This is a genomic window from Streptomyces sp. NPDC002476 (genome assembly GCF_042889785.1).
GTDB lineage: Bacteria > Actinomycetota > Actinomycetes > Streptomycetales > Streptomycetaceae > Streptomyces.
In genome coordinates, this window is record NZ_JBIARH010000006.1 from 229,165 (window position 1) to 286,690 (window position 57,526).

Annotated in this window: 51 protein-coding genes, 1 pseudogene and 1 riboswitch (2 of these 53 running past the window's edge); of the genes and pseudogenes, 16 read left to right on the plus strand and 36 right to left on the minus strand. The window is 72.0% G+C overall.

The features are described 5' to 3' along the window. On the minus strand, positions 1-831 hold the 5' portion of the coding sequence (locus ACFYXM_RS10050; RefSeq protein ID WP_389288493.1) for a 2-hydroxyacid dehydrogenase. 192 nt of this gene lie to the left of the window's left edge; only the first 831 of its 1,023 coding nucleotides appear in the window; the start codon lies at positions 829-831; its stop codon lies beyond the left edge, outside the window. A gap of 227 nt (positions 832-1,058) precedes the next feature. Between ACFYXM_RS10050 and ACFYXM_RS10055 the strand changes: the two genes are divergently transcribed. The 3 genes from ACFYXM_RS10055 to ACFYXM_RS10065 all read left to right on the plus strand — a co-directional run bounded on the left by ACFYXM_RS10055 (position 1,059) and on the right by ACFYXM_RS10065 (position 3,873). Continuing rightward, positions 1,059-2,015, plus strand: coding sequence for an aldo/keto reductase (locus tag ACFYXM_RS10055; protein WP_389288558.1), 957 nt, complete (start codon positions 1,059-1,061; stop codon positions 2,013-2,015). 220 nt (positions 2,016-2,235) lie between these two features. Then, entirely contained in the window at positions 2,236-3,492 is a 1,257-nt protein-coding gene (locus ACFYXM_RS10060) for a PQQ-dependent sugar dehydrogenase (protein WP_389288494.1), read from the plus strand. A gap of 30 nt (positions 3,493-3,522) precedes the next feature. Continuing rightward, positions 3,523-3,873: a DUF6191 domain-containing protein gene (locus tag ACFYXM_RS10065; RefSeq protein WP_389288495.1), complete on the plus strand. Its 351-nt coding sequence runs from the start codon at positions 3,523-3,525 to the stop codon at positions 3,871-3,873. 108 nt (positions 3,874-3,981) lie between these two features. On the opposite strand, the gene ACFYXM_RS10070 is transcribed toward ACFYXM_RS10065, so the two are convergent. The 3 genes from ACFYXM_RS10070 to ACFYXM_RS10080 form a co-directional block, all read right to left on the minus strand. Further along, the gene (locus ACFYXM_RS10070) at positions 3,982-5,073 is read right to left on the minus strand and encodes an alpha/beta hydrolase (RefSeq protein WP_389288496.1); all 1,092 of its coding nucleotides are present in this window, start codon (positions 5,071-5,073) and stop codon (positions 3,982-3,984) included. Between the two features lie 75 nt (positions 5,074-5,148). Further along, positions 5,149-5,295 carry a hypothetical protein gene (locus ACFYXM_RS10075; protein WP_389288497.1) on the minus strand — a complete coding sequence of 49 codons (147 nt, stop codon included), beginning with the start codon at positions 5,293-5,295 and terminating at the stop codon, positions 5,149-5,151. A gap of 314 nt (positions 5,296-5,609) precedes the next feature. Further along, complete coding sequence (locus ACFYXM_RS10080) at positions 5,610-5,837, minus strand: hypothetical protein (RefSeq protein WP_389288498.1); 228 nt, start codon at positions 5,835-5,837, stop codon at positions 5,610-5,612. 163 nt (positions 5,838-6,000) lie between these two features. Here ACFYXM_RS10080 and ACFYXM_RS10085 point away from each other — a divergent pair. Beyond that, positions 6,001-6,195: pseudogene (locus tag ACFYXM_RS10085) on the plus strand (helix-turn-helix domain-containing protein); the annotation flags it as partial. 125 nt (positions 6,196-6,320) lie between these two features. Here ACFYXM_RS10085 and ACFYXM_RS10090 read toward each other — a convergent pair. The 12 genes from ACFYXM_RS10090 to ACFYXM_RS10145 all read right to left on the minus strand — a co-directional run bounded on the left by ACFYXM_RS10090 (position 6,321) and on the right by ACFYXM_RS10145 (position 21,217). Continuing rightward, a complete protein-coding gene (locus ACFYXM_RS10090) occupies positions 6,321-6,473 on the minus strand; it encodes a hypothetical protein (RefSeq protein ID WP_389288563.1) in 153 nt (50 codons plus the stop codon). 218 nt (positions 6,474-6,691) lie between these two features. Next, entirely contained in the window at positions 6,692-7,339 is a 648-nt protein-coding gene (locus ACFYXM_RS10095) for a GNAT family N-acetyltransferase (RefSeq protein WP_389288499.1), read from the minus strand. Then, a complete protein-coding gene (locus ACFYXM_RS10100; protein ID WP_389288500.1) occupies positions 7,336-9,582 on the minus strand; it encodes an MMPL family transporter in 2,247 nt (748 codons plus the stop codon). The genes ACFYXM_RS10095 and ACFYXM_RS10100 overlap by 4 nt, the downstream gene beginning before the upstream one ends. A 670-nt stretch (positions 9,583-10,252) precedes the next feature. Then, complete coding sequence (gene gatB / locus ACFYXM_RS10105; RefSeq protein WP_389288501.1) at positions 10,253-11,761, minus strand: Asp-tRNA(Asn)/Glu-tRNA(Gln) amidotransferase subunit GatB; 1,509 nt, start codon at positions 11,759-11,761, stop codon at positions 10,253-10,255. A 16-nt stretch (positions 11,762-11,777) separates the two neighbouring features. Beyond that, a complete protein-coding gene (locus ACFYXM_RS10110; RefSeq protein ID WP_389288502.1) occupies positions 11,778-12,017 on the minus strand; it encodes a hypothetical protein in 240 nt (79 codons plus the stop codon). Next, positions 12,014-13,516 carry an Asp-tRNA(Asn)/Glu-tRNA(Gln) amidotransferase subunit GatA gene (gatA, locus tag ACFYXM_RS10115; RefSeq protein ID WP_389288503.1) on the minus strand — a complete coding sequence of 501 codons (1,503 nt, stop codon included), beginning with the start codon at positions 13,514-13,516 and terminating at the stop codon, positions 12,014-12,016. Before gatA ends, ACFYXM_RS10110 begins: the two co-directional genes overlap by 4 nt. Before the next feature lie 4 nt (positions 13,517-13,520). Next, on the minus strand, positions 13,521-13,817 hold the full coding sequence (gatC, locus tag ACFYXM_RS10120; RefSeq protein WP_015036350.1) for an Asp-tRNA(Asn)/Glu-tRNA(Gln) amidotransferase subunit GatC: 297 nt from the start codon (positions 13,815-13,817) through the stop codon (positions 13,521-13,523). Between the two features lie 191 nt (positions 13,818-14,008). Further along, a complete protein-coding gene (locus ACFYXM_RS10125) occupies positions 14,009-16,165 on the minus strand; it encodes a putative bifunctional diguanylate cyclase/phosphodiesterase (protein ID WP_389288504.1) in 2,157 nt (718 codons plus the stop codon). Positions 16,166-16,463: 298 nt separating this feature from the next. Then, complete coding sequence (gene ligA / locus ACFYXM_RS10130) at positions 16,464-18,656, minus strand: NAD-dependent DNA ligase LigA (RefSeq protein ID WP_389288505.1); 2,193 nt, start codon at positions 18,654-18,656, stop codon at positions 16,464-16,466. Positions 18,657-18,686: 30 nt separating this feature from the next. Beyond that, positions 18,687-19,712, minus strand: a complete 1,026-nt coding sequence (locus ACFYXM_RS10135) for a methionine synthase (protein WP_389288506.1) — start codon at positions 19,710-19,712, stop codon at positions 18,687-18,689. A 182-nt stretch (positions 19,713-19,894) separates the two neighbouring features. Continuing rightward, the gene (locus ACFYXM_RS10140; protein WP_389288507.1) at positions 19,895-20,584 is read right to left on the minus strand and encodes an SDR family oxidoreductase; all 690 of its coding nucleotides are present in this window, start codon (positions 20,582-20,584) and stop codon (positions 19,895-19,897) included. Positions 20,585-20,677: 93 nt separating this feature from the next. Continuing rightward, complete coding sequence (locus ACFYXM_RS10145) at positions 20,678-21,217, minus strand: TIGR00730 family Rossman fold protein (RefSeq protein WP_389288508.1); 540 nt, start codon at positions 21,215-21,217, stop codon at positions 20,678-20,680. A gap of 145 nt (positions 21,218-21,362) precedes the next feature. Here ACFYXM_RS10145 and ACFYXM_RS10150 point away from each other — a divergent pair, with 145 nt between their 5' ends. From ACFYXM_RS10150 to ACFYXM_RS10160, 3 genes are all read left to right on the plus strand, one after another. Beyond that, entirely contained in the window at positions 21,363-21,734 is a 372-nt protein-coding gene (locus tag ACFYXM_RS10150) for a DUF427 domain-containing protein (protein WP_389288509.1), read from the plus strand. 141 nt (positions 21,735-21,875) lie between these two features. Continuing rightward, positions 21,876-22,679 (plus strand): alpha/beta fold hydrolase, encoded by an 804-nt coding sequence (locus tag ACFYXM_RS10155; protein ID WP_389288510.1) that lies wholly within the window; start codon positions 21,876-21,878, stop codon positions 22,677-22,679. A gap of 444 nt (positions 22,680-23,123) precedes the next feature. Continuing rightward, complete coding sequence (locus ACFYXM_RS10160) at positions 23,124-23,729, plus strand: hypothetical protein (protein WP_389288511.1); 606 nt, start codon at positions 23,124-23,126, stop codon at positions 23,727-23,729. Between the two features lie 67 nt (positions 23,730-23,796). Here the strand turns inward: ACFYXM_RS10160 and mnmA are convergent, their stop codons facing one another. Then, positions 23,797-24,927 (minus strand): tRNA 2-thiouridine(34) synthase MnmA, encoded by a 1,131-nt coding sequence (mnmA, locus tag ACFYXM_RS10165; protein ID WP_389288512.1) that lies wholly within the window; start codon positions 24,925-24,927, stop codon positions 23,797-23,799. A gap of 61 nt (positions 24,928-24,988) precedes the next feature. Here mnmA and ACFYXM_RS10170 point away from each other — a divergent pair, with 61 nt between their 5' ends. Beyond that, positions 24,989-25,708, plus strand: coding sequence for an N-acetylmuramoyl-L-alanine amidase (locus ACFYXM_RS10170; protein WP_389288513.1), 720 nt, complete (start codon positions 24,989-24,991; stop codon positions 25,706-25,708). A gap of 112 nt (positions 25,709-25,820) precedes the next feature. Here ACFYXM_RS10170 and ACFYXM_RS10175 read toward each other — a convergent pair whose 3' ends face one another. The 12 genes from ACFYXM_RS10175 to ACFYXM_RS10230 form a co-directional block, all read right to left on the minus strand. After that, positions 25,821-26,990: a cysteine desulfurase family protein gene (locus ACFYXM_RS10175; protein WP_389288514.1), complete on the minus strand. Its 1,170-nt coding sequence runs from the start codon at positions 26,988-26,990 to the stop codon at positions 25,821-25,823. Positions 26,991-27,140: 150 nt separating this feature from the next. Next, the gene (locus tag ACFYXM_RS10180; protein WP_389288515.1) at positions 27,141-27,614 is read right to left on the minus strand and encodes a carboxymuconolactone decarboxylase family protein; all 474 of its coding nucleotides are present in this window, start codon (positions 27,612-27,614) and stop codon (positions 27,141-27,143) included. Between the two features lie 295 nt (positions 27,615-27,909). Then, on the minus strand, positions 27,910-28,782 hold the full coding sequence (locus ACFYXM_RS10185; RefSeq protein ID WP_389288516.1) for a thioesterase family protein: 873 nt from the start codon (positions 28,780-28,782) through the stop codon (positions 27,910-27,912). Between the two features lie 70 nt (positions 28,783-28,852). Continuing rightward, entirely contained in the window at positions 28,853-29,524 is a 672-nt protein-coding gene (locus ACFYXM_RS10190; RefSeq protein ID WP_389288517.1) for a trimeric intracellular cation channel family protein, read from the minus strand. An 18-nt stretch (positions 29,525-29,542) separates the two neighbouring features. Continuing rightward, entirely contained in the window at positions 29,543-30,886 is a 1,344-nt protein-coding gene (locus ACFYXM_RS10195) for an ABC transporter ATP-binding protein (protein WP_389288559.1), read from the minus strand. Between the two features lie 35 nt (positions 30,887-30,921). Then, positions 30,922-32,019 (minus strand): ABC transporter ATP-binding protein, encoded by a 1,098-nt coding sequence (locus ACFYXM_RS10200; RefSeq protein WP_073784655.1) that lies wholly within the window; start codon positions 32,017-32,019, stop codon positions 30,922-30,924. After that, positions 32,016-33,017, minus strand: a complete 1,002-nt coding sequence (locus ACFYXM_RS10205) for an ABC transporter permease (RefSeq protein ID WP_389288518.1) — start codon at positions 33,015-33,017, stop codon at positions 32,016-32,018. Before ACFYXM_RS10205 ends, ACFYXM_RS10200 begins: the two co-directional genes overlap by 4 nt. Before the next feature lie 167 nt (positions 33,018-33,184). After that, a complete protein-coding gene (locus ACFYXM_RS10210; protein ID WP_389288519.1) occupies positions 33,185-34,957 on the minus strand; it encodes an ABC transporter substrate-binding protein in 1,773 nt (590 codons plus the stop codon). Between the two features lie 95 nt (positions 34,958-35,052). Then, complete coding sequence (locus ACFYXM_RS10215; protein ID WP_389288520.1) at positions 35,053-36,057, minus strand: ABC transporter permease; 1,005 nt, start codon at positions 36,055-36,057, stop codon at positions 35,053-35,055. 453 nt (positions 36,058-36,510) lie between these two features. Then, positions 36,511-37,284, minus strand: coding sequence for an enhanced serine sensitivity protein SseB C-terminal domain-containing protein (locus ACFYXM_RS10220; RefSeq protein ID WP_389288521.1), 774 nt, complete (start codon positions 37,282-37,284; stop codon positions 36,511-36,513). A 200-nt stretch (positions 37,285-37,484) separates the two neighbouring features. Continuing rightward, complete coding sequence (locus tag ACFYXM_RS10225) at positions 37,485-38,255, minus strand: enhanced serine sensitivity protein SseB (protein ID WP_389288522.1); 771 nt, start codon at positions 38,253-38,255, stop codon at positions 37,485-37,487. Positions 38,256-38,519: 264 nt separating this feature from the next. Next, positions 38,520-39,209 (minus strand): AAA family ATPase, encoded by a 690-nt coding sequence (locus tag ACFYXM_RS10230; protein WP_389288523.1) that lies wholly within the window; start codon positions 39,207-39,209, stop codon positions 38,520-38,522. Between the two features lie 154 nt (positions 39,210-39,363). Then, a riboswitch (glycine riboswitch) is annotated at positions 39,364-39,461 on the plus strand. A 144-nt stretch (positions 39,462-39,605) separates the two neighbouring features. Between ACFYXM_RS10230 and gcvT the strand changes: the two genes are divergently transcribed. The 5 genes from gcvT to ACFYXM_RS10255 all read left to right on the plus strand — a co-directional run bounded on the left by gcvT (position 39,606) and on the right by ACFYXM_RS10255 (position 45,267). Continuing rightward, complete coding sequence (gene gcvT / locus ACFYXM_RS10235) at positions 39,606-40,730, plus strand: glycine cleavage system aminomethyltransferase GcvT (RefSeq protein ID WP_389288524.1); 1,125 nt, start codon at positions 39,606-39,608, stop codon at positions 40,728-40,730. Positions 40,731-40,864: 134 nt separating this feature from the next. After that, on the plus strand, positions 40,865-41,242 hold the full coding sequence (gene gcvH, locus ACFYXM_RS10240; RefSeq protein ID WP_389288525.1) for a glycine cleavage system protein GcvH: 378 nt from the start codon (positions 40,865-40,867) through the stop codon (positions 41,240-41,242). A gap of 19 nt (positions 41,243-41,261) precedes the next feature. Then, positions 41,262-42,521 carry a serine hydroxymethyltransferase gene (gene glyA / locus ACFYXM_RS10245; protein WP_389288526.1) on the plus strand — a complete coding sequence of 420 codons (1,260 nt, stop codon included), beginning with the start codon at positions 41,262-41,264 and terminating at the stop codon, positions 42,519-42,521. A 181-nt stretch (positions 42,522-42,702) separates the two neighbouring features. Next, entirely contained in the window at positions 42,703-44,085 is a 1,383-nt protein-coding gene (locus ACFYXM_RS10250) for an L-serine ammonia-lyase (protein WP_073784635.1), read from the plus strand. Positions 44,086-44,256: 171 nt separating this feature from the next. Then, positions 44,257-45,267, plus strand: coding sequence for an MFS transporter (locus tag ACFYXM_RS10255; RefSeq protein ID WP_389288527.1), 1,011 nt, complete (start codon positions 44,257-44,259; stop codon positions 45,265-45,267). Between the two features lie 98 nt (positions 45,268-45,365). On the opposite strand, the gene ACFYXM_RS10260 is transcribed toward ACFYXM_RS10255, so the two are convergent. The 7 genes from ACFYXM_RS10260 to ACFYXM_RS10290 form a co-directional block, all read right to left on the minus strand. Then, positions 45,366-45,878: a hypothetical protein gene (locus ACFYXM_RS10260; protein WP_389288528.1), complete on the minus strand. Its 513-nt coding sequence runs from the start codon at positions 45,876-45,878 to the stop codon at positions 45,366-45,368. 658 nt (positions 45,879-46,536) lie between these two features. Further along, positions 46,537-47,943, minus strand: coding sequence for a DUF6895 family protein (locus ACFYXM_RS10265; protein WP_389288529.1), 1,407 nt, complete (start codon positions 47,941-47,943; stop codon positions 46,537-46,539). Next, positions 47,940-48,761 carry an ABC transporter permease gene (locus tag ACFYXM_RS10270; protein WP_389288530.1) on the minus strand — a complete coding sequence of 274 codons (822 nt, stop codon included), beginning with the start codon at positions 48,759-48,761 and terminating at the stop codon, positions 47,940-47,942. The genes ACFYXM_RS10265 and ACFYXM_RS10270 overlap by 4 nt, the downstream gene beginning before the upstream one ends. Continuing rightward, positions 48,758-49,942 carry an ABC transporter ATP-binding protein gene (locus ACFYXM_RS10275; RefSeq protein WP_389288531.1) on the minus strand — a complete coding sequence of 395 codons (1,185 nt, stop codon included), beginning with the start codon at positions 49,940-49,942 and terminating at the stop codon, positions 48,758-48,760. The genes ACFYXM_RS10270 and ACFYXM_RS10275 overlap by 4 nt, the downstream gene beginning before the upstream one ends. Then, complete coding sequence (locus ACFYXM_RS10280) at positions 49,939-51,363, minus strand: lanthionine synthetase C family protein (protein WP_389288532.1); 1,425 nt, start codon at positions 51,361-51,363, stop codon at positions 49,939-49,941. Before ACFYXM_RS10280 ends, ACFYXM_RS10275 begins: the two co-directional genes overlap by 4 nt. Continuing rightward, entirely contained in the window at positions 51,360-54,764 is a 3,405-nt protein-coding gene (locus ACFYXM_RS10285; protein WP_389288533.1) for a lantibiotic dehydratase, read from the minus strand. Before ACFYXM_RS10285 ends, ACFYXM_RS10280 begins: the two co-directional genes overlap by 4 nt. 200 nt (positions 54,765-54,964) lie before the next feature. Next, a complete protein-coding gene (locus ACFYXM_RS10290) occupies positions 54,965-55,135 on the minus strand; it encodes a gallidermin/nisin family lantibiotic (RefSeq protein ID WP_362019354.1) in 171 nt (56 codons plus the stop codon). A gap of 345 nt (positions 55,136-55,480) precedes the next feature. Between ACFYXM_RS10290 and ACFYXM_RS10295 the strand changes: the two genes are divergently transcribed. From ACFYXM_RS10295 to ACFYXM_RS10305, 3 genes are all read left to right on the plus strand, one after another. Then, on the plus strand, positions 55,481-56,038 hold the full coding sequence (locus tag ACFYXM_RS10295) for an RNA polymerase sigma factor (RefSeq protein ID WP_389288534.1): 558 nt from the start codon (positions 55,481-55,483) through the stop codon (positions 56,036-56,038). Continuing rightward, positions 56,035-57,150, plus strand: a complete 1,116-nt coding sequence (locus ACFYXM_RS10300) for a hypothetical protein (protein WP_389288535.1) — start codon at positions 56,035-56,037, stop codon at positions 57,148-57,150. Before ACFYXM_RS10295 ends, ACFYXM_RS10300 begins: the two co-directional genes overlap by 4 nt. Before the next feature lie 136 nt (positions 57,151-57,286). Continuing rightward, a protein-coding gene (locus ACFYXM_RS10305) for a hypothetical protein (RefSeq protein ID WP_389288536.1) crosses the window boundary here: on the plus strand, positions 57,287-57,526 show its beginning. 399 nt of this gene lie beyond the right edge of the window; the window shows 240 of its 639 coding nt (coding positions 1-240); the start codon lies at positions 57,287-57,289; its stop codon lies beyond the right edge, outside the window.

Genomic DNA, 57,526 nt, shown 5'->3' on the forward strand with positions numbered 1-57,526 from the left:
GGCCGCGCGCAACCGGCCGGACTCCAGTTCGGCCAGCAGTGCTCCGGTGTCGACGACACCGCCCCGCGCCACGTTCACGAGCAGCGCGCCGTCCGGCATCGCGGCGAGGAACTCCGCGTCCACCAGCCCCTGTGTGGACGGGGTCAACGGAGTGGCCAGCACGACGACGTCCGACTCGGGCAGGAGCGCGGGCAGGTCGTCGAGCGGGTGCACGGGGCCGCGCTCCGTCGTTCGCGCGGATCGTGCGACGCGTGCGACGCGTGCGCACTCGAAGGGCGCGAGCCGGTCCTCGATGGCCGCGCCGATCGCCCCGTACCCCACGATCAGCACGGACTTGTCGGCGAGCGCGGGATGGAAGCCGGCCCGCCACTCCTCCCGGTCCTGACCGCGGACGAATCCGGGGATGCCGCGCAGGGAGGCGAGGATCAGGGTGAGGGCGAGCTCCGCGGTCGACGTCTCGTGAACCCCCTTGGCGTTGCACAGCCGCACTCCCAGGGGCAGCGCCCCGAGGCTCGGTTCCACGTGGTCGATGCCCGCGGTGAGCGTCTGCACCGCCCGGACCCGTGTCATGGCCGCGAACGGACGGGTCGCGGTCCCGGCGTCCGACATGTACGGCACGACGTAGAAGGCGCAGTCGGCCGGGTCCGCCGGGAAGTCCCCCGTGCCGTCCCAGAAGCGGTAGACCAGGCCGTCCGGAAGTCCCTCGATCTCTTCGGCGGGATACGGCAGCCATACGTCGTGGGGCCGCGTCGAAGCGGCCGGATTCGTCGCGGTGGCCCGGGTCGCCGGAGTGGTCGTGGCCGTCGTAGTCGTCGAATTCGTCGGAGTCATGGTCAGAAGGCTATTGCCGGTCCCGGCACCGGGCCGCGTCCCGGCAGCCGCGCGGGGAGGGCCCGGGCCGTCAGGAGCCGTACGGGGAAAGGCCGTCGGCGGGAGGCTGCGCGAGGCGCGACGGCCGGCAGAGGTTAGTTTGGGGTGCGTTGTGGTCCCGTGACGGCGGGGCCGAGGGAGGGTTCGGGGAGTTGGAGCGCAGGAGTCTCGGTGCGGCGGCGCTCGCCGTGGGTGCGGTCGGACTTGGCTGTATGCCGATGAGCTGGGCGTACAGCGCGTCGCAGCGGCGCGGTGACCGAGCGTTGCGTGCGGTGCACGCCGCGCTCGACGCGGGGGTCCAGTTGCTCGACACCGCCGACATGTACGGCCCCTTCACCAACGAACTGCTGGTCGGCCGGGCACTGAAGGGCCGCAGATCCGATGCCTTCGTCTCCACCAAGTGCGGCCTGCTGGTGGGTGATCAGCACATCGTCGCGAACGGCCGGCCCGGATACGTGCGGCGTGCCTGCGACGCCTCGTTGCGACGGCTGCAGACCGATGTGATCGACCTGTACCAGCTCCACCGGGCCGACCCCGAGGTGCCGGTCGAGGAGACCTGGGGCGCGATGGCGGAGCTGGTGACTGCCGGGAAGGTGCGTGCGCTCGGGCTGTGCGCGGTCGGGGCTCGGGCTTCCCGGCGGCTCGGGGCCGGTATGTACGACGAAACGATCCGTCAGCTGGATCGGGTGCAGCAGGTCTTCCCGGTGAGCGCGGTCGAGGCCGAGCTCTCGGTCTGGTCGCGGGAGGCCCTGGTGTCGCTGCTTCCGTGGTGTGCGGCACGGGGCGTGGGGCTCTTGGCGGCGATGCCGCTGGGGAACGGTTTCCTGACGGGCACCCTGACTCCGGGGCAGGGGTTCGAACCGGACGACCTGCGGGCGCGGCACCCCCGGTTCACCGCCGAGATGATGGCCGCGAACCAGCCGGTGGTGGCCGGGCTGCGCCGGATCGCCGAACGGCACGGGGCGACCGTGGCGCAAGTGGCACTGGCCTGGGTGCTGCGGCAGGGGCCGCACGTGGTGCCGATCCCCGGGACGAAGCGGGAGCACTGGGCGGTGGAGAACGCGGGGGCCGCCGAGCTGCGGCTGACCGAGCGGGACCTCGTGGAGATCGCCCGGCTGCCCCCGGCACGGGGGTCCTGGGACTGAGCACGGGACCGGGATCGGCCATGGGGCCGGGCGCGCGGGGAGCGGTGGCGGCGGGACGGCCCGGGCCGATCGGGCGGGGCCGCGGGGACCGGAGTCCGTTCCGGCGTCGTGCTCGCGGCGCCGATCGGCCGAGGAGATCGGCCGGGACGGGCGTCCCGGGGCGTGGCCTCGGTGTAAGAACGGTATCCGGGTCGTCGAAGGCGTTGAAGGGACCGGTGCTGTGCGCGGTGTTCTGTTCGGAACGGTACGGGGCCGAGGCTCCGCGGGCGGTGGAGGACGGCCCCGACGGGCTGCCCGGGGTGTGGCCGCGGCCTCGCTGGCCGCGGGTGCGCTCCTGCTGGCCTCGGGGTGTTCCTCGGACGTCGGCGCCGTCGGCGGGCAGGTCGGCGGCGTGACTCCACCCCGGGCCGCCGCCCCCTCCGCCACCGGCCCGGCGGCCGCACCGTCCGCGACGGTCGCCCCGCCGCCCGCGAAGGGCTCGGTGCGGGTGGTCTCCACGCTCACCGGGGGGCTCGACTCGCCGTGGGGACTGGCGGAGCTGCCCGACGGCGATCTGCTGGTGTCCTCGCGCAACAAAGGCACGATCACCCTGATCGACGGGAAGAGCGGGAAGAAGACCCTGCTCGGCGCCGTGCCGGGGGTCGCACCCGGTGGCGAGGGCGGGCTGCTCGGCATCGCCGTGTCCCCCGACTACAGTTCGGACCGTCTGGTGTACGCCTACTTCACGACCGCGTCCGACAACCGGATCGCGCGCATGCAGTACGACGAGAACGGCACGACGCCGGGCCGCCTGCTGGGCGCGCCGGACACGATCCTGCGGGGCATCCCGAAGGGCTCGGTCCACAACGGCGGGCGGATCGCCTTCGGCCCGGACCGCATGCTGTACGCGGGCACCGGGGACACGGGCGACGACCGGCTCGCGCAGGACAGGAAGTCGCTGGGCGGGAAGATCCTGCGGATGACCCCTGACGGCAGGCCGCTGCACGGCAACCCGGAAGCCGATTCCGTGGTGTATTCGTACGGACACCGCAATGTGCAGGGGCTGGCCTGGGACCAGCACAAGCAGCTGTGGGCGTCCGAGTTCGGGCAGGACACCTGGGACGAGCTGAACCGGATCGTGCCGGGCGGCAACTACGGCTGGCCACAGGCCGAGGGGAAGTCCGGGAAGAAGGGATTCATCGATCCCGTGGCGCAGTGGAAGACGTCCGAGGCGTCCCCGAGCGGGATCGCCTTCGCCGAGGGCTCGATCTGGATGGCGGCCCTGCGCGGTGAGCGGCTGTGGCGGATCCCGTTGTCCGGCAAGGAGGACGGGGAACCCCTGGCGGCCCCGCAGTCGTTCCTGCAGGGAAAGTACGGCCGTCTGCGCACCGTGCTCGCCGCGGGCGGCGACCAGCTCTGGCTCGTGACGAACAATACGGACACGCGCGGCACCCCGAAGCCGGGAGACGACAGGATCCTGGTGCTGGAGGTGCGGTAGCGACTACAGCGGTGGAAGGGTGTGCGGCCAGTGTTCAACTTCTTCGAGGAAATCTTCGCACCGGGTCGCAGGCACGCCGCCGAGGAACGCAAGCGGCTGGCACTGTCCCGTGTCGATCTCGGCGTCGGCGACCCGGGGCGCGGTCCGATAGATCTGGCCTCCGGGAAGGTCGTCGTCCGCGCGCCCGGGAGCGGCAGGACGCCCGGTGGCGGCCGGCCGGACGGCGACGGGTGCGCCCCGTCGGCGGGCCGGGGTCCGACGCCGGAGGCCGTGTCCCGCCGCATACCGGGGGCCGCGTCTCCTCGTACACCGGACGCGGGCCCGGACACGGGGCCGCGCGACGGCGGCGCCTCGGAGGGCGGGCCCGGGGCGCGGCCGTAGCACGCACCGTCGGGCTCGTCGGGCTCGTCGGGCTCGTCAGTGGTGCGGCGGACGACGCCCCCGTACGCCGCCCGCCGCACCACCTCTCGCCGTACCGCCGTGGAGGGCTCAGTCCGCGGCGGCGAACGAGGTCCGCAGCCGCGCCATGTAGTCGGCGAGCGCGGGGGCCCAGCACCCGTAGTTGTGTCCGCCGTCGCAGGTGGGGGCCAGTGACGACCCGTCGCCGTAGTCGACGAGACGGGTGCGCAGCCCGAGCTGGTCCGAGCGGGCCTTCACACGCTCTGCGGCGATCGCGGTGAAGTGGTCGATGAGCCCCTGGTCACCGGTGTAGAGCGTGGTCTCGGTCCCGGCGAGCGCGGACAGGTTGGCCGGGGAGGCCGGGTTGACCGCCTTCCAGACGCGATCCGCGTCGAACACCGGGTAGGGGGAACCGTAGATCGCGTCGCTGTCCACGGTGGGCCCGTATCCGGTGCACTTGCCGGTGCCGGAGGGCGTGGAGGTGCTCACGGCGCACCACGCGCCCGTCAGGTTGAGCTCCGTGGCCAGGACCGCTCCCCGGATCTCCGCCATGTCGAAGTCGATGCCCCCGGACAGCGAGGCGGCGTGGCCGAAGAGATCGGGACGGGCCTCGGCGTAGTGCAGGGCGCCGGAACCGCCCATCGAGAGACCGACGACGGCCCGGTGGGCCCGGTCAGCGACGGTCCGCAGGTTCGCGTCGATGAAGGGGACGACCTGATCGAGGTGGAACGTCTCCCAGTTCGCCGCCCCGACGACGGTGTTCTGCATGACCCAGTCGGCGTACCAGCCCTTGAGGCCGCCGTCCGGGACCACGGTGATCATCGAGTCCGAGCGCAGCGCGGGGGCGGCCGCCGCGTCGTTCACGTTCCCGCCCCCGCCGTGCAGGAAGTACGCCACCGGCCACCGCCGGTCGGGGTCGGAGCGATAGCCACTGGGCAGGAAGACGCGGATCTTGTGCGGGCCCGACACCTGCGGTGTGGTCACGGTGATGGTGAAGTCGTTCGCGGAGTGCACCTCGGTGCCGCCCGGGACCTGGGTCAGCCCGAACCCGTCGGACAAGACGGGTGGATCGGAGCCCTCGGCGTGCGCGGCCGGTGTCGCGAGCGTCGCCGTCACGGTCATCGCGGCGGCGACGGCGGCCGTTCTCGCGTGCAGTCTCCAGGCGTTCAGTGCTGATCTCATCGGTGGTCCTTTCCCAGGGCCTGTCGTCTCAAATGGTTTCCGGAGGAGCGGGCGCCCTTCAGGGCCTCGGAGGGGTCAGAGCGCGCAGAACGCGTCCGTCATGCCCTTACCCGTATCGGTCTGCCCCTTCGTCCCGGCGAGCATGTGGTACTCGTTGTTCGCGTGCAGCGCCTGCTCGGAGCCGTCCTCACTGGTGAGCCACTCGCTGAAGCAGCCGAGCACCGCGCCGTCAGCAGTCGGCCCCGGCGCCGCGACGACGGCCGGCGGGCCGTTCCCTCGGCGCCGGAACGACCGGCGTCCGTCGGCGTACGGGCCACGGGACCGGCGAACATGCTCACGCTCATGCGTTTCTCTCCTTCTCGACCGGAATGACGAATCGCGCTGGAATGCCGGAATGACGAAATCGTGGTCGTGCAGAATAGCGGGATGACGCGGCGGCGGGAACAGCGGCGTTCACGCCCGTCGACCACGCACGGGTCGCGCACGTATCGACCGCGCACGAATCCCGCACAGGTCGACTCAGGTGCCTCACGGGCCTATCGACTGCACGCGGCCGCGATCATCAGCAACAGCAGGACGACTCCCACCAGTTGAAGACACCCGTTGCCGCTCTCCGGGTTCTTCCGGTTGGCCTCGACATGGCCACCGGGAGGAATCCCGGGATGCTGCTTGGTGTAATGGTCCATCTGACGCCGTGCGCCCTCGGATTCACTGAGCCACGGCGTCTTGAAACCGCATTCACCGCACCAGAAGCGATATGCCATGCCGACTCCTCCTATGTGGTGGCGGGAGGCATTTCCATGGGTGCCGGCCGGATCCGGCGTCCGAACGGCTCCGCTCACCGCGGATCCGCTCGCCGCGCCGGCCGGACATCCATGAGCCTGGCGTTCGCGCTGCTCGGGGGACAGGTCATGGCACCGGTCATATATGACCGGTCGTCACAGTAGGCTCATCGGCGACCGCGCTCGGTGGTGGAAGGGTGTCGAAGTGACCGATCAGCTCGGCACGCTGTTGCGTCGGCTGCGGACCCGATCGCGGCTGACCCAGGAGCAGTTGGGCGAACGGTCCGGGGTGAGCGTCAGCACCATCCGCAGACTGGAGACGGGGCGGTCGGGAGATCACCGGCTGGGGACGCTGAACCTGTTGGCGGACGCCCTCGAGGTCGGGCCCGACGACCGGCGGCAGATCGCGGCCCTGCTCGCGAAGCTCCGAGCGGTCGTGCCCGGTCCTGAACCGGCCGCGCCCGGTCACGCGTCGGACGAATCCGCCTCCCCCGCGACCGAATCGGCCGCAGGCGTTCCCGAACCGATGTCCAGCACGCCCGGACCGGCCCTCGGCATTCCCGAGCAGGCCGCGACATCAGGTGAGTCGATCACCGCCGCCTCATCGGACTCGGCCACGGGAGTGCGCCTTTCGGGGTCCGGCACAGCCGATTCGCCCGGCGCCCCGCCCGTACCGCATTCCGTTCCGGCGGCCCGCGCCATGTCTCCGGTGGACGTTCGAGGTGCGCTCGCCGACGCCGCCGTCGAATTGGCGAACAGCAGGCCCGGTACGCCCCGGCCGGATTCACCGGCCGGAAGTGACCGGGAGCGCGCCGGTACGCGCTCCCGCCGCGGCGTCAGGCGTTCCGGGCGCGCCATTCCGGGGCCAGCACGGACCAGACCTCCGAGTCGTGCCGCTCCCCGCGGTAGAGGTAGCTCTGGCGCAGCACTCCGTCGCGCCGCATGCCGAGCCGCCGGGCCACGGCGATGCTGCGGGTGTTCGTGCTGGCCGCGTGCCACTCCACGCGGTGCATGCCGCGCTCGTGGACCGCCCAGTCGATCAGTTTCCGGACCGCTCGGGTGACCAGGCCGCGCCCCTCCCCCGCGGGTTCCAGCCAGCAGCCGATCTCGCAGTTGCCCGAGTCCGCCTCGAAGATCCGGAACAGGACACCGCCGACGAGCGTGCCGTCCAGCCAGATGCCGTAGAGCCGTCCGGTGTCGTTCGCCTGCTTCTCCGCGTACCGCAGGAGCAGGGCGCGCGCCGAGTCCGTGTCGGTGGCGAAGGAGGCGAAGGGGATCCAGGGGTCGACGAGGGCGCGGGCCCGGTCCATGTGGGCGAGGAACTCCTCGGCGTGCCACACCTCCAGCGGGCGCAGTTCCGCTCCGTCGCCTCCGCGGCCCCCGTGGTCTCCCCGACCCGCGTGGCCGCTGCCGTCCCCGTGCTCCCCGCTGCCTCTGCCGTTTGCGTCGTCTGCGTCGTTGCCGAGGGATATCGCGAACATCATGCTCCGTCTCGAACCGTCTTCGTCGCCCGCGCGGCCCCGGCCTGTTCCGCCGGTGGCACCGCGCGCGCCTCTCTCGCGATCCTCGCATGCGCCGTACCGCGCTCCGGGGCCTCGATGCTGATCCGCGGCAGCAGGCGGTCCAGTCGGCGCGGCAGCCACCAGTTCGCGCCCCCGAGCAGATGCATCAGCGCGGGGACGAGCAGCGTACGCAGGACGAAGGCGTCGAGGGCCACGGCGGCGGCCAGCGCGATCCCGAACATGGCGATGACCCGGTTGCCGCTGAGGACGAACGCGAGGAAGACCGAAATCATGATCACCGCAGCGGAGTTGATCACCCGGCCGGTCTCGGCGAGGCCGACCCGTACCGCTCTCCGGTTGTCACGGGTCTCCAGCCACTCCTCGTACATGCGCCCCACCAGGAACACCTGGTAGTCCATGGAGAGCCCGAAGAGGACGGACACCATGATCACCGGCAGGAACGGCTCGATGGGACCGGAGCTGCCCAGGCCCAGAAGTTCGCTCCCCCACCCCCACTGGAAGATCGCCACGACGACCCCGATCGAGGAGGCGACGGCGGCGACGTTCATCACGGCGGCCTTCAGGGGGATGGCGATCGACCGGAAGGCCAGCAGCAGGAGCAGGCAGCCGAGGCCGATGACCACACCGACGAAGAGCGGCAGCTTGTCCATGATGATCCGGGCGAAGTCGTCGTACCCGGCCGTCACCCCGCCCACATGGGCCTGGAGCGAGGTGTTCGCCTCGGCCTTCGGAATGACGTCCGAGCGCAGCCGGTCGACGAGGTCGCTGGTGTCCCGCGACTGCGGTGACGAGGTCGGTACGACGGTGACGAAGGCGGTGTCGCCGCCGCTGTTGTACGTGACCGGGCCGACCGAGGCCACTCCCTCGGTGGCGCGCAGCGTGGCGGGCAGGCCGTCCATCGCGAGCCGGTCCCCGGCGCCGTCGAGCTGCGCCACGATCGTCAGTGGGCCGTTGACGCCGGGCCCGAATCCGTCGGACAGCAGGTCGTACGCCTGCCGGGTGGTCGACGAGGCCGGGTTGTTGCCCTGGTCGGAGGTACCCGGTTGCAGGGAGAACATGGGCAGCGCCAGCACCAGCATTACGGCGGCGGCGAGCGAGCCGAGCAGTTTGGGGTGGCGTTCGACGAACCCGGACCAGCGGGCGGCGAACCCGGTGGGCACGTCGGGCCGCGGCCCCTCCTCGGCCAGCCGGGCCCGTTCGCGGCGGCTCAGCGCCCGCATCCCGATGAACGACAGCAGGGCGGGCAGCAGGGTCACGGACGCGGCCACGGTCAGGAGAACGGTGAGGGAGGCCGCGATCGCCACGCCGTTGAGGAATTCGAGTTGCAGGACGAGCATGCCGAGCAGCGCCACGCAGACGGTGGCCCCGGCGAAGACGACGGCCCGGCCGGTCGTGGCGACGGCGCTGCGCGCGGCCTCGGCGACCTGCATGCCCTGGCGCAGACCGGCGCGGTGCCGGGTGACGATGAACAGCGCGTAGTCGATGCCGACGCCGAGCCCGATCAGCATGCCCAGCATCGGGGCGAAGTCCGCGACGGTCATCACATGGCCCAGCAGCATGATGCCCGCGTACGCCGTGCCGACGGAGACGAGGGCGGTGGCGATGGGCAGCATGCTGGCGGCGAGGGAACCGAAGGCGAGGAACAGGACGCCGGCCGCGACGACGACCCCGATGGCCTCGCTGAAGTGGATGGCGGGCGCTTCGGTGCGGGCGACGACCGGTCCGCCCAGTTCCACCCGGAGGTGGTCGGCCTCGGCCGCTTTCGCCGTGTCCACGAGGGCCTGCGCCTGGTGCACGGGGATCTCGTCGGCCGGCCGGTCGAAGGTGACCGTGGCGTAGGCGGTGCGTCCGTCCGGGCTGATCTGTCCGGTGCCGGACGCCCCGTACGGCCCGGAGACGGCGCCGACGCCGGGCAGCCCCTCGACCGCGTGCAGGGTGCGGGTCATGGTCTGCCGCACGTCGGCGGCCCGCACGGTGGAGTCGGCGGTGTGCCAGACGATGGTGTCCGTGTCCCCGCCGAGGCCCGTGAAGCCGTCCTTCAGGAGATCGGCGGCCCGGCCGGCCTCCGTGCCGGGCACGTCGTACTGGTTGGAGTACGCGGAACCGGCGAGGCCCGCCGCGGTGGCGGTGCCGCCGAGAGCGAGAAGCCAGACAAGAACAGTGACGAGGCGGTGCCTGATACACCAACGGGCAAGGGCGGCCACCTGACGTGCTCCCTGACGGTTCGCGGACGGTTCGCGGTTCTTCCGGCTCGCGGCTCGTCGGGCTCGTGCCACCCCGGGCGGGTGACGCACGGCGGAACGAGACATGGAGCACCCGCGAAGAACGCATGACGTGGGTATGTCCACTGTCGCAGCCAATGGTGATCCTTTGCCCCATTCGTGGCATTACTCACAAGGCCCACCCTCGACCGGCGCCTCGTGCGTGGCGCCTCTGTGCGTGGCGCCTTTGGAGTGGCGCCCCGCCCGCTCGACCGGGACGCCGAAGATCCGTCGCCGTGAGATGTCCGTGGTCACGTGAGCCTCCCGAGTCCTGTCGCATGGCCGGGAACGAAATCACGCCAGGTGGCCTCGGGAAGGACCCCGTACGGCTCGGTGGTGAACGTCCAGCACGTCGCATCGCACCCCATCGGGCCGGGTTCACCGTCGGGCAGACACCGCCTGCCCGACGGTGACGGTGTTCAAGGACCGCGGACTCCCCGGAGGGGTGACGTGGACGGTGGCCGGACGACGTGGACGCCGGCACACGCGGGCCGAGCGAGTGCCCCGGGCCGGAGGCGTGAGCGGGCGAAACGGCTGAAGGGGCGGCGCACCCGGATCACGGGTGCACCGCCCCTTCGAGGCGTACACGGGAACCGCCCGTGCGGCGGCCGGATCAGCCCTCGACGCCGAGCTTCTCCAGGATCAGCTCGCGCACCCGGGCCGCGTCCGCCTGGCCGCGGGTGGCCTTCATGACCGCGCCGACGAGCGCGCCCGCCGCCGCGACCTTGCCGCCGCGGATCTTGTCCGCGATGGCGCCGTTGGCCGCGATGGCCTCGTCCACGGCCGCGCCCAGCGCGCCCTCGTCCGAGACGACCTTCAGGCCGCGCTTCTCGACGACGGTGTCCGGGTCGCCCTCGCCCGCGAGGACGCCCTCGATGACCTGGCGGGCCAGCTTGTCGTTGAGGTCGCCCGAGGCGACGAGCTCGGCCACCCGGGCGACCTGCGCCGGGGTGATCGGCAGCTCGTCGAGGCCGCGGCCGGTCTCGTTGGCGTTACGTGCCAGCTCGCCCATCCACCACTTGCGGGCCTGGTCCGAGGGGGCGCCCGCCTCGGTCGTGGCGACGATCAGGTCGACCGCGCCCGCGTTGAGGATGGACTGCATGTCGTGCTCGGAGACGCCCCACTCCTCCTTGAGCCGGTTGCGGCGCACCCGCGGCAGCTCGGGGAGGCCCTTGCGCAGTTCCTCGACCCACTCGCGGGCCGGGGCGACCGGCACCAGGTCGGGCTCGGGGAAGTAGCGGTAGTCCTCGGCGTTGTCCTTGATACGGCCGGACGTGGTGGAGCCGTCCTCCTCGTGGAAGTGACGGGTCTCCTGCACGACCGTGCCGCCGGAGCCCAGCACCGCGGCGTGGCGCTGGATCTCGAAGCGGACGGCGCGCTCGACGGAACGCAGCGAGTTCACGTTCTTCGTCTCGGAGCGCGTACCGAACGTCTCGGTGCCCTGCGGGCGCAGCGACAGGTTGACGTCGCAGCGCATCTGGCCCATCTCCATCCGGGCCTCCGAGACGCCGAGCGCCTTGATGAGCTCGCGGAGCTCGGCGACGTACGCCTTGGCGACCTCGGGCGCGCGGGCGCCCGCGCCCTCGATCGGCTTGGTGACGATCTCGATGAGCGGGATGCCGGCGCGGTTGTAGTCCAGCAGGGAGTGGGACGCGCCCTGGATACGGCCGGTGGCACCGCCGACGTGGGTCGACTTGCCGGTGTCCTCCTCCATGTGGGCGCGCTCGACGTGCACGCGGAAGACCTCGCCGTCCTCCAGCTGGACGTCCAGATAGCCGTTGAAGGCGATCGGCTCGTCGTACTGGGAGGTCTGGAAGTTCTTCGGCATGTCCGGATAGAAGTAGTTCTTCCGGGCGAAGCGGCACCACTCGGCGATCTCGCAGTTCAGCGCGAGGCCGATCTTGATGGCGGACTCGACGCCGATCTCGTTGACGACCGGCAGCGCGCCGGGCAGTCCGAGGCAGACCGGGCAGGTCTGGGAGTTGGCGTCCTGCTTCAGCTCGGTCGAGCAGCCGCAGAACATCTTGGTCTTGGTGCCGAGCTCGACATGGACCTCCAGGCCCATGACGGGGTCGTAGGACGCGAGGGCGTCCTCGTACGACACCAGGTCGGTGACAGTCACGGTGAAACTTTCCCTCTCAGCCCAGCAGTACGTCGTCGTCGCCGATGCGCTTGAGTTCACGCAGCAGCAGGGCGATACCGGTGGCGATGGCGGCGGCGGAGACGACGGCGTCGACCAGCCGGAGCGTGTCGTGCTCGGAGCGGGCCTGCTTGGCCTGCCTGATGACGCCGAGCGCCCCGAAGGCGGTGGTGCCGATGGACAGATACGTACCGGTCTTGGACTTCTTGAAGCCCTTGGCCTTGCTCAGCGCGGTCACAGTGACGGAGCCTCCTCCAGCAGCGGGTGTCCCCACTTTTCCACGAAGGCGGCCTCGACGGCGGCTCCGACCTTGTACAGCCGGTCGTCCTTCATGGCGGGGGCGATGATCTGCAGACCGACCGGCAGACCGTCCTCCGGGGCCAGACCGCAGGGCAGCGACATGGCGGCGTTGCCGGCGAGGTTGGTCGGGATGGTGCAGAGGTCCGCGAGGTACATCGCCATCGGGTCGTCGGCGCGCTCGCCGATCGGGAAGGCGGTGGTGGGCGTCGTCGGCGAGACGATGACGTCGACCTGCTCGAAGGCCCGCTCGAAGTCCCGGGTGATCAGGGTGCGGACCTTCTGCGCGGAGCCGTAGTACGCATCGTAGTAGCCGGAGCTGAGCGCGTACGTGCCGAGGATGACGCGGCGCTTGACCTCGTCGCCGAAACCGGCCTCGCGGGTGAGCGCGGTGACATCCTCGGCGGACTTCGTGCCGTCGTCGCCGACCCGCAGGCCGTAGCGCATGGCGTCGAAGCGGGCCAGGTTGGAGGAGCACTCGGACGGCGCGATCAGGTAGTACGCGGACAGCGCGAGGTCGAAGGACGGGCAGTCCAGCTCGACGACCGTGGCGCCGAGCGACTTCAGCAGCTCGACCGACTCGTCGAACCGCTGGACGACGCCGGCCTGGTAGCCCTCGCCGGAGAACTGCTTGACGACGCCGACCCGCATGCCCTCGACGCTGCCGTTGCGGGCGGCCTCGACGACCGGCGGGACCGGGGCGTCGATGGACGTCGAGTCCATCGGGTCGTGGCCGCCGATCACCTCGTGCAGCAGCGCCGCGTCCAGGACCGTACGGGCGCAGGGCCCGCCCTGGTCGAGGGAGCTGGAGAACGCCACCATGCCGTAGCGCGAGACGCCGCCGTAGGTGGGCTTGACGCCGACGGTGCCGGTGACGGCGGCGGGCTGGCGGATGGAGCCGCCGGTGTCCGTGCCGATGGCCAGCGGGGCCTCGTACGAGGCGAGCGCGGCCGAGGAGCCGCCGCCGGAGCCGCCCGGGATCCGCGTGAGGTCCCACGGGTTTCCGGTCGGGCCGTAGGCGCTGTTCTCGGTGGAGGACCCCATGGCGAACTCGTCCATGTTGGTCTTGCCGAGGATGACGACGTCGGCGTCCTTCAGCTTCTTGGTGAGGGTCGCGTCGTACGGCGGGATCCAGCCCTCGAGGATCTTGGAACCGACGGTGGTCGGGATGCCCTCGGTGGTGAAGATGTCCTTGAGCGCGAGCGGGACACCGGCCAGCGGGCCCAGCTTCCCGCCCGCCGCACGCTTCGCGTCGACGGCACGGGCCTGCGCGAGCGCGCCCTCGCGGTCGACGTGCAGGAAGGCGTGGACCTTCTCGTCGACCGCGTCGATCCGGGCCAGGTGCGCCTCGGTGACCTCGACAGCGGTCAGCTCGCCGGACGCGATCTTCTCGGCGATCTCGGCGGCGGTGAGCTTGATGATGGTGCTGTTGTCCGTCATGGTTTCAGTCCTCCCCCAGGATCTGCGGCACCTTGAAACGCTGCTGCTCCTGGGCCGGGGCGCCGGAGAGCGCCTGCTCGGGGGTGAGCGACGGACGGACCTCGTCCGCGCGCATGACGTTGGTCAGCGGCAGCGGGTGGGAGGTCGGCGGTACGTCTTGGTCGGCGACCTCGGAGACGCGGGCGACCGCGCCGATGATGTCGTCGAGCTGACCGGCGAAGTGATCGAGCTCTTCGCCCTTCAGCTCCAGACGCGCCAGCCGGGCGAGGTGGGCGACCTCCTCGCGCGTGATGCCAGGCATGCAGCGATCCTCAGGGGTTGGTGTGCGGTTTTGGCCCAATCCTATGGTGTCGGCCGCCACCCCTCCCGCCACCCGGGTGAACACCCTGGTCGGGCGGCCGATCGGGGCCGGCCGCCCGCGCCGTCGCGGACGCGGGCCGGACGGTCGCGCCGTCGCACACCCGTGTCAGGCGGTGCGACGCACGTCGGCGGTCAGGTCGTCGCGGGCCGCGAGTCGACCGTCCGCCCCGGAGGGCGCTGCTCCGGCGTCGCCGCGGCTGCGGCTGCGGCTGCCGCGGCCGCCGCAGCTGCCAGCTCGGCCGGTCGGCGCCAGCCGTGCTCGCCGCGCGCCCGCAACCAGGCCGTCGTCTCCTGCGGCGGCATCGCCGCGGCGACCAGCCATCCCTGCACGGCGTCGCAGCGCAGGTCCCGCAGCCGCTCCCAGGTCTGGTCGTCCTCGACACCCTCCGCGACCACCAGCAGGCCCAGCGAATGCGCCAGGTCGATGGTGCAGCGGACGATCTCCGCGTCCTCGTTGTCGACGGCCAGCCGGGCCACGAACGACCGGTCGATCTTCAGCTCGCTGACCGGCAGCCGCCGCAGATGGACCAGCGAGGAGTACCCCGTGCCGAAGTCGTCGAGAGACATCTTCACGCCGTGCCCGGTGAGCGCGGCCAGGGTGTCGGCGGCGCGCTGCGGGTCCTCCAGCAGCACATGCTCCGTGATCTCCAGCTGGAGCGCCCCGGCCGGGACGCCGTGCCGGGCGAGCCGGGCCGCGACGCTGCCCGCGAATCCGGGGGTGTGGACGTCGCGCGGCGAGACGTTGACCGCGACCGGGACGAACAGCCCCTGCGCCCGCCACCGGGCGACCTGGGCCAGCGCCGTCTCCAGGACGTACTCCGTGAGGTGCGGCATGAGCCCGGACGACTCGGCGATGGCGATGAACTCGTCCGGAGGGACCCGCCCGCGCTCCGGATGCACCCAGCGCACCAGCGCTTCGAGGCCGGCCACCTGGCCGTCGAAACGGACCTTCGGCTGGTAGTGGAGCTCCACCTCACCGGCGTCCAGCGCCCGCCGCAGGTCGCCGAGGAGCCCGAGCCGGTCGGGGGTGTTGCTGTCCCGCTTCGACTCGTACACCTCGACGCCCGTGCGGTCGCGCTTGGCCTGATACATCGCCACGTCCGCGCGCCTGAGCAGACCTTCCGCGTCCGGTGCGTGGTCCGGGTGGACGGCGACCCCCGCGCTGGCCTCCAGTACCAGGGTCAGACCGTCCAGGTCCAGCGGGGAGGACAGCGCCGCGGCCAGATGACGGGCGACCCGCTGGGCGCTCGTCGTGGAGTCGGTGGTCGGCAGGAGCACGGCGAACTCGTCGCCGCCGAGCCGCGCGGCCTCCGCCCCGCGCGGAAGCGCGAGCCGGAGCCGCTCCGCTATCTGCAGCAGCAGCCGGTCCCCCGCCAGATGACCGAGGGTGTCGTTGACCGCCCGGAAGCGGTCGAGATCGATCAGGACGAGAGCGGATCTGACCCCGACGGCCTCGGCGTCCTCCAGGGCCGTCCAGATGCGTTCCAGCAGCCACTGCCGGTTGGGCAGCCCGGTCAGCGGGTCGCGCAGCTGTTCCTCCGCCCGGGCCCGCGCGATCCAGAGGGTGGAGTCCAGGGCGATGAGCGGCACCGCGAACAGGGGCAGGAGCACCGGCATGGTCATCGCGACGACGCAGATCAGCGGTGCGATGCCGATCAGCGCCGCCATGAGGAGGCCCTGCCGGAGCAGGGCGGTGCGGGCGACGGTCGGCAGCCCGCCGCCCTGAGGGGCTCCCGCGTACCGGAGCAGGAGGCGGCTGACGAGCAGATAGGTGCAGGCGGCCAGCAGGATCTCGGGGAGGTCGGCGATGCCCCAGTCGAGTGGCTGCCAGGGGGATTCGACGGTCTGGACGTCACCGAACGCGGCGAGGACCAGGGCCGCCGCGCCGATGCCCAGGATGTCCACGGCTCCGTGCAGCAGCCCCTGCCACCAGCGTTGCCGACGGGCGACTCCGACGAGCACGACGACGACCAGGCTCACCAGCCCGGCGGCCACCCAGCCGTGGAGCAGCAGCACGGCGAGCGTGAGGGCGGCCCCGGAACCGGCGCCGCCCGACCACCGGTCGCGTCCGAGCGCCACCAGATGGCCGACGACCACACCGGTGAGGACGGCGAGGGACCAGCCGACCTCGCCATCGGGAAAGAGTGCGCGCCCCTCGCTCAGGGCCCGGTAGAAACCGGTCGCGATCAGAACGAAGGCGAACACGATGGCAACGGCACCCACCTTGGGCGTGAGGCCGGCGAAACCTTGCAGCCGCGACACCGGTGCGGCGCTCTCGGTCGGTTTCATTCCGTCCCTCTCACAGCCGGCGGTGCCCATGTCACCCGATGGTTCAGTTCCATGCCACCACGACCCGGAATTCCCATCCGCGGCCGGGCACGACAGACGCACATCCCAACAGTAGGCCGCAACAGGCCGATAAGGGCAGCGCTCTACCGCTCTTGCCCGAATGCGAACCGGCCTTTCACCAGCATCTGATATGCGCCGTTCGGGTGAACCCGCCCAACTGGGGGGCAACCCTTGCGTGCGTCATGTACCCCTGGATTCACCCCTTCGACCGGCCGGGGTCCCGTCCCCGCCCCGATTCTCATTCCGCCGGTCCGGCGACGGGCGCGGCAGCCTCGCGCGCGGCCTCCGGTCCCTGTTCGAGCAGCACGGTGAAGCCGTCCTCGTCCAGCACGGGCACCTTCAGCTGCACCGCCTTGTCGTACTTCGAACCGGGGTTGTCGCCGACGACCACGAAGGAGGTCTTCTTCGACACCGAACCCGTCACCTTCGCCCCGCGGCTCTGCAGCGCCTCTTTCGCGCCGTCCCTGGTGTGGCCGGACAGCGTGCCGGTGACGACGACGGTGAGCCCTTCGAGCGGGCGCGGCCCCGCCGCCTCCCCCGCCTCCTCGTCCTCCATCCGGACCCCGGCCTCCCGCCACTTGCGCAGGATCTCGCGGTGCCAGTCCTCGGCGAGCCACTGCTTCACCGAGGCGGCGATGATCCCGCCGACCCCGTCGGCCTCGACCAGCTCCTGCTCGGTCGCCGCGTCGATCCGCTCGATGGAGCGGAACTGACGGGCCAGCTCGGCCGCCGCGACCGGGCCCACGTGCCGGATGGAGAGCCCGGTGAGGACCCGGGCGAGCGGAGCGTTCTTGGCCGCGGCGATGGCGTCGAGCATGGCGCGCGCGTTCTTCTTCGGCTCGCCCTGCTGGTTGGCGAAGACCCAGGCAGTCTTCTCCTCGCCGGTCTTCGGGTCGCGCTTGGGCAGCCCGCTGTCCGGGTCACGGACGTAGGCGCGGATCGGCAGGAGCTGTTCGACGGTCAGCCCGAAGAGGTCGCCCTCGTCGCGCAGCGGCGGCTCGGCGGGTTCCAGAGGCTGCGTCAGGGCCGCCGCCGCGACATAGCCGAAGTGGTCGATGTCGAGGCTCTTGCGGCTCGCGAGGTAGTAGACCCGTTCCCGCAACTGAGCCGGGCACGAGCGTGCGTTGGGGCACCGGAGGTCGACATCGGCCTCCTTCATGGGCTTCAGCTCCGTACCGCACTCCGGGCAGTGCGTCGGCATCACGAACTCCCGCTCGGTGCCGTCGCGCAGATCGACGACCGGGCCGAGGATTTCCGGGATCACGTCGCCCGCTTTGCGGAGCACGACGGTGTCCCCGATGAGGACGCCCTTCGCCTTCACCACGTTCTGGTTGTGCAGGGTGGCGAACTCGACCTCGGAGCCCGCCACCTCGACCGGCTCGACCTGCGCGTACGGCGTGACGCGGCCGGTGCGGCCGACACCGACGCGGATGTTCACCAGCTTGGTGTTGACCTCCTCCGGCGGGTACTTCCAGGCGATCGCCCAGCGCGGCGCGCGCGAGGTGGAGCCCAGCCGGCCCTGGAGCGGGATCTCGTCGAGCTTGACGACGACACCGTCGATCTCGTGCTCCACGGAGTGCCGGTTCTCGCCGTAGTACGCGATGAACTCCCGTACGCCGTCCAGCGAATCCACCACCTTGTTGTGCCGGGCGGTGGGCAGGCCCCATTCGTGCAGCAGCTCGTAGGCGTGCGAGAGACGGTCGATGTCGAGGCCCTCACGGGCGCCGATGCCGTGCACCACCATGTGCAGCGGGCGGGTGGCGGTGACCTTCGGGTCCTTCTGGCGCAGCGAACCGGCCGCCGCGTTGCGCGGGTTGGCGAACGGCTTGTCCTCCGCCGCGACCAGCCGGGCGTTCAGCTCCTCGAAGGCGTGCATCGGGAAGAAGACCTCGCCGCGGATCTCGACCAGCTCCGGGATCCGGTCGCCCTTCAGCCGGTGCGGGATCTCGGCGATCGTACGGATGTTGGGCGTGATGTCCTCGCCGGCGCGGCCGTCGCCCCGGGTCGCGGCGCGGGTCAGCCGCCCCTGTTCGTACGTGAGGTTGACCGCGAGACCGTCGACCTTCAGCTCGCACAGGAAGTGGTGGCCGGTGGTGCCGACGTCCTTGGCGATCCGCTCCCCCCAGGCCGTCAGCTCCTCCTCGTCGAAGGCGTTGTCCAGCGACAGCATCCGCTCGCGGTGCTCGACGGACGTGAATTCCGTCCGGTACGGACCCGCCACCTTCTGCGTCGGCGAATCCGGCGTGCGCAGCTGCGGGTACTCCTCCTCCAGGCCCTCCAGTTCGCGCATCAGCCGGTCGAACTCGGCGTCGCTCACGACCGGCTGGTCGTTCACGTAGTAGCGGAAGCGGTGCTCCTCGATCTGTTCGGCGAGGAGCGCGTGCCGCTCCCGGGCCTGTGCGGGCACCGCCGTCTGCTGTTCGCCGGCCATCGTTCCGTCCTCCCGTTACCCGTGACCCCGTTACTCAGGGTTGTCTGCGAGCGATCTCGCGGCCCGGGCGCAGTGGGCGAGCGCGGCGCGCGCGTACGCGGGCGAGGCGCCCGCCAGTCCGCACGCCGGGGTGATCACCACGGACCGCGTCAGCGTCCCCGGATTCAGCCCCAGCCTGCGCCACAGCGTCCTGACCTCCATGACGCTACCGCCCGGGTCGGGCAATCCGCCCGAGGCCGGGTCGGTGCCGGGCACCACTCCGAGGAAGATCTGGGTGCCGCCCTCGACCGCCTCCCCGATCGCGTCCTCCTCACGCTCGGTGAGCAGCCCGAAGTCGAACGAGATGCCGTCGGTCCCGGCCCTGCGCAGCAGCGCGAACGGTACGTCGGGGGCGCAGCTGTGGACGACCGTCGCCCCGTCCCCGGCCGCCGCCAGGACGTCGCGCAGGGCGCCCTCCACGATCTGCCGGTCCACGGCCCGGTAGGTGCGGTAGCCGCTGGCCGTCCTGATCCCCCCGCGCAGGACGCCGGTCAGCGACGGTTCGTCGAGCTGGAGCACCACGTCGGCGCCGGGCACCCGGCGCCGCACCTCCGCGAGATGGGCGCGCAGCCCCTCCGCCAGGGAGGCCGTCAGGTCACGGCAGGCCCCCGGGTCGCCGAGCGCGGCCTCGCCGCCCCGCCGTTCCAGTGCGGCGGCCAGCGTCCACGGGCCGACGGCCTGGACCTTGAGCGGCCCCTCGTACCCCTGGGTGAACTCCTCCAGGGCGTCGAGGTCCTCGCCCAGCCAGGACCTGGCCCGCCGGGTGTCCCGGCCGGGCCGGTCGCCGACCCGCCAGCCGCTGGGCTCGACGTGCGCGTACAGGTCCACGAGCAGCCCGATGGTCCGCCCGATCATGTCCGCACCGGGCCCACGGGCCGGGAGCTCCGCCAGATGCGGCAGCCCCTCGCCGTCCCCGAAGGACCCGGTGACGGTCTTCGCCGCCTCCCGCGCGTCTCCTCCGGGCATGGATCCGATTCCGGTGGCCCGGCAACCCTCGAACTTGTTCGTCTCGCTCACGTGGGAAGCCTAACGACCTGGGGAGCAACGGGGAGCGGGCTCCCTGTTGCTCCCCAGGTCGTAAAGGCCGTCCACGGCACGTGTTGCGGGACCGCCGCCGGACCGTCACCGCGCCGGACGACCGCCCGATCCGCGCGGACGGCCCGGCCTGGTCCGGTCCGGGCGGCCGGGGCGCGTGAGGGTCAGCGGCCGGGGCGCACCCTGAGGTCGGTGACCTCGGCGTCGCGCGGCAGGTCGAGGGCCGTCACGATCGTGGTGGCCACCGACTCCGGGTCGATCCAGCGGGAGGGGTCGTACTCCTTTCCCTCCTGCTGGTGGACCTTGGCCTGCATGGGGCTGGCGGTGCGCCCCGGGTAGACGGAGGTGACCCGGACCCCGTTCGCGTGCTCCTCCTGGCGCAGCGAGTCGGCGAGCGCCTTCAGACCGTGCTTGCTTGCGGCGTACGCACCCCACTCCGCGGACGCCGCCAGCCCGGCGCCGGAGTTCACGAAGAGCACATGCCCCTGGGCGACCCGCAGCTGCGGCAGGAGGAGCCGGGTCAGCTCGGCGGGCGCGACCAGGTTGGCGTTGAGCTGGAAGTGCCACGCCTTGGGCGTGAGATCGCCGACCGCGCCGAGCTCCACGACGCCCGCGACGTGCAGCAGCGAGTCGACCCGCTCCGGCATCGTCTGGTGGGCGAACGCCCAGGACAGCCGGTCCGGGTTGGCGAGGTCGCCGACGAGCGTACGGGCGCCGGGGTGCAGCTCGGCGAGCTCCTTGGCGCGGCCCGCGTCGCGGGCCACCAACACGGCCTCGTCACCGCGCTCCAGAAGACGGCGGGTGACGGCTGCGCCGATGCCGGACCCGGCGCCGGTGATGACATGTGTGGGCATGACGTCCATGATCCCATCACGCCGCCGGGCCGCCGGTCGTGTCGCGTCATCGCGCACCGCGCCGCCGCACACGCCTGTCGGCGCGTGACCGCGTCACCGCTGCTCGGCCGCCTTCTCCAGGTGGGCCAGGGCGCTCGCGCCGTCCTTGGCGAAGAACACCAGGTCGGTGAGCGGGATGGGGAGGAAGCCCTCGTCCTCCATCCGCTGGAACTGCTGGTGCAGCCCGTCGTAGAAGCCCGCCGTGTTCAGCAGGACGATCGGCTTGTCGTGCTTGCCGTGCTTCTTCAGCTCCAGGATCTCGGTCGCCTCGTCGAGCGTCCCGGTACCGCCCACCATGATCACGACGGCGTCGGCCTTCTCCAGGAGCAGCGCCTTGCGCTCGGCGAGATCGCGGGCGATCACCATCTCGTCGGCGTTGGTACGCGCCTTGTCGGCGAGGAAGTCGACCGACACGCCGACCAGCCGTCCGCCCGCCTCCTGCACGCCATCGGCGACGACCTTCATCAGCCCGCTCTCCGACCCGCCCCAGACGAGGGTGTGCCCGCCCTTGCCGATCAGCTCGGCGAATTCACGGGCGGGGCGGGTGTAGCGGTCGGCGAGGTCGGCGGCGGAGAGGAAGACGCAGATGTTCATGGCGGACACCGTAGAGGTCGCCACCGACGGGCCACGCCACCGGGCCCGCTTGCGACCATGCCAGGAGGGCGGGAAGGCCGGGGAAAGGCCCGAAGGGCGTGGCCGGCAAGGGAAGAAAACGGCCCGCGACTCGGCTGAACAAGGCATGACCTCCACACAGGGACACCAGGGGCACCCGGAACACGCGGGACACGCGGGACACCGCATCACCGTCGAGCCCGGCACCGAGCACGTACGGGTGGTCCACGACGGGCAGGTGCTCGCCGAGAGCCGCCGCCCGATCGTCCTGCGCGAGACGGGCTGCCCGGTCCGCTACTACCTGCCGCCCGAGGACGTCCGCACCGACCTCCTGACGGCCTCGGACACGCGGACGCACTGCCCGTTCAAGGGTGATGCCTCCTACTGGTCGCTTCCGGACGCGGCCGATCTCGTCTGGGCCTATCCCGACCCGAAACCCGAAGTCGCCCCGATCAAGGACCACTTCTGCTTCTACGAGACCGGGACCGTCGCCGGATGAACGTCCGCCGCTGACCGCCGCGCGACCGCGACCGCCGGGTTCGACCCGCTCAACCACCGCCCCGGCCTGCGGACTTGAGGAATCCCAAAGAATCTCGGGCCGGAGCGATGAGTTTTCGGCAGGACGGTGGTCTGCACCTGCATGGACAAGACTCTCTCCCGCGACGGCACCGTGATCGCCTATCGGCGCCGGGGCGAAGGACCGCCGGTGGTCCTGGTCGGCGGAGCACTGGGCACGGCGGCGACCGAGACGCCCCTGGCACGCCTCCTCGCCCCGCGCTTCGGCGTGGTCACGTACGACAGGCGCGGACGCGGCTCCAGCGGCGACAACGGCCCGTACGCGGTGGAACGCGAGATCGAGGACCTGGCCGCGCTCATCACGGCGGTGGGCGGCCGGGCCTCGGTGTTCGGGGTGGGCGCGGGCGGGGCGCTGGCCCTGGAGGCCGCCGCCGCGGGGGTGCCCGTCGACCTGCTGGCGGTGTACGAGCCCACGTACACGCCCGGCGCCGCCGGGGCGCAGTTCAAGGCTTCCTGTACGGCCCGCCTGCACCGTCTGCTGTCCGCCGAGGACCGCGCCGGGGCCGTGGAACTGTTCCTGTCCGTGACGGGCGTCCCGGCCGACACCGTCGCACGTATGCGGCGTGCACCGCTGTGGCGCGACCTGGTGTCGCTGGCCCACACCCTGGCGTACGACGACGTGCTGCTCGGCGACGGCTCGATCCCGGCCGAGCGCTTCGCCTCCGTGACGGCCCGGACGCTGGTGGTGTGCGGCGGTTCCAGCACCGCCCGGGCCCACCGGTCGACCCGTGCCCTCGCCGCCGCCGTTCCGCGTGCCCGCCACCGCACCCTGACGGGCCAGACCCGCGACCTGGCCCCGCAGGCGGTGGCCCCGGTGCTGACGGAATTCTTCGCCGAGGACACGCTCCCCCTGCTCCGGGCCTCCTGACCCCCGCCCTCCGGCACGGCCGCACCCGCACGGGGGTCGGGCGAGGCCGTGCCGGAGGCGCGGGAACACCGGTACGGAGCAGGACGCGGCCGGGGCGGGCCCTCGGTCGAGCCCCGCGCGCCGACGCGCACCGGACGGTGCTGTCACCCGGCCCCGACTCACCCTCCCCCACGGCGTCTCCAGCGTGCGAAGCTGACGTCCATGCCGCAACAGGGTCATCGCCTCCGGTCCTTCAGATCCGCGTTCGGCCTCGCACCGACGCGTTTCGCCGCATGCCGGAAGATCAACGCACCGGATCTTGAACACGCTTTGGCGGACGACACCACGCTCTGCGGCATCCCTCGGGGCGAGGTGACGGTCCATCGGCACCTCTTCGCCACAGGCAATCCCGGGGCATGCCCGCACTGCAGGGTGAAAGCGGCGCGGGGGTAGGATGCTGTGCGGGTGGCGCTTCCTGGTTCCCGCACGAAGACGACGGACATGTGGCTGCTGCCGGAGGACGAGATCCTCGTGGGGCAGCGGATTCGCGGCGCTCTCCCCGACGGCGGGTGGCTGTGCAGTCAGCCCGGCCCCGCGGGCCTGCATGAGGTGCATCAGCATCAGACGGTCGAGAAGGCGCTGAGCTGTGGCGGAGTGCAGGCGTTCCTTCTTCTTCCGGCGGGAGCGGCGGCACCGGCCGGCGTCGTCACGACCGGCGGGATGACCACCCGGCCCGAGCTGCGGCATGCGGCCATCGTGCAGCTCCTGCGCTCACGCCGCGTCCCGGACCAGGACGGCGAGGTCTTCCGAGCCGGACGCCTGACGGTCCGCTGGAACGAACCCGACGTCGGCCCCGAGACGCACCAGCTCCTCACCAAACAGACGCGCCTCGTCTGGCAGGCGCTGCGATCCGCGACGCGGCCGGCCGCGTTCACGGACCCGACCGGCCAGAGGACGAACGGGCAGCGGATCGGCGCCGCCGCACACGACCTGGTGGCCCGTACCGGCATGCCCCTGACGCGCGGAGGAGCCCAACGCCTGTACCTGGCGGCGAAGCTGCCCCGGCGCTGAGGACACGGCCGCGCATGCGAAGCGCATGCTTCGATCAGCCGAAGCCCCGCGGCGCGCTCCGGCGCGGTCAGCCCGCCGCTGCCGCGGCCTTTCGCCGCACCGTCGTCGCGATGGTCGCGGAGCCGACGACGCGGGTGCCGTCGTAGAGGACGACGGCCTGGCCCGGGGCCACGCCGCGGACCGGCTCGGTGAAGGTGACGTGCAGGGTGTCGTCGACGAACTCCGCCGTCACCTCGGTCTCGCCGCCATGGGCGCGGAGCTGGGCGGTGTAGGTGCCGGGGCCGGTCGGGGCGGTGCCGCACCAGCGGGGCTTGATCGCGGTGAGGGCCGTGACGTCGAGGGCTTCGGCAGGGCCGACCGTGACCGTGTTGTTCACCGGGGAGATGTCCAGGACGTAGCGCGGCTTGCCGTCGGGGGCGGGGTGGCCGATGCGCAGGCCCTTGCGCTGGCCGATGGTGAAGCCGTACGCGCCCTCGTGGGTGCCGACCTTCGTGCCCGACTCGTCGACGATGTCGCCCTCGGCCGTGCCGAGCCGGCTCGCCAGGAAGCCCTGGGTGTCGCCGTCGGCGATGAAGCAGATGTCGTGGCTGTCGGGCTTCTTCGCGACGGCCAGGCCCCGGCGCTCGGCCTCGGCGCGGATCTCGTCCTTGGTGGTGAGGGTGTCACCGAGCGGGAACATCGCGTGGGCGAGCTGCTTCTCGTCGAGGACGCCGAGGACGTACGACTGGTCCTTCGCCATGTCGGAGGCCCGGTGCAGTTCGCGGCTGCCGTCCTCGCGGACGACGACGGTGGCGTAGTGGCCCGTGCACACGGCGTCGAAGCCGAGCGCGAGGGCCTTGTCGAGCAGCGCAGCGAACTTGATCTTCTCGTTGCAGCGCAGGCAGGGGTTGGGCGTGCGCCCGGCCTCGTACTCCGCGACGAAGTCGTCCACGACGTCCTCGCGGAAGCGTTCCGCCAGGTCCCAGACGTAGAACGGGATGCCGATGACGTCCGCGGCGCGGCGGGCGTCCCGGGAGTCCTCGATCGTGCAGCAGCCGCGCGCCCCGGTACGGAAGGACTGCGGGTTCGCGGAGAGCGCGAGGTGAACACCGGTCACGTCGTGGCCCGCCTCGGCGGCGCGGGCGGCGGCGACGGCCGAGTCGACACCGCCCGACATCGCGGCGAGCACACGGAGGGGACGCTGGGAAGTCTGAGTCATAGCCCCACCAGGGTACGGGGCGCCGGGAACGGAACGCTCACGGATATGCGTTGGGGATCACATGGGTGCGAAGAGGGCCACGGGGTCCGGAGGGTCCGCGGCGGGGGCGGGGCGCGGCGTCAGCAGGCGCGGGCTGCTGATCGGCGCCGCCGCCACGGCCGCGGTGGCGGGCTCGGCCGTGCTGGCGCGGGACGAGTTGGAACGGGTCTGGTGGCGGCTGCCCGGAGTGGACAAGCCCCGGACACCGGGAGAGGTCGACTACGCGCGGGCCCAGTGGATATCGGCGTCCGAGGCGAACTGGCGCCGGGCCGACCGCCCTGCGGACTACGCGATCGACCGGATCGTCGTCCATGTCACCCAGGGCAGCTACCGCAGCGCGGTGAAGGTCTTCCAGGACCCGGGCCACGGCGCGGCGGCGCACTACGTGGTGCGCCGGGACGGCCATGTGACGCAGATGATCCGTGAGCTGGACGTGGCGTTCCACGCGGGGAACCGGTCGTACAACGAACGCAGTGTCGGCATCGAGCACGAGGGGTTCGTGGACCGGCCGCAGGACTTCACGGCCGAGATGTACGGGGCGTCCGCCCGGCTGGCGGCGACGATCTGCGAGCGGTACGGGATACCCGTCGACCGGGAGCACATCGTCGGGCATGCGGAGGTGCCGGGCGCGGACCACACCGATCCCGGGCCGCACTGGGACTGGAACCGGTATCTGAAGCTCGTCCGGGCGGCCCGGACCGCCGGGACGGCGGGAACGGAAGCGGGTACCCCGGGCGCCTGAGCGCGCACGCGCCCCGCACGCCCCGCACGCCCTGCGCGTCCGAGCGCTCTGCATGCGCTGCTCCGGCCGGACCCCGCCGTGCTCCGCGTCGGCTCGGACGAGTCCCGCCGTGTCAGAAGAGTCCCGCCATGCGTGCCCGCTCGACCGCCGGGCCGATGGCGCGGGCCACCTCGTCGACGTCCTGCTTCGTGGACGTGTGGCCGAGCGAGAAGCGCAGGGTGCCCCGGGCCAGGTCCGGGGCGGTGCCGGTGGCCAGCAGGACGTGGCTGGGCTGGGCGATGCCCGCGGTGCACGCGGAACCGGTGGAGCACTCGATGCCCTGGGCGTCCAGCAGCAGGAGCAGGGAGTCGCCCTCGCAGCCGGGGAAGGTGAAGTGGGCGTTGGCCGGGAGCCGGCCGCCCGGGGCCGGGTCCCCGCCGAGTACGGCGTCGGGCACGGCCGCCCGCACCGCCGCGACGAGGGCGTCACGGAGCTCGCCGATCTCGGGGGCGAACTCCTCGCGGCGGTCGGCGGCCAGGTGCCCCGCGAGGGCGAAGGCGGCGATGGCGGGGGTGTCGAGGGTGCCCGAGCGGACGTGCCGTTCCTGGCCGCCGCCGTGCAGTACGGGCACGGGGGTGTACTCACGTCCGAGCAGCAGCGCGCCGACGCCGAACGGGCCGCCGATCTTGTGCGCGCTGACCGTCATCGCGGCCAGGCCGGAGCGGGCGAAGTCGACATCCAGCTGTCCGAACGCCTGCACCGCGTCGGCATGCATGGGTACGCCGAACTCACGGGCCACCTCCGCCAGTTCGCGTACCGGCATGATCGTGCCGATCTCGTTGTTGGCCCACATGACGGTGATCAGGGCGATGTCGTCGGGGTCGCGGAGGACCGCCTCGCGCAGCGCGTCGGCGTGGACGCGGCCGTACCGGTCGACGGGGAGGTACTCGACGTTCGCGCCCTCGTGCTCGGCGAGCCAGTGGACGGCGTCCAGCACCGCGTGGTGCTCGACCGGGCTGGCCAGCACCCGGGTGCGGCGGGGGTCGGCGTCGCGGCGGGCCCAGTACAGGCCCTTCACCGCGAGGTTGTCGGCCTCGGTGCCACCGGAGGTGAAGACCACTTCGCTGGGGCGTGCGCCGAGCGCGTCGGCGAGGATCTCTCTCGACTCCTCGACGGTACGACGGGCCCGGCGCCCCGCGGCGTGCAGCGAGGACGCGTTACCGGTGGCGGCGAGCTGGGCGGTCATCGCGGCGATCACTTCGGGAAGCATCGGCGTGGTCGCGGCGTGGTCGAGGTAAGCCATGGTGGGCCCGATTCTACGAGTCCGCCCGCCCGTGCGCGGCGGGGCGTACGCACGGCGCATCGCTGCCCGGCACCCGCGCACCGGCCGGCTCGTCCGGCCGCCCGCCCCGCGTACCTCCCCCGTCGTCCGCGGCCGTCCGGAGCGTGCGGGTCAGCCGAACTGACCCGGCTGGTAGTCGCCCGCGGGCTGCTGGGTGATGACGTTCACGCGGTTGAAGGCGTTGATGACGGCGATGAGCGACACCAGGGCACCGAGCTGCTCCTCGTCGTAGTACTTGGCGGCATTGGCCCAGACCTCGTCGCTGACGCCACCGGCCGCGTCGGCGATACGGGTGCCCTGCTCCGCGAGTTCCAGCGCGGCGCGCTCGGCGTCGGTGAACACCGTGGCCTCGCGCCAGGCCGCGACCAGGTTGAGCCGCTCCCAGGTCTCCCCGGAGTGCACGGCGTCCTTGCTGTGCATGTCGACGCAGAAGCCGCAGCCGTTGATCTGGCTGGCGCGGAGCAGCACAAGTTCACGCGTCGCGGCAGGCAGCGACGAGTCCGCGACCGGCTTGTCCGCCGAGACGAGGTGCTTCAGGACCTTGGCCGCGACCGGGTTGGTGAAGACGTTCAAGCGAGCTTCCATGGCGCACTCCTTGCCGTTGTTGGCGGTTACGACCTGGGGAGCGATAGGGAGCGGGCTCCCTATCGCTCCCCAGGTCGTTACACCTCCCTGACGGAGACGGCCCGCGCGATGTGACACATACCAGTGTGACCTGCATCACCGTTCGGGGCCCCGTATTGCGGCCGAATGCGCCGGATCACCGAACCGGCCCGAGCGGCTCCGGCCCGGCCGGAATCGAATGAACCGGCCTCGGCCCGGACACCGCCGTTCGAGCGGGCCCCTACGCTCCCGACGCCCGCCACCCGCCCGACGCCCGCTACCCGCGCGGCGCCCGGGCCAGCTGACGGGACTGGGCGACCAGGCGGTCCGCACTGTCCCAGACGTCCGCGTCCTCCTCCAGGAAGCCGCCCGCGAGGTTGCGGGTGGTGATGGAGACCCGCAGCGGGCCGGGGGCGGGCCGGCAGCGGATGTGGGTGGTGAGTTCGACGGTCGGCGTCCAGCCCTTGAGGCCCAGCTCGAACGCGGTGGGCGGCAGCGCGTCGACGGTGAGCAGGAGGGAGAGCGGATCGGGGTCGCGACCGTCCGCGAGGCCGAACCAGCCGCGCATCTCGCCCTTTCCGGAGGGGGCTCCGACCGCCCACCCGACCGTCGCCGGGTCGAGCTTGATGTCGATCCGGTCGGCGATGGCGGAGCTGCCGGGGATGGGGGCCGGGCCGTTTTCGGGGCCGAGGCAGTGCGCCACGGGCGGGATGGCCGGCGGCTTCGCCGAGGTGCGCACCTCTTCGCTCAGCGTGTCCAGATCGCCGTAGGTGGCGATGACGCGGATGCGCTCGGTCTCGGTGCCGTCCTGCGCGTACTGGAAGAGGGACGCCTGCCCGGTCGAGAGGGTGCGGCCGGTACGGGCCGTCTGCGTACGGATCACCGCGGGGCCCGGGACGGAGGCGGTGAGGTAGTGGGCGGAGATCGAGAAGGGGTCCGGGTGGGGCAGGGCGTCGCCGAGCGCGCGGCCGAGCATGGCCAGCAGATAGCCGCCGTTGACCGCGTGGATGATCGTCCATCCGGCGGAGAGCTCGGCGTCGTAGACGCCTTCCTCGCGACGGACGACGGCCGTGTCGCGGTCGAACTCGCTGTCACCGATGGTCGCGGTCGCCGGAGTGGTTCGCGCCGCTCGTTCTGCTGCTTGTGCCATGCGATGCACCGTACACCGACAGCGTTACTAAGCGGTAGCTTTGTCGTATGGGAAGAACGGGGCGACCGCGTCACATGGCCGCGGAACCCTCCTCGGCCGTCGACGACCGCCGGTTGTACGCGCGCGGGGCGCGCCAGTGGAAGCGCATCGCGAGCAGCCGCAGCACGAACGCCGCGATCACCGCGACGCCGCTGGTGAGCGCGCTGAGCGCGTCGAAACGGATGCACAGGACGATGATCGCGGCGCCGACGATCGCGGGCACCGCGTACAGGTCCCGGTCCCAGCGCAGCAGGGACGGCACCTCGTTGGCCAGGACGTCGCGGAGTACACCGCCGCCCACCGCGGTGGCCACCCCGAGCGCCGCCGACGCGGTCAGGCCGAGCCCGTACCCGTACGCCTTGACCGTGCCGGTGACGCAGAACAGTCCGAGGCCCGCGGCGTCGAAGACGTTGACCGCCACCTGGATCCGCTCGACGTGCGGATGCAGGAAGAACACCAGCACCGCGGCGAGGAGCGGGGTGGTGAAGTAGCCGAGGTCCGTGAACGCCGCGGGCGGCACCGCGCCGATGACGATGTCACGGAACAGCCCTCCGCCCAGCGCGGTCACCTCTGCGAGCACCGCGATGCCGAAGACATCGAAGTTCTTGCGCACGGCGAGCAGCGCGCCCGAGATCGCGAAGACGAAGATCCCGGCGATGTCGAGCGCGTGCTGGATGGAGGGCGTGAACAGTTCGTTGAGCACCGGGCAATTGTGCCGGTACTACTCCTTGGGGCCGGCCTCCGGCGTATCGGACGACGTTCCTCCGGCGGCGGCACCGGACGACGGTCCCTCGGCGGGCCCCTCCGCGGCCGAGCCCCCGGTCGGCTCCTCCGCCGCTTCCTCCGTCGCGGACCCGGCCGTCGGCTCCTCCGCCGCGGACTCCTCCGCCGTGCCGCCGTCGGCCTCCGCCTTCTGGATCGAGACGATCTCGACCGCCTCGCGCGCCCCCTCCGTCACCGTCTCCCCCGGCACCTGGTCCGCCGCGTTCTCCGGGTGGTGGCAGGCGACCTGGTGCCCGGTCCTCAGGGCGACCAGCAGCGGTTCCTGCGTCCGGCAGGTCTCCGTCGCCTTCCAGCAGCGGGTGTGGAAGCGGCATCCGCTGGGCGGCGAGATCGGCGACGGCACGTCGCCCTTCAGCAGGATGCGCTCGCTCTTGGCCGCCCGGCGCTTCGGGTCCGGGATCGGGACCGCGGACAGCAGCGCCTTGGTGTACGGGTGCATCGGCGCCTTGTAGAGCGAGTCCCGGTCGGCCAGCTCCACGATCTTGCCGAGGTACATCACCGCGATCCGGTCCGAGACGTGCCGGACGACCGAGAGGTCGTGGGCGATGATCACGTACGTCAGGCCCAGCTCGGCCTGGAGGTCGTCGAGCAGGTTCACGACCTGCGCCTGGATGGAGACGTCCAGCGCCGACACCGGCTCGTCCGCCACGACGAGCTTGGGCTTGAGCGCGAGCGCGCGGGCGATCCCGATGCGCTGACGCTGGCCGCCGGAGAACTCGTGCGGGTAGCGGTTGTAGTGCTCGGGGTTGAGGCCCACGACCTCCAGCAGCCGCTGAACCTCCTTCTTCACACCGCCCTCGGGCGTCACGCCCTGGAGCTTGAAGGGGGCGCCCACGATCGTGCCGATGGTGTGCCGGGGGTTCAGCGACGAGTACGGGTCCTGGAAGATCATCTGCATGTCGCGGCGCATCGGGCGCATGGCGCCGACGCCGAGGTGCGTGATGTCCTGCCCCTCGAACTCGATCTTCCCCGCGGTCGGTTCGAGCAGCCGGGTGATCAGTCGGCCCATCGTCGACTTGCCGCAGCCCGACTCCCCGACGACGCCCAGGGTCTCGCCCGCGTGCACCTCGAAGTCGATCCCGTCGACCGCCTTCACGGCGCCGACGGTGCGCTGCAGCATCCCCTTCTTGATGGGGAAGTGCTTCTGCAGGCCGGTCGTCCTCAGCAGCACCTCGCGGGAGGCGGAGCCCTTCTCGGCACTCGCCCCGTTCCCGGCGGCCCGCTTCCCGGGCACCTCCGTGTCCCTGCCCGCGTTCGCCACGTCCTCGCCCCCGCTCGCCATGCCCTTGTCCTCGCTCGTCACGGCCTTGTCCTCGCTCACAGCTTGGGCGCAATCTCTTCGGTCCAGATCCGCTCCCGCTGCTCCTGCGACATGTGGCAGGCCGCCCAGTGCCGGCCGCCGACCTCGCGCAGCTCGGGCCGTACGGTGCGGGTCACGTCGCCCTCGGGCACGTCCGCGTACGGGCAGCGCGGGTTGAAGGCGCAGCCCGACGGGATGTTGATGAGCGACGGCGGGGAGCCCTTGACCGGGATGAGCCGGTCGGTCTGGTCGCGGTCCAGGCGCGGCATCGAGCCCAGCAGCCCCCAGGTGTAGGGGTGGCGGGGTTCGTAGAACACCTTCTCGGCCGGTCCGCGCTCGACGCAGCGCCCGCCGTACATCACGAGGATGTCGTCGGCCAGCTCGGCCACCACGCCCAGGTCGTGGGTGATGACGATGACCGCGGAGCCGAACTCCTTCTGCAGGTCGCGGATCAGGTCGAGGATCTGCGCCTGGACGGTGACGTCCAGCGCGGTCGTCGGCTCGTCGGCGATCAGCAGCTCGGGGTTGTTGACCAGTGACATCGCGATCATCGCGCGCTGGCGCATCCCGCCGGAGAACTCGTGCGGGTAGCTGTCCACGCGCTTGTCGGGCTGCGGGATGCCGACCCGGTCGAGCATCTCGATCGCGCGCCTGCGGGCGGTCTTCTTGTCCACGTCGTGGTGGACCCGGTAGGCCTCCACGATCTGCTTGCCGATCGTGTAGTACGGGTGCAGCGCCGACAGCGGGTCCTGGAAGATCATGGCCATGTCGCGACCGCGCAGCCTGCGGACCTCGTCGGGGTCGGCGGACAGCAGTTCCTTGCCGTCCAGCCAGATCTCGCCCGAGAGGCGGGCCTTGCGCTTGCCGTACTGGCCGGCGGTGTGCAGGCCCATGATCCCGAGCGAGGTGACGGACTTGCCGGAGCCGGACTCGCCCACGATGCCGAGGGTCTTGCCCTTCTCCAGCGTGAAGCTGAGCCCGTCCACGGACTTGACGAGACCGTCGTCGGTCGGGAAGTGCACCTTCAGATCGCGCACGTCCAGGAAGGCGGTGGGGGCGGGCGAGTCCGCGACGGGTTCGCCCAGCGCGGCACCGCTCTTGTGCAGTTCGGTCATCCCAGCCTCACTCGCGGGTCGATGACGGCGTACATGATGTCGACGAGGAGGTTGGCGACGGCGATGGCGAGCGCCGCGAACAGAGTGACGCCGAGGATCACCGGGAGGTCCTTGTCGCTGATGGCCTGGACGGCCGCGAGACCCAGACCCGGCAGGTTGAACGTGGACTCGGTGAGGACCGCGCCACCGAGGAGCACGCCGATGTCGAGACCGAAGACGGTGAGGATCGGCGTCATCGCGGAACGCAGGGCGTGCCGGGTGATGACGGTGCCCTCGCCCAGGCCCTTGGCGCGGGCGGTGCGGATGTAGTCCTCGCCCAGCACGTCGAGCATGGTGGCCCGGGTGAGGCGGGCGTACATCGCGGCGTTCAGGAAGGCGAGCACGATCCACGGCAGGATCAGGGTCTGGAACCAGACGTCGATACCGTCGTCCGTGGAGAGGTTGTCGGCGATGTGCACCCACCCGAGGGTGTGCACGAAGAGGCCCATGGCGACCATGCCGGTGAAGAAGATCGGCAGGGAGACGCCGCCGAGGGCGGTGGTCATCGCGGCCCGGTCCCAGATGGTGCCGCGCTTGAGCGCGGACACGACACCGGTGGCGACACCGCCGACGAGCCACAGCACGCAGGCGCCCGCGGCGAGCGCGCCGGTGACGGGCAGGGCGTCCTTGAGGGTGGTCCAGACCGGCACCTCGGTGCGGAAGGAGTACCCGAAGCAGGGGGCGGCGCAGTGGGTGACGTCGTCACCGTTCGCGTAGTCGCGCCCCATCGGGATGCCCTTGACGAAGTCCCAGAACTGGACGAGGAGGGGCTCGTCGAGCCCCAGTTTGATCCGGATGCCCGCGAGCTGCTCGGCACCGGTGGCCTTGCCGGCGAAGAGGACTGCGACGTCCTGACCCGCCCACTTGGGCAGCATGAAGAAGATGGTGAAGGTCGCGAGCAGTACGACGAGCACCATGATGACTACGGCGAACAGGCGCCGGATGAGATAAGCAAGCACTGTGCGCGGCCCGGCGGTGGCCGGGATCCCTCGTGGGGTTCCCGGCCACCGCCCCGGCCATCACCTGCCCTTCGGACTGGCGGGTTTCGGCGGCGGTGGGGCGGCCGACGGGGTCGGCCGCTGTTGCTGTTGCCGGCGGCGGCTGCTGTTGCCGCCGCCGTCAGCTACTACTTGACGACGCCGAGCGAGACGTAGTCGTAACGGCCGTTGTAGGCGTCGGACATGTAGACGTTCGTCAGTCGGTTGCCGCGCCAGGTGATGTTCTTCTCGTAGATGAAGGGCATCCAGTCGGCCTGGTCGAGGATCCGCTTGTCGATCTGGCCGTAGATCTCACCGGCCTTGTCCGCGTCGGTCTCCGCGATCGCCTGGTCGAAGAGCTTGTCGATCTGCGGGTCCTTGATCTGCGACTCGTTGTAGTTGCCGGTCTCCGAGAGGTACCGGCTGTCCCACAGCGGCTGGCCGAAGCCCTGCCCGGACGGGAAGTCGGGGCCCCAGCCGCTCATGGTCATGCCGTAGCCGCGCTGCTTCACGACGGCGGGCGAACCGGTGATGCTGGACGTCTCGGCACCGTTGATCGGGTCGACCGAGACCTTGATGCCGACCTTGCCGAGCTGCGCCTGGAGCGCCTCGGCGGCGTCGACCTCGCCCGGGTTGTTGTTGCGGGCGGTGAGCTTGGTGGAGAAGCCGTTCGGCTGGCCGCACTGCTTCAGCTCGTCCTTGGCCTTGGCCAGGTCCGGCTTGCCCTTGCGGGCGAGCACGCCGTACGGGTCGTAGTCGCTGTGGCCCTTGATGGACGCCGGGAGGGCGCTGTTGGCGATCGCGCCACCGGAGATCTCGCCGCCGCGCACCTGCTGGATGGCGGCGAAGTCCGTGGCGTAGAAGACCGCCTTGCGGCAGTGGACGTCGTCGAACGGCTTCGCGGCGTGGACCAGGGCGACGTAGCGGACGAACGACGTCTGCATGTTGTCGACGCTGTCCTTGTGCTTCTGGATGGCGGTGACGCGGCCGGACTGGGTCATGCCGGTGCCGTTGAGGTCGACGTCGTAGTCGCCGTCCATCAGCTTCTTGTCGTTCTCCTCCAGGTTGGCGGAGATCGTCACGGTGATCTTGTCGGGGAGCGCGGCGCGCACCGGGTCCGACGACTTCTGCCACTTGTCGTTGCGGACGAGCACGATGCCCTTGTTCGGCTTGTACGACTCGAACTTGTACGGGCCGGAGGAGAACGGCCGCTGGGTGTACTTGGCCTTGGTGTCCTGGGACGCCTTCACGGGCGTGCCGGACGGCATGGCCAGGAACTGCTCGAAGTCACCGTTGGGCTTGGGCAGTTTGAAGATGATGGTGTTGTCGTCGGGCGTCTCGATCGCCTTCAGGCCGAGCTTGTCCGGCGACGAGTCCTTGTACGGGCCCTTGTACTCGCCCTTCGGGTCCAGCGCCTGCTTCAGGTACTGCGGACCGCCGGTGATGGTGTCCGTCGCCCAGATGCGCTCGATGCCGTACTTGACGTCCTTGGACGTCAGCTTGGAGCCGTCCTCCCAGGTCACGCCCTCACGCAGCTTGTACGTGTAGGTCTTGCCGCCGTCCGTGATCTCGGCGGGGCCGGTGGCGAGGTCACCGACCAGCTTGGTCGAGGCGACACCCGGCTTGGTGTCGTACGTGACCAGCTGGCGGGTGTAGAAGCGCATGAAGTCCCAGGCCATGCCGTAGTAGGCACGCTGCGGGTCGGCCGAGTCCAGGTCCTGCTTGCCGACCATCCTGAGCGTCCCGCCCTTTTTGGTGGACGGGTTGGCGACCTTGTTGAACGCCGCGTTGAAGCCCGCGCCCTTCGCGCTGCCACCGTCGCCGTCGTCGCCGCTGCCGCCGCACGCCGTGGTGGTCATCAGCGCCGCGACCACGAGGGCCGCACCAGCGGTGAGCCGTCGTTTCGAGGAAACTGTGGACATTTTCTCGCAACCTCCGAGATCGCGGTCCCAGGCCGTTGCATGCCGGAGAACCATGGGAGAAGCCACCTGACGGTGCGGCAGGGGCAAGTCGTTGGTCATCGGGTCCCCTTGGGATCCAGGGCGTCGCGCAGCCCGTCCCCGAAGAGGTTGAAGGCCAGTACGGTGATGAAGATCGTCACGCCGGGAAAGACCATGAACATCGGGTCGTGCTCGTACGTCTCCAGGGCGTCGCGCAGCATGCCGCCCCAGGAGGCCGTGGGCGGCCGGACACCGGCACCGAGGAAGCTGAGGGCCGCTTCGGTGAGGATGTTGGTGGGGATCATGAGCGTCGCGTAGACGGTGATCGGCGCCACCAGGTTCGGCAGCAGTTCACGGAAGAGGATGTGCCCGCGCCCGCCACCGAGGCTCCGCGCGGCCTCCACGTACTCGCGTTCGCGCAGCGAGAGCGTCTGCCCCCGGACGATGCGGCCCACGTACGGCCAGCCGAAGAAGCCGATGACGGCGACGAGTACGGCGATGCGCACCCCGCTGCCGGTGAGACCGAGCAGGTCGTCGGGGAGGACCGAGACCAGGGAGATGATGAAGAGCAGCTGCGGGAAGGAGAGCAGCACGTCCATCACCCGGCTGATCACGGCGTCGATCCAGCCGCCGAAGTAGCCGGCGACGATACCGAAGAGCGTGCCGAGGGCCACGGCGACCAGGGCCGCCAGGAACGCCACGAGCAACGAGATGCGGGCGCCGTAGACGATCCGGCTGAAGACGTCCCGTCCCTTGTTGGGCTCGACCCCGAAGAGGAAGTCGCTGCTGATGCCGCCGAGGGAGCCGGTGGGCAGGTTGGTCAGCGGGTCGAGCTTGTCCTGGTGGAAGTCGTTCGGCGGGTGCCCCAGCAGGGAGACGATCAGCGGCGCGAAGACCGCCACCGCGATCAGGAAGAGGACGACGATGCCACCCGTCAGAGCGACCTTGTCCTGCTTGAGGCGGTGCCAGGCGATCTGCTTGAGGGAACGTCCCTCGACCTTCTTGGCCCCGGAGCCGGCCGCGGGCCCACCGGTCGCGTTCGGATCCGTCTCCGTGGTCGGCTCGTGCAGTGGTGCCGTCATCGTGGCAAGGACCCCTCTCAACCGGCGGTGGCCGGGCCGAACTGGCCGCTGTGGCGGCACGGATCAGTCAAGTCGTACGCGGAGGCGGCAAGACGCCCTTGCTGCGGGAGTCTTCATCGCAGCCGCGCGCGCTAGCCATACCGACAGGCGAATGGATGCCTAACCGTGATGCGGACCGACGCGATCCGTTATCCGGACGCACGCGAACGCCCGTCGAACACAGGTCAGTTGATGCTCAACGTGGCGATGACTCGCATACTCTTCGCTTTCGCCACCAGACGGCTTCCGAACGGAGATGTGCGACACGAAGGGCATGTGTGGCATGTTCCGGACATCCCGGTCGAACGATCGTGCGCCGGTGCGAGGGAGGAGCCGACGCGTCGCGGGGCGCGGGAGCGCGGGACGGCTTCCGCGCATCGCACGCCACGGCGCACGCGCCCGGGGGAAGCGGTGTCAGTACGCGCCCGCGCCCGGCGGGTAGCCGTAGCCGGGCGCCGGGGCGTGGGCCTCGCGGTCGTAGAACGGGCGGGAGTTGACGCGCAGCCACATCGCGACCGGGTCGTACTCGTCGGACATCGCGACGGTGGAGACGGGCAGCCCCTCCGGGACCGCGGCGACCGACTGCCCCATCATCGCGCGCACCGCGTCGACGGAGGGCCGGCTCGTGTCGTACAGGTCGAGGCCGATGGCGAGGTACGCCGTGCCGAGCGCGGGCTGCACCCAGGCGCGGCGCAGCGAGCGGATCGCGGGGGTGCGGTGGGCGTTCTGCGCGAGCAGGGCGTAGAACTGCGGGATCTCGATGGCCGGTTCGGTGAGCCGGAGCGGGCCGGCGGGCATCCGGTCGAGGCCGGTGGCGATCCGGCGCAGGTCCAGCCAGGGGATGCCGACGCCGCCGCCCGGGGCGTGCGGGTTGAGCCAGATGCCCCAGCGGTCGGGGAACAGGGCGCGGGCGATGTCGAGGCCGGTGACCACTTCATGGGCCCGGGTCCAGCCGCTGGCCGAGAGCTCCTGGGCGGAGGTCACGCAGGGGGCGTACCCGAGACCGTCGATCTCCATGTTTCCGTACTGGGCGTCGGGCGAACCCGCCCGGCCGTTCCAGAGAAGCATCCAGATCCGGTCGTGCGCGAGGGCCTGGAGCAGCGCCTCGTACGCGTCGTAGCGCCCGGGCGTCACTTGGCGCAGCATGTGCTCGACCTGCCCGGCCGCCGCGGTGCCTGACGCACTCACCTGGTCCCGCCCCTCTTCGATCCACTGTGCCGGCCCGCCGCTCCCGGGGCACACGGGCGCGGCATGATGCCGTGACACCCGCCATGAAACCAGCTTAGGTGCCGGTCCTGACACCGACTTGACGCCTCGGACTGGCGTTCGCCGCCCCACGTGTGTGCGAGCCGGGCGTCGCACGGCGGGCGGCGGCTCGACGACCGGGCCTACCGCTGCGCGCGCTGGTAGAACGGACGGATCCGCTCCCGCATCCAGTCCCCGACCGGGTCCTGCGCCACGTCGAGCAGAACCAGGTTGACCGGCCAGGGCACCGCCACGCGACCGAGCGCGCGGCCCAGCGCGTCCATCGGGGCATCGCGCGCGGCCTCGTCCCAGGCGGCGAACTCGACACCGACGAAGAGGACGGGGTCGTCGCCCTCGATGCTGGCCAGCGTGCGGCGGGCGGTGAGCACCACGCCGCTCTCCTCGAACTCCCCGGCGGCGGCGGCGAGGAAGTCGACGGGTTCCTCCTGCCAGTCCGGTTCGTACAGGCGGACCCGGCCTCCGGTGGCCGGTCCGTCCAGCGGGGTGCGTCCGGTACGGCAGAGCTCGGCCACGGCGGGCGGCGGCAGCGGCATCCCGACCGCGCCGCCGGGGTTCACGGCCATGCCGAGCTGCGGGGGCAGGCCGCGGGCGAATTCGACGGCGGGGGCGACGGTGTAGGACATCCGGTCGCCGACACAGCCGAGAAACTGCTGTTCGGAGCTGAAGACGGGGACGAACGCGGCTCCGTCGATCTCCAGCGTCGGCAGGTCGAGTTCCGGGGAGTCGGGGCCGCCGCCGTTGGGGAGCGGCACCCATACGTGGCTGCGCCCGAGCACCTCGACGAGGCGCCCGCCGGCCTCCGCCGCTCCCACCGAGGCCATCAGCACCTCTTCGAGCTCGTTGGCCGGCCATCCGCTCTGCGGATGGGACTGGACCTGCGCCGGAATGTCCACTGCTTCCCCTTCTTTCCCGAGCTTCTGCCCGAGCCTTCCGGCAGAAGGTTACGGCCTGGGGGCGACCGGGGTGGATCAGGGAGTGTCCTCGTGCGGCTTCACCCGCGAGGCGGAGCGGGCGGCGCGGTGCGTCGAGGAACGACGACAACGCGGCGGGCGGAGTCGCGGGGCGGCACGAGCCCGCCCCCCGACACTCCCCCCGGGCATCGACGCCCGGCCCGGCGGCCGCCCGCCCCCGGGCCGCGCCCCGGTCAACCCGAGCGGCTACCCGGGCCCGAGCCGCGCCCCCGTGAACGTGATGCGGTCCAGCAGCCCCGCCGCCTCCCGGTCCAGGAGCACGGCCGAGCCGCAGCCGGACGGCAGCAGCCCCGCCTCGGCGTCCCGGAGCAGCCGGCCGACCGCCCTGCGGTGCCGGGCGAACGCGTACCCGGAGACGCCCCGGCCGCGTTCCCGCTGTCCCTCCCGGGCGGTCCGCGGCGTGACGTCGAGCAGGAGCAGGTGGAGGTCGCGGCCCCGGCGCCGCGCGTCACGGGCCAGCCAGCGGCGTACCCAGGTCTGCGTTCCGCAGTCGTGCACGACGACGGACTCGCCGGAGCGCAGCGCCCGCCGCAGCCCCGCGTAGTGGGCGAGGCGGACGAGGGGGCGGTAGAGGGCGTACGGGAGCAGGCGCGGCAGCATCCGCGCCCAGCGGTCCCGGGTGTCCTGCGAATCGATGGTGCGGACCGTGGCCGTCCGCCGGATGAGGGTGGATTTGCCGCTGCCGGGCAGCCCGGAGACCACCACCACGTCGCCCGCCGCGAAGCGCAGGCCGCGCGGGGCGTGCCCGCCGCGCCGCCGCAGGTCGCGCACGAGCGGTGCGGGACGGCCCGGCGCCTCCCCGGCCGGGGCTCCGGCCTGCGCGGGCATCGCGTCGTGCGCGGCCCCCGCGGTCGTCGCGTACCGCCTTGACGTCATCGCCCTCCCCCTGTCGGATGTCCGCCCATGGCCGAAGTGTAAAGAAGTGGTAATGCGGGGCAACCGTCCACGCCGTTGAACTGCCCCCGGGACCGGGGCCCCACTCCGGCGCGATGCGTGCGATGATGGCCCGGCCAACTGCATAACGGCCGTTTGAATCCGCGCGGGAGAGTTCCGGTCATTGCATGGGCCGGGCGCCGAAGGAGCAAGTTCCTCCCTTGAATCTCTCAGGCCCCGTACCGCGCGGATGAGGCAGATCTGAAAAGCGGGCCGCCCTGCGGCCCCACCCAAGGTGCAAGCCGAACCGGACCCTTCGGGGGGTTTCGGCGAACCTCTCAGGTTCCGATGACAGATGGGGAGGGATCGTCCTCGCCGTCATGCCCCGGGAGCCACACCATGAGCACCGCACCCCGCCGTACTGCCCTCGATGCCCTGCACCGTTCACTGGGCGCGACCATGACCGACTTCGCGGGCTGGGACATGCCGCTGCGGTACGCCAGCGAGCGCGACGAGCACAACGCGGTCCGTACCAAGGCCGGTCTCTTCGACCTGTCGCACATGGGCGAGATCACCGTCACCGGCCCCGAGGCCGCGGACTTCCTGAACTTCGCGCTGGTCGGCAACATCGGCACCGTCGCCGTCGGCCGCGCCCGCTACACGATGATCTGCGCCGAGGACGGCGGCATCCTCGACGACCTGATCGTCTACCGGCTGGGAGAGGCCGCGGCCCCCGAGTATCTGGTCGTCGCCAACGCGGGCAACGCCCAGATCGTGCTGGACGCGCTCACCGCCCGGGCCGAGGGCTTCGACACCGAGGTGCGCGACGACCGCGACGCGTACGCGCTGCTCGCCGTCCAGGGGCCCGCCTCCGTCGCCATCCTTTCCTCGGTCACCGATGCCGACCTGGACGGTCTGAAGTACTACGCCGGGCTGCCGGGCACGGTCGCCGGTGTCCCCGCGCTGATCGCCCGTACGGGCTACACCGGCGAGGACGGCTTCGAGCTGTTCGTCGCGCCCGAGCACGCCGAGGGGCTGTGGAAGGCCCTCACCGAGGCGGGCGCCCCGCACGGCCTGGTCCCGTGCGGGCTCTCCTGCCGCGACACACTGCGCCTGGAGGCGGGCATGCCGCTCTACGGCCATGAGCTGACCACCGCGCTGACCCCGTTCGACGCCGGTCTCGGCCGGGTCGTGAAGTTCGAGAAGGAGGGCGACTTCGTCGGCCGCGAGGCCCTGGAGGCCGCCGCCGAGCGCGCCGAGACCGCCCCGCCCCGCAAGCTCGCCGGGCTGGTCGCCGCGGGCCGCCGGGTGCCGCGCGCCGGCTACTCCGTGGTCGTCGGCGGCGAGGTCGTCGGCGAGGTGACCTCGGGCGCCCCGTCGCCCACCCTCGGCAAGCCGATCGCCATCGCGTACGTGGACGCCGCGTACGCCACGCCCGGCACCGAGGGTGTCGGGGTGGACATCCGGGGCAACCACGAGCCGTACGAGGTCGTGGCGCTGCCGTTCTACAAGCGCCGCAAGTGACGCCCGGCCGGGGCGCCGGAAGAGGTGTCGGCGCCGCGTCCGGCACCCGCGTGCCCCGAAAGTGACGCAATCGCGTCTCATACCGTAAGACCACCGTTCATCAGCACTCCCCCGCGTACAGGAGAATTCAGGTCATGAGCAACCCCCAGCAGCTGCGTTACAGCAAGGAACACGAGTGGCTGTCGACCGCCGAGGACGGTGTCGCCACGATCGGCATCACCGAGTTCGCCGCCAACGCGCTCGGTGACGTCGTCTACGCGCAGCTCCCCGCGGTCGGCGACACGGTGACCGCGGGCGAGACCTGCGGCGAGCTGGAGTCGACCAAGTCGGTGAGCGACCTGTACTCGCCGGTGACCGGCGAGGTCACCGCCGCGAACCAGGACGTCGTGGACGACCCCTCGCTGGTGAACTCCGCTCCCTTCGAAGGCGGCTGGCTGTTCAAGGTACGTGTCGCGGAGGAGCCGAAGGACCTGCTCTCCGCCGACGAGTACACCGAGTTCTCCGGCAACTGAGACCCCAAGGGACCACTTGATGTCGCTTCTCAACTCCTCCCTCCACGAGCTGGACCCGGACGTCGCCGCCGCCGTCGACGCCGAGCTCCGCCGCCAGCAGTCCACCCTCGAGATGATCGCGTCGGAGAACTTCGCTCCGGTCGCGGTGATGGAGGCCCAGGGCTCCGTCCTCACCAACAAGTACGCCGAGGGCTACCCGGGCCGCCGCTACTACGGCGGCTGCGAGCACGTCGACGTCGTCGAGCAGATCGCCATCGACCGGATCAAGGCGCTGTTCGGCGCCGAGGCCGCGAACGTCCAGCCGCACTCGGGGGCGCAGGCCAACGCCGCCGCGATGTTCGCGCTGCTGAAGCCGGGCGACACGATCATGGGTCTGAACCTGGCCCACGGCGGTCACCTGACCCACGGCATGAAGATCAACTTCTCCGGCAAGCTCTACAACGTGGTCCCGTACCACGTCGACGAGACCGGCGTCGTGGACATGGCCGAGGTCGAGCGTCTGGCCAAGGAGACCAAGCCGAAGCTGATCGTCGCCGGCTGGTCCGCCTACCCCCGTCAGCTGGACTTCCCCGCCTTCCGCCGGATCGCGGACGAGGTCGGCGCGTACCTGATGGTCGACATGGCGCACTTCGCCGGGCTGGTGGCGGCGGGCCTGCACCCCAACCCGGTGCCGCACGCCCATGTCGTCACGACCACCACGCACAAGACCCTCGGCGGTCCGCGCGGCGGCGTCATCCTGTCGACGCAGGAGCTGGCCAAGAAGATCAACTCGGCGGTCTTCCCGGGTCAGCAGGGCGGTCCGCTGGAGCACGTGATCGCGGCCAAGGCGGTCTCGTTCAAGGTCGCGGCGACCGAGGAGTTCAAGGAGCGCCAGCAGCGCACGCTGGAGGGTGCCCGCATCCTCGCCGAGCGCCTGGTCCAGCCGGACGTCACCGAGGCCGGTGTCTCCGTGCTGTCCGGCGGCACGGACGTCCACCTGGTCCTCGTCGACCTGCGCGACTCCGAGCTGGACGGCCAGCAGGCCGAGGACCGGCTGCACGAGATCGGTATCACCGTCAACCGGAACGCCGTCCCGAACGACCCGCGCCCGCCGATGGTCACCTCGGGTCTGCGGATCGGCACGCCCGCCCTGGCCACCCGCGGCTTCGGTGCCGAGGACTTCACCGAGGTGGCGGAGATCATCGCCGCCGCGCTGAAGCCGTCGTACGACGCCGACGCCCTGAAGGCCCGTGTCGTCGCGCTGGCCGAGAAGTTCCCGCTGTACCCCGGCCTGTCGTAGGCCGGGCTCGGGCCGTACCGGAACAGTCCGGAACACGGTCCGCGGCTCTCGGGGTGGGGCACCGCGCACACTGGGACAGTGAGCGCGGTGCCCCATCCCTTGTCCCCTGCTCTCCGGGCCGACCGGCCCGTACGCGCACCACCCGGCAGACAACGGTGTCTACCAACCCTGAGGAGTACCCGTGGCCATCTCGGTCTTCGACCTGTTCTCGATCGGCATCGGCCCGTCCAGCTCCCATACGGTCGGCCCGATGCGCGCCGCCCGTATGTTCGCGCGCCGGCTGAAGAACGAGGGGCTGATCGCCCACACCGCCTCGGTACGGGCGGAGCTGTACGGCTCGCTCGGCGCGACCGGCCACGGCCACGGCACCCCCAAGGCCGTCCTGCTCGGCCTGGAGGGCGAGTCGCCCCGTACCGTCGACGTGGAGAGTGCCGACGAGCGGGTCGAGCACATCCGCGCCACCGGCCGGATCAACCTGCTCGGCATGCACGAGATCGACTTCGACGCCGACGAGCAGCTGGTCCTGCACCGCCGCAAGGCCCTCCCCTACCACGCCAACGGCATGACGATCCTCGCCTTCGACCGTGACGGCGCGACGCTGCTGGAGAAGACGTACTACTCGGTCGGCGGCGGCTTCGTCGTGGACGAGGACGCGGTCGGCGCGGACCGGATCGTCCTCGACGACACCGTGCTGAAGCACCCCTTCCGCACCGGTGACGAACTGCTGCGGCTGTCCCGCGAGACCGGCCTGTCCATCTCCTCGCTGATGCTGGAGAACGAGAAGGCATGGCGCACCGAGGACGAGATCCGCTCGGGCCTGCTCGACATCTGGCACGTCATGCGGGCGTGCGTCGCGCGCGGCATGTCCCGCGAGGGCATCCTGCCCGGCGGCCTCAAGGTCCGCCGCCGCGCCGCGACCACCGCCCGCCAGCTGCGCGCCGAGGGCGACCCGCAGGCCCACGCGATGGAGTGGATCACCCTCTACGCGATGGCGGTCAACGAGGAGAACGCCGCGGGCGGCCGGGTCGTCACCGCGCCCACCAACGGCGCCGCCGGAATCATCCCGGCCGTGCTGCACTACTACATGAACTTCGCGGCCGGCGGCGCCACCGAGGCGGAGAAGGAGGACGGCGTCGTCCGCTTCCTGCTGGCCGCCGGAGCCATCGGCATGCTGTTCAAGGAGAACGCCTCCATCTCCGGCGCCGAGGTCGGCTGCCAGGGCGAGGTCGGCTCCGCCTGCTCCATGGCCGCGGGCGCCCTCGCCGAGGTCCTCGGCGGCACCCCCGAGCAGGTCGAGAACGCCGCCGAGATCGGCATGGAGCACAATCTCGGCCTGACCTGCGACCCGGTCGGCGGCCTCGTCCAGATCCCGTGCATCGAACGCAACGGCATGGCCGCGGTCAAGGCCGTCACAGCCGCGAAGATGGCGCTGCGCGGCGACGGCAGCCACAAGGTCTCCCTGGACAAGGTCATCAAGACCATGAAGGAGACCGGCGCGGACATGAGCGTGAAGTACAAGGAGACGGCGCGGGGCGGGCTGGCGGTGAACATCATCGAGTGCTGAGGATTGCGCCCTGACCTGCTCCTTCACCCCGTTCGGAGCGGTCAGGGCCTTCCCTGTTCACGCAGCGGGACGTCCGTGGGAAGTCCGTCGGGCAGAGCTGGCTGTCCCAGGGAGAGCCCGAGGAGGTCCCTCGAGGACGGACGTCACGGAGCGCTCGCTCGTCCCTGCTCGTTGACCGCACGTACCAGGGCCCGCGGTGTCGTGGCCTCGCCGATCACCGAGTCGGCCAGGGCGATCCCGCCCGGTGACCGGCGCGGGGCGGACCGGGCGGGCGCAGTGATCAGCCTGGCCACCGGATTGCGTCGGCTGCCGCGGAAGGCGGAGCGGCAGGTGCTGCCGATGGACTGGCCCGGGCTGGCGATGGTCATGACGGGGCTGCCCGCGCTGGTGTTCGGCATCTCCCGGCTGGGTGAGGGCGGCGGCTCGACGGGCGCGCTCCCGCTGGTCCTGGTGATCGTCGGCGCCCTGCTGCTGACCGGGTTCACCCTGCATGCCCTGCGCGCCCGCACCCCGCTACTCAATCTGCGGCTGTTCAAGGACGCCGCGTTCTCCTCTGCCGCGGTCGTGATCTTCTGCATGGGCGTGGCCCTGTTCGGAGCGATGATCGTGCTGCCGGAGTACTACCTCCAGGCCCGGCACGAGTCCCTGGTGGACACGGGCCTGCTGACCGCTCCCCTGGCGCTGGGTACGGTGGCCGCGCTGCCGCTGGCCGGTTGGTTCACCGACCGGATCGGCGGTGCCCGGGTGATCCTGACCGGTCTGGTCGTCACCATCGTCGGAACGATTCCGCTGGCAGTGGTCAGCGAGCACGACAGCTACTGGTGGCTCTCCGCCGTCCAATTCGTACGGGGCTGCGGCATCGGCCTCACCACCACACCGGCGCTGGCCACAGGCCTGGTCATGGTGCCCAAGAGCCAGATCCCGCATGCCATGCCGATCTTCAACATGTTCCAGCGGATCGGCGGCTCCTGCGGCACCTCGGTTCTCACTGCGCTGCCGGCGCACCGCATCGCCGCGGGCCCTCACACCCCAGCCGGAAGCGCGTCCGCCGTCGCCCACACCCACTGGTGGATCACCGCCATCACGGCCGCCGTCCTGGTCCCGTCACTGATCCTGGTCTGCCTGGAAGCCCGCCGACGCCGCGCGGAGGCGGGAACGGGGGCGGCGCCGGCCCCGGCCTGAACGGGGATCGCCCGCACCGGGTACACAGACCTGGCTGAGGCCCGTACCACCACCATCCCCCGTGGTGTACGGGCCTCAGCCATGTACCGGAGAGGCGCTCAGCGGTCGAGGATCCGCCGCAGCACCCACTCCATGCGCCGCTCGTGATCGGACGCGACCCCCGCGCACCGCCGGGCGACCTGCCCGTCCGGCCGGACCAGCAGCGCCCCCATCTCGGTGATACCGGCGGCGTGCTCCCAGCGCCCCTCGGCGACGCGCAGCTCCGGATCCGAGCCGAGCGTGACAGCGGTGACCGGGATTCCGGTCTCCCTCCCGGCCGCCCGCGCCGCCCGGGCCCACACGTCGCCGTCCCGCCCCGCGAGCAGCGTGAACGGACCGGCCGTCAGTTCCACCGTAGAGAGTCGGTGTCCGTCCCGTTCCAGCCACAAGTGCGGCACCCGGGTGCCCGGCGAGCCGTCGAGGTTGGTCCGGGCATCCACCAGCGACAGAGGTTCGGTACGTGGGTCGACGATCGCGGCGGAGTCGCACAGGTGAGCGATAGCGTGCTCCATGATCCCGGCCGAAGTGCGCTCGGCCGGCGTGCCGCCCCAGTGCAGCTCAGGGTGGCGCATCCGACTCGGCTTCAGTTCCCTGACTCGCGATGAGATCCGTACCGGCATCGACCGCCTGGCGGACTTCGTCCGGGCCTCGTCCACACTCCAGCCCCCCTCTCCCCCGACCGGAGCGGTGGCATGAGCACACACGCAGGCCCCTGGCAGCCACCCCCCGAGGACCACGGCGGCGGAGACGGAACGGATCGCGGGGCGGCCCGCGACACGCCGTACACCAGATCGGCGAAGGCGCTCCTGCAGTGCCTCCTGGATCTCTTCACCGAGGTGGGCTTCATCCACCTTCTGCCTCCCTGTCCCCCGTCCCCTCCCGACCTGCCGGATGACAACCATCGGACGAGACCCCGCGGGACGGCCCGTGCGGCAGCGTCTGTCCGCCCACCGGGTTGCCCTGGCCATGTCGACCTGTGAGGTTGGGGACGCGGTTGGCGGATGGTGACCACTTCAGCGCGGTGTGTCCGCTGTGGTGATGGCAGGTGTGCAGCGGGCCCGCCCGGTGCGCGATGCGGGCCGGGCCCCAACGCCGCAGGACGCGGGCATTACGATCCTGCGCCCGATACGGGTCGGTGCTCGTCCAGGGCTGTGGTGCATGCCGCCCGGGAACGACTTCGCCGCGCCCGCCGGCCGTGTCCCGGTCCGGTCGGCGATTTCCCCGCCCCGGTCACGGCACCGACCTCCACGCCGCCAGAAGGGCCGCTGCCGACCGGACCAGGGGATCGTCGCCGTGGCCGAGATGCGCGGCGACGCGCAGGACGTCCGTCAGGACGGCCGGGTCGTGGGCCTGGACGGTGAGGGCGAGCAGGGGGCCGAGGCACGCCGCCAGTTCCGCGCGTGCGGCGGGGGGGACGGTCCGGGCCGCCTCGGCCGCGCCTCGGGCCCAGTGCCGGATCTCCTCGGGGTGTGCGCGGGGCAACGGGAATCCGATGGATTCCGAGGGGCCGACGGGACCCGGCGCCTCAGCCGGCTTTCGCGCGGCGGCGGCGAGGGCCGAGGCGAGTGTGGTGTGGTAGCAGGTGCCGAAGAGGTACGCGGCGGCCTTGTCCCCCGTCAGTCCGGTCAGGATCTCAGGGCGGTGCACCGGACCGGGTACGGCGCCGTCCGGGCGCTGGGCGGCGGCCAGCGCGCTCCAGCAGGCCCGTCGCCACTGCCCCGGGACGATCCTCGGAACGGGAACGGGAACGGGAACGGGACCGGGAACGGGAACGGGGCATGGGTCCGGGCCCGGCACCGGACCGGGCCGGGAATCCGGCGTGTGCCCCTGCCCCCCGTCCAGGGCCGCCTCGCACAGCAGCAGTTCCGCCAGGAGGTCCAGGCTCCCCCGGGCGAGGTGGACACCGAGCAGCACCCGTACGGTCTCGCGCACCCGCGCCACCGACTCGCCCCGGCACGGCAGGCGGGTGTGGTGGCCGAAGTCCGTCGCGTAGAGGAGCACATGGGTGAGCGCGTAGGTCTCGTCGCCCGTCAGCTGAAGGACGTCCGCTCCCCTGGCGGCGATGCTCTGGCGGTAGAGCGGGCCGAGGCCGGGCAGCCGACCGGGGGCCGTGAAACCGCCGCGGTCGACGAAGTAGCGCAGCTCGATCCTGGAGAGGACCGGTTTGTACGGTCGGCAGTGGCCGCCCGCGTCCGCCGTGAGCAGTGCCTGGCAGGACGCGCGCAGCGCGGGCTGCGGGCGGCCGAGGAGTTCCAGGAGCGCGGTCAGGTTGAGGTGGTAGGGGAAGAACGCGTCTCCGCGACGCAGACCGCGTCCGAACTCCGACTCGTGGACGATCTCCTCCGCCAGGTCGAGGGCCCAGGAGGGCAGGGGCGCGGTGGCGGGCACGACACCCGAGCGGTCCAGCACCCTTACCAGTCCGAGGAGTTCGAGGAGCGGGCCGGGCCGGAAGGGGCGGCGGGGCAGGAACTCCTCCCAGCGCCCCGGAGCGAACCAGTCCAGCTGTGCCTCGATCCATTCCAGCGCCCCCGCCAGCACCCGGCGGGCCGCCTCCTCCTCCCCCAGGAGCACCTCGCCCAGGCACCCGGCGTGCGCGGGGAGCGCGGGCCAGTGCGCCTCGTCGGCCGCGCCGTTCACCGCCCGCTCCGCAGCCGCAGCACCGTCATGGCGACGGCCAGGATCGCGGCGAGCGCGCCGAGATCCGCCCAGCGCGGCAGCAGACCGCCGCCGCCGAGCAGGGTCTGCCGGGCCAGGTCGACGGCGTACGTCATGGGGTTGACGTGCATGATCCAGCCGAGCCAGGCCGGGACGTCCTGCGGGCTGAAGACCGAACCGGACAGGAACAGCATGGGGAACATGGCGAGTTGGACGGTGGCCTGGAGCGTCTGCACGCGGGTGATGACGGTGGCCAGACAGAGGCCGATGACGCTGAACACGGTGGCGGCCAGCGCGTAGCAGCCGAGCGCGGCGGCGAACCGGCCCGCCGTCAGGTCCACGCCCATCAGCGGGGCGAAGGCGAGCATCACCGTGCTCTGTGCCGACACCGTCCCCGCCCCGGCGACGACCTTCCCGAGCGGCAGACAGACCGGGGGCACCGGTGCGACGAGGAATTCGCGCAGCACCCCGTACTCGCGGTCCCAGGCATACGTCTGACCGGAGGCGACCCCGATCGACACGACCTGGATGGCGATGATCCCGGGGAAGACGTAGGCGCTGAACGGTACGTCACCGACCGAGCCGATCATTCCGTCGAAGCCGACGGCGTAGACCAGGACGAAGAAGAAGATCTGGGCGCCCTGGCTGATCAGCACACCCGGCCGTCTGGCCTGCCGCAGCAGATCGCGGTGGGCGATGACGCCGATGGCGCGCAGGGCCACCCGCAGCCGGCCGTCGACGTCCGCGGGGCCGGGCGGGGCGCACGCCGGGGCGTAAGCGGGGGCGTTCGTCGCGGTCATGGCGTGACCGCCTCCTCCGGGTGCTGCGGCGCCTCGCCCGGCCCGGCCTCCGTACTCTCTCCGGCCGCTCTCCTCTCCGCCGCCCCGCCCTTCCCTCCGGCCTGGTCCTTCCCTGCGGCCTGATCCTTCCCCGCCGCCTCGTCCTCCCCTGCCGCCACTGCTGCCATGCCCTTCTCTGCCGCCTCGTCCTCCCCGGCCTCCGCGTCCTCCCCTGCCTCCGCTTCCTCCCCGGCCTCCGCGTCCTCCCCGGCCACCGCCAGGTAGACGTCGTTCATGGACGGGTGGTGCACGGAGACCGCCAGAACCGGGACGTCCAGCGCCCGGACCACCTCCGCGATCCGGGCCTCGGGATCGGGGCAGTGCACCGCGACCCCGCCGGGCTCGATCAGCGGCTCGAAACCGGCCGCGCGCAACTGCCGTGCGGCGGCCTCGTCGTCCGCGCAGCCGACCACGAGGCGGGACGACTCCAGGCCGCCCTTGAGCCGGTCGACGCTGCCCTGCCGCACGACCCGGCCGCGGCGCAGGATGACGATCTCGTCGGCGTACTCCGCCTCGTCCATGTAGTGCGTCGCGTACAGGACGGTGATCCCCGACTCGTCGCGCAGGCGCAGCAGATCCGACCAGACGGTGGCGCGGGCGGTGGGATCGAGGCCGTTGGTGGGCTCGTCCAGGACGATCAGCCCGGGCCGGTGCAGCAGCGCACGGGCGATCTCGACACGCCTGGCCAGTCCGCCGGAGAGCTCCTCGACCGGCTGCCGACGGCGGTCGGCGAGGCCGAACACGTCCAGCAGCAGGCTGATCCGGGCCCGGGCGTCGGCCCGTTTCATGCCGTAGAGCCGGGCATGGAACCACAGGTTCCGCTCGACGGAGAGCTCCTTGTCCAGGGTGCGTTCCTGGAAGACGAGCCCGAGGCGGCGCCGCGCGGCCGTCGGTGAGTCGCGGACGTCGTGGCCGAAGACGCGGACCGTGCCCGCGTCGGGCCGGGCGGCCGTCGACACGACCCCCAACAGGCTCGACTTCCCCGCGCCGTTGGGGCCGAGCAGGGCGGTGACACGGCCCGGCGGCGAGCTGACCGACACCCCGTGCACGGCGGTCACCCGGCCGTGGCGCACGACGAGATCGTTGATCTCGAAGGCCGGTGTCACGGCCTCGTGGTGCGTCGTCGGCGGACGGGCGGTCATGCCAGCCCCAGTGTGCGGTCCCAGGGGCGCGGCCCGTCGCCGACGGGGAGCAGCGCAAGGGCGACGCCCGCCGCCCCCTCCAGCATGCCCGCGGTGTCGACGGCGCGGTGGGGTACGGGCGAACGGGCGGCGGCCGGGAAGCGCATGAGGTGGCGGAACGCGAACGGCGCGCTCTCGTCGACGAGTTCCAGCACCTTGCCGGTCAGTCGTCGGCGCCCGGCACGCAGGTCGGGATCGCCGGTCGCCTCGGCGATCCGCGCCACGACGCGCAGCAGGCCCGCGTATCCGTGGCAGACGGTGGGCCCCTCGATCGCCCACCGCGACTCGTCGCGGCGCAGCGCGGCCCGCAGCGCGTCGACGGCGGCGGTGCGCCAGTCGGGCCGGTCCAGGGCGGTCCCGGCCCGGAACAGCGCGGCGGCGACGCCGGGGGTGCCGTAGCACCATGCCGTGCGGGTGAACATCCGTCGCGGGCGGCGCGGCGCGATCTCCTCGTCCCAGCCCACGCGGGCGGGCCAGTACGGACCGGAGTCGTCGCTCAGCGTCCAGCCCAGCAGCCAGTCGGCGACGCGCCGGACGGCGTCGCGCAGCTCCGGGGTGCCGTGCCCGGTCTCGTACGCGGTGCTGAGCACGGCGAGCGGTCCGGCGATGCCGTGCGCCATGCCGAGGTTGAAGTCCCCGCGCGGGTACGTCTCGCGGTCCCGGGCGCTGATCTGGAGAGCTGCGGGCACCCACCAGCCGGGGACCCGGTGGCCGTCGGCACGGACCGGCGCGGTGAGGTCGACGAGGTGGCGCAGGGACGCGGCGAGGGCCGCTTCGACGGCGGAGCCGTTCTCGGCCGGGTCGGCGACCGCATCCAGGAGCAGTCTGGTCGTCCCCGACACCCCGTTGATCAGGTCGTACGCGGCCCAGTCGACACCGGGGCCGCTCTCCCGCGCGCGGGCACGGAAGACCCGCAGCCGTTCGGTCTGGTCCTCGGCCACCCAGGCTGCCAGCCCCCGCCGCAGCGAGCGGTAGTGGCCCTCGGGCCCCGCGCAGGTCTGCGCGGCGGCGAGCAGCGCGGCCGGTCCCGAGAACAGGCCCCGGCTGGGCGCGGTCGCCATGGCGCGCCCGGCGGCCACGAGGTGACGGTGGGCGACCTGTCGCCGGGCTTCGTCGGCACGGGCCAGTTCGCCGTGGAGGAGGGCGGTGCCCGGCAGTCCGTTGGCGAGTGTCAGGGGGCCCCACATGACGGCGTCGTAGACGGGGTCGCGGTTGTCGTCCCGCGAGGCGACCGCCGCGACGTGCTCCGGGTCGGCAAGCCGCTCGGCGACGAGAGCGACGACCGCGTCGGCGTCGGGGGCCGACGGGCCTTCCGGGGCGGCGGGGGCCGGGGGCGAAGCGGCGCGGGAGGGCGGGTCGGGGCGGGTGCTGGTGGAGCTCACTGCTGGTGCCTCCGGCGGTTGGCGTGGTCCTGGACGGCGCCGCGGGCGATGCCGAGCACGGTCGTTTCGCGGGCGCCGGAACCACCGAACAGGCGGTTGCACACCATGTGCAGCAGACTTCCGACGACCCGTCCCTCGGGCGTCTCCCCCGCCGCCCGCACGCACGCGGCGAGCCGTCCCACCGCCCGGTCGCGCGGGCGCAGCGCGTCGAGGACACGGGCGCCGGCCGGGTCGCGCGCGAGCGCGGGCCAGCCGCCGTAGGGGTCGACGAGTTCGCGCCAGCGCGCGCTCCGGGCGCGGAAGGCGCCGGGGAGGTCGCGGCGCGAACCGGTCATGGACAGCCAGGTCGCGGCGGCGTCGTCGCCGTACCCCTCGGCGGCCTTCGGGCCGCCGGGCACGGGCGTCCCGAACGCGTGGGCCAGCGCGGCGCAGGAGAGAACGGCGAGATCGTCGACGTCGTAGCCGTTCGTGGGGTCCTTGGCCACGCGCAGCAGTGCGACGGCGGCCTCGCTGTCGTACCGGAACACGTCCTCGGCCGGGCGCCGGGCGGCGGGGCCGCCGTAGCGCTCGGTCTCCGGGTCGTACTGGTCGAGGCTGTGGCCGCGCACCACCCCGTCCCGCTGCCAGGTCCGCAGCAGCGCGCCGAGCGCCGGGACGGCCGTGCCCCACAGGGCCTCGGGACATGGGCCGTGCAGCCGCAACCGCAGGTGGTGGCCGTGGTCGTCGGTGTACCGGACGAAGAACCAGCGGTCGGCTCCGTGCCGCCCGGCCAGCTCGACCAGTGCGGGCACGTGCTCGCGCAGCAGATCGTCCTGGGCACCGGCCGATCCGCGCAGCTTGAGGTAGAGCCATTCGCCGCCAAGTCCGTGGACCGTACGCGGAGTACGGGGCGCGTACGAGGTGCGGACGGCGTACGCGGAGTGGGACGAGCCCGGGGCATGCGGGGAGTGCGGAGTGCAAGGAGAATCCGGGGCGCGCGCGGCGGGCGAGGGCGCTGCGCCCGGCGCGCGGCTCTCGGCACGACCGCTCCGTGCGGGGTCGCGGCTTCCGGCGTACGGGCGGCGCAGGGGGCGGCCGACGGCCCGGCGGGTCATCGGGACGACGAGCTCGGCGACGTGCCCGGCGAGCGGACTGTCCAGCCAGTCCTCGTGCTCCCCGGGGACCTCCTGGGCGATGAGGTCCGGATGGCGCACCAACTGGTCGAGCAGCAGTTCCCGGTGCCAGACGTCGTCGAGGTCGAGCAGGAGCCGCTGGTCGGCGGTGACCGCGAGGATCCGGCTCGGCACGTCCCAGTCGGCCCGCCAGTCGGCCACGGCACGCGTCCAGTCGGCGGTGCGTTCCCCGTCGTCCCTCGTCCGCAGGTCACGGGCTCGCGCCCGGATCGCGTCCGGCCGCCAGACCGCGGAGGCCAGCACGAACCGCCCGTGCCGCACCCGGGGGACGAACGGCGCGTCGGCGAACGGGCCCCAGTTCCAGGGTTCCCAGAGCCGCTGTCCCTCCAGCCCGATCTCCCACAGCAGGCGGACGGCGTTCGGGGCCTGGGCGGGGGCGCTGACCATGTTGCCGAGGACGGGCACGATCTCGCGGCCGGTGGGCATGTGCACGGCGGTCAGCCGGTCGAGGGTGGCGCCGATGCCGATGTCGGCCAGGCGCATTTCCTCCGTGCCGGGCGCGTCGGGCAGGCCCACACCGATGCGACGGCCGGTGGCCGGGACGGTGTGGGCCAGGTTGGCGGCCCGGCCCGAGCGCGGCCGGAAGGCGAGGTCGACGGCGACGGCGTCCTGGACGTGCACCGGGTTGTCGCGGTGCAGTGCCGCGAACTCCGTCTCCCAGGAGGGGTGCTGGTCGGCGAACCGGGCGAAGGTGGAACCGGCCCGGTGCGATCCGGGCGAGGGCGAGAGGAAGACCAGGAAGTCCCCCGCGTCCAGCGCCGCCACCGAAGGGGCGACGACCTGCACCGTCACCTCGCAGGAGTTGGGCACGTCCGCGGGGTCGGCCGCGTTATGGCACAGCTCGTCGAGATCCGCGTCGTCGAGGACCACTTCGCGCCGTCCGGTCCGCTGCGCGACGGCCACGAGCCGGGCCACGGCGCGGTTCCTGCGGGCGGTACGCGGCCCCTCGTACGCTTCCGGCGGTACGGGCGCCGCCTCGCTGTTGGGCCAGCCGTAGCCCTCGGGAGCGCCGAGCCCGGTCGACGGGTCGAGGAGTTCCAGGACGGGCACCACGCGATCGGCCCCGTAGACGTCGAGGAAGCGGCGGTGGTGGTCGCGCAGCGCGAGGAGGCCGAGCTTGGGGCGGGACAGCCGCCACATCAACCCGGCGGCGGTCTCGATCTCGTCGCGCACCGCGTACGGCAGCCGCACATCGGCGTCGAGGCGGGTGTCGACGTGCAGGGGTGTGTCGTCGGGCTCCACCGACCGCGCGGTGCTCAGCAGCCTGCCCAGCTCCTCCCGTCCGGCGCCGACGGGCCGGGCGTCGTACGCCTTCCTCCGCTCCTCCACGGCCAGCAGCGCGTCACGCGTCCGAACGGTCTCCCCGGACGGTTCGGCGACCCCGGCGAGCAGTCCGATGACGTGGTGCAGCGGGTCGCCGCCGTCCAGCGGCGGGCGCAGCCCGGTCAGAAGGATCTCCAGCCGCACCAGTTCGGCGAGCAGACGGCGCACCCGTTCCGGGGACGCCTCGGGGAACGCGTCGGTGGTGTGCCGGAGCAGTTCCCCGTACGGCAGGGGGGTCATGGCCTCGGTCACGACCCGTTCGACGACCGCGGTCCTGCGCACGGACACGATGCAACGGCCCTCGCCGCCCTCGCCCGGGGGCACGCCCCGCGTGGAGGGGGCGGTCAGGACGAGGCGGTCCCCCCGCGCGACGAGGGCCTGGTGCGCCTGGACGGTGAGCGTGGACAGCACGGCGGGATCGCGCTCCAGTCGGTGGCCGATCCTGGTGAGCCACTGCATGTCGGCATGGGTGCGGGTGCGATGCGCCGTGCCGCGCCCGGACTCGGCGGTGGTGTCGAACCGGGCGCGCGCCACACCCGCGAACAGGCCGAACGGAGTGGGCCGGGTCCGCATCCTGATGTCGTAGCGGAGCACGGCGAGCGCGGCCCGGCGCAGCTGCCCGGGCCTGATGCCGTCGGGGCCGTGCTCCGAGACGCGACGCACCAAGGCGCCGAGGCTGGGCGAGGCGAGATCGAGCGCCTCGCCGAGAACGGTGTCCGCGGCGGCCGAGGCGAGGAGCCGGGCACAGGCGTCGAGGGACCGGGGGTCTCCCCCGGCGGGTGCCCGCAGGCCGCGCCGGGCCTCGGTCCTCGCCCCGGACGGAGGCGTCGGCGGCGCCAGCGGCGCGCGGTACAGGAAGACGTCCTTCGCCTCGAACGGTGCCCCGGGCGACGCCCTGGCCGACATCCTCGTCGATGCCCGCGCCGATGTCCGGGGCTCGTTCTCGAACCGCGTCCCGGGCGTCCTGCCCAACGGTGGCGGTGCCCCGGGCGGTGTCTCGGGCCGTTCCCTCACCGTGGTCCCCCTTCTCGTTCCCGTCCGGGCAGGCCCGGGGACGGTCCGTGGGGCCGCGCCGTCGTCCCGCACGGCCCCGCGGTCGCGCGCCGTCAACAGCAGTGACTGCAGCCGGAGCCGCCGCCTTCACTCGTACATCCGGGCGTGCAGTAGGAGACGCTCGTGATAGCGGGGCCGGCGACGGACTGCTCCACGCCGATCTCCAGGTCGAGGTCGAACAGGTCGGTCTCGACGTCCGACAGCGGGACGGACTTGATTCCCATTGCTGAACTCCTTGCCTCTCGGTGCTGCTTCGGACTCCTTGATGGAAACCGAACAGGCGGTCACGGAACGTGATCCTTGCATCACGATCCATGGTCGCCCGCGACCGTTCAATAGGTTCCAGCCCTGTTGGCAGTCCTGGCAGTCCAGGCAGTCCCGCAGGCAGTCCCGCGATCGGGGGAGCCGACGTGCGGCCCGCGCGACCGCGGCCCTTCCCTGACCGAAACCACGCCCATTACCACGGCGGCCTGGGATACGAAGACCTCCACCACTCCCCCGGCTGAAAGAATCACGGATCGTCCCGACGGACAGTGAACCGTTCGGCGCTTTCTTGATACGTACGTGATGTGTGCTCGGACGAAGCTCTGCTATCCGCCGTCGCCCACGGCGACCAGACCGCCCTGCGAACGCTCTACGACAGGCATGCCGGCGCGATGCTCCGACTCATCCGCAGACTCACCTCGGACCAGGGCGTTTCCGAGGAGATCCTGCAGGAGACGTGGCTGGCCGTCTGGCGCTCGGCGACCGGTTTCCGGGGCGATTCCTCTGTCAGGGGCTGGCTGATGGGCGTGGCCAGACGGCAGGCGCACAATCAGCTCCGCAGGCCGCGGCCCCGGTTGACGGACCTGTCGGAGGCGCGGGACGTGGCCGACACCGCGCCGAGCGTCGAGGACCAGGTCGTGGTGGAGTCCGAGCACTCCGCGCTGCGGGCAGCGGTACGTGCGCTGCCCGAGCACCTGCGCGAGGTCCTCGCGCTGGTGCTGTTCGAAGAGATGGCCTACCCGGAGGTGGCCACTGCGCTCGCCATCCCGGTCGGCACCGTCAAGAGCCGGATGTCCCACGCACGCAGACGGCTGGGCAACATGCTCGCCGCCACGCGGCTGGAAGGATCGGGACAGCTATGAGTGATCACCTCACGGACGATGTCCTGGCGTGTCTGGCACGCGCCGGGACCGTCGATGCGCGCCACGACCGACATCTGGGCGAATGCTCCGACTGCCGCGAGAATTTGGCAGTTTGGCAGAACATCACGTACGCGGTCCGCGCCGAGGCCGAAGCCGAAGAAGCCGTACCCGTACCGTCCTTCGACAACCTGCTGGGGGTCCTGCCCGCCGCTGTCGCGCCGATCGGCACGGCCCCCCGTTCCCCCGTCGTCCCCGTCGTCCCCGTCGTCCCCGTCGTGCCCACTGTCCCCTCCGTCCCCGCCGTCGCCCGCTCGGAACGGACACCGGCCACCGCAGGGAAACGCTTCGCCGGGCGGAGAAGCGGGTCCGGGACCGAGCCGGAATCCGCCGCGTCCGCTGCCGTGCCGACGGACGCCGCCGCATCCGCCGACGTCTCCGCACCGGCCGACGTCTCCGTGCCCACGGGCGCCACGGGCACCCCCGGCCCCGCGCGGCCCTGGCGGACGGCCTGGCAACTGGCCGTCCGGCAACTGGTGCTGATGCCCCGGCTGTGGGCCCCGCTGAGCGCGATCGGGCTGGTTGCCGCCGCCCTGGTCTCCTCGGCGCAGATGCAGGAGCGCGTCGGGATGCGGCTGTTCGGTGCGGTGGTCGTGCTGTCCGCGCTGTTCGGGGCACTGATCGTGGCCTCCCCCCGCCGGGACCCCCGGCGCGAGCTGCTGTTCACGCTGCCGGTGTCGCCCGCGGCGGTGTTCCTGGCCCGGCTGGCGACGGTCCTGTGCGTGGATCTGGCGCTCGCCATGGTCTGCTCCGCACTGGTGCGGGGGCCCGGCTGGTGGGCGGTGGTGGCGAGCTGGCTCGGCGAGTCGCTGCTGGCGGCCTCCCTCGCTCTCGCGCTCTCCGTCCGCTTCTCGCCACCGGTGGGCGCGGCGGCTGGGGGCACGCTGTGGTTCCTGGGCGTGGTGGGCGGGCCGCACGGACTGCTCAGCACACCGTTCGACGCGCTGCTGGACGGGCTGCTGTCGACGACGCCGTGGACGCTCGCCGCGGCGGCGGCCCTGCTGGTGTGGGCCGCCCGGGCGATGCGGTCGTTCGGCGAGCACGCGCCGTCGTAGCCCCCGCCATAGGGGGCGCGTGCACGCGCCCGTGCCCCGCACCGCCGATTCCGGCTCCTGGCGTGAACCGTCCCGGGCCGGACCGCTACGTACGGGGTGCATCGGGAGGCCGGGGAACAACGGGAGGAACGGGACCATGACCGCTGCACCGTGGTGGGCCCACGAAGCACGTCGCTGCGGACGGCAGGCGCTCGTACTGCCGGTTCTCGCGACGATCACCGCATCCGCGGCCGTGGCCACGGGGTCCGGCACCGGAGTCGTTCTCGACCGAGCGCTGCTCAGTTGCGCGCTCCCCACCGCCACCGCGCTGGCGTGTGCGGCCGTGGTGGCACGGGAGTCGATGCTGGAGCTCCATCTCTCCCTGCCCACCCCTTAT

Coding starts and splice junctions, on each gene's coding strand:
- gatC (WP_015036350.1), bottom strand. CDS start 13,817: ATGCCTGGCATCACGCGCGAGGAGGTCGCCCACCTCGCCCGGCTGGCG.
- gcvH (WP_389288525.1), top strand. CDS start 40,865: ATGAGCAACCCCCAGCAGCTGCGTTACAGCAAGGAACACGAGTGGCTG.
- ACFYXM_RS10180 (WP_389288515.1), bottom strand. CDS start 27,614: ATGGAAGCTCGCTTGAACGTCTTCACCAACCCGGTCGCGGCCAAGGTC.
- gatA (WP_389288503.1), bottom strand. CDS start 13,516: ATGACGGACAACAGCACCATCATCAAGCTCACCGCCGCCGAGATCGCC.
- ACFYXM_RS10170 (WP_389288513.1), top strand. CDS start 24,989: ATGGGTGCGAAGAGGGCCACGGGGTCCGGAGGGTCCGCGGCGGGGGCG.
- ACFYXM_RS10285 (WP_389288533.1), bottom strand. CDS start 54,764: ATGTCGGCCAGGGCGTCGCCCGGGGCACCGTTCGAGGCGAAGGACGTC.
- ACFYXM_RS10140 (WP_389288507.1), bottom strand. CDS start 20,584: ATGCCCACACATGTCATCACCGGCGCCGGGTCCGGCATCGGCGCAGCC.
- ACFYXM_RS10080 (WP_389288498.1), bottom strand. CDS start 5,837: ATGGCATATCGCTTCTGGTGCGGTGAATGCGGTTTCAAGACGCCGTGG.
- ACFYXM_RS10145 (WP_389288508.1), bottom strand. CDS start 21,217: ATGAACATCTGCGTCTTCCTCTCCGCCGCCGACCTCGCCGACCGCTAC.
- ACFYXM_RS10275 (WP_389288531.1), bottom strand. CDS start 49,942: ATGACCGCCCGTCCGCCGACGACGCACCACGAGGCCGTGACACCGGCC.
- glyA (WP_389288526.1), top strand. CDS start 41,262: ATGTCGCTTCTCAACTCCTCCCTCCACGAGCTGGACCCGGACGTCGCC.
- ACFYXM_RS10125 (WP_389288504.1), bottom strand. CDS start 16,165: ATGAAACCGACCGAGAGCGCCGCACCGGTGTCGCGGCTGCAAGGTTTC.
- ACFYXM_RS10095 (WP_389288499.1), bottom strand. CDS start 7,339: ATGATGTTCGCGATATCCCTCGGCAACGACGCAGACGACGCAAACGGC.
- ACFYXM_RS10230 (WP_389288523.1), bottom strand. CDS start 39,209: ATGACGTCAAGGCGGTACGCGACGACCGCGGGGGCCGCGCACGACGCG.
- ACFYXM_RS10185 (WP_389288516.1), bottom strand. CDS start 28,782: ATGGCACAAGCAGCAGAACGAGCGGCGCGAACCACTCCGGCGACCGCG.
- ACFYXM_RS10215 (WP_389288520.1), bottom strand. CDS start 36,057: ATGACGGCACCACTGCACGAGCCGACCACGGAGACGGATCCGAACGCG.
- ACFYXM_RS10195 (WP_389288559.1), bottom strand. CDS start 30,886: ATGGCGAGCGGGGGCGAGGACGTGGCGAACGCGGGCAGGGACACGGAG.
- ACFYXM_RS10300 (WP_389288535.1), top strand. CDS start 56,035: ATGAGTGATCACCTCACGGACGATGTCCTGGCGTGTCTGGCACGCGCC.
- ACFYXM_RS10155 (WP_389288510.1), top strand. CDS start 21,876: ATGGACAAGACTCTCTCCCGCGACGGCACCGTGATCGCCTATCGGCGC.
- ligA (WP_389288505.1), bottom strand. CDS start 18,656: ATGGCCGGCGAACAGCAGACGGCGGTGCCCGCACAGGCCCGGGAGCGG.
- ACFYXM_RS10270 (WP_389288530.1), bottom strand. CDS start 48,761: ATGACCGCGACGAACGCCCCCGCTTACGCCCCGGCGTGCGCCCCGCCC.
- ACFYXM_RS10210 (WP_389288519.1), bottom strand. CDS start 34,957: ATGTCCACAGTTTCCTCGAAACGACGGCTCACCGCTGGTGCGGCCCTC.
- ACFYXM_RS10260 (WP_389288528.1), bottom strand. CDS start 45,878: ATGCGCCACCCTGAGCTGCACTGGGGCGGCACGCCGGCCGAGCGCACT.
- ACFYXM_RS10150 (WP_389288509.1), top strand. CDS start 21,363: ATGACCTCCACACAGGGACACCAGGGGCACCCGGAACACGCGGGACAC.
- ACFYXM_RS10200 (WP_073784655.1), bottom strand. CDS start 32,019: ATGACCGAACTGCACAAGAGCGGTGCCGCGCTGGGCGAACCCGTCGCG.
- gcvT (WP_389288524.1), top strand. CDS start 39,606: ATGAGCACCGCACCCCGCCGTACTGCCCTCGATGCCCTGCACCGTTCA.
- ACFYXM_RS10290 (WP_362019354.1), bottom strand. CDS start 55,135: ATGGGAATCAAGTCCGTCCCGCTGTCGGACGTCGAGACCGACCTGTTC.
- mnmA (WP_389288512.1), bottom strand. CDS start 24,927: ATGACTCAGACTTCCCAGCGTCCCCTCCGTGTGCTCGCCGCGATGTCG.
- ACFYXM_RS10175 (WP_389288514.1), bottom strand. CDS start 26,990: ATGGCTTACCTCGACCACGCCGCGACCACGCCGATGCTTCCCGAAGTG.
- ACFYXM_RS10070 (WP_389288496.1), bottom strand. CDS start 5,073: ATGAGATCAGCACTGAACGCCTGGAGACTGCACGCGAGAACGGCCGCC.